At 54.3% G+C, this 40527-nt stretch carries 37 protein-coding genes and 2 pseudogenes; 19 read left to right on the top strand and 20 right to left on the bottom strand.

Annotated elements, in window-relative coordinates:
- Positions 1–162 precede the first annotated feature (162 nt).
- Positions 163–477 (bottom strand): hypothetical protein, encoded by a 315-nt coding sequence (locus K5Q35_RS22250; protein WP_220801427.1) that lies wholly within the window; start codon positions 475–477, stop codon positions 163–165.
- Between the two features lie 562 nt (positions 478–1039).
- Between K5Q35_RS22250 and K5Q35_RS22245 the strand changes: the two genes are divergently transcribed.
- Positions 1040–2968 (top strand): acyltransferase family protein, encoded by a 1929-nt coding sequence (locus K5Q35_RS22245; protein ID WP_220801426.1) that lies wholly within the window; start codon positions 1040–1042, stop codon positions 2966–2968.
- 311 nt (positions 2969–3279) lie between these two features.
- On the opposite strand, the gene K5Q35_RS22240 is transcribed toward K5Q35_RS22245, so the two are convergent.
- The gene (locus K5Q35_RS22240) at positions 3280–4050 is read right to left on the bottom strand and encodes an SDR family oxidoreductase (protein ID WP_220801425.1); all 771 of its coding nucleotides are present in this window, start codon (positions 4048–4050) and stop codon (positions 3280–3282) included.
- A 120-nt stretch (positions 4051–4170) separates the two neighbouring features.
- On the opposite strand from K5Q35_RS22240, the gene K5Q35_RS22235 reads away from it, so the two are divergent.
- Positions 4171–4743: a TetR/AcrR family transcriptional regulator gene (locus K5Q35_RS22235; RefSeq protein ID WP_220801424.1), complete on the top strand. Its 573-nt coding sequence runs from the start codon at positions 4171–4173 to the stop codon at positions 4741–4743.
- Positions 4744–4955: 212 nt separating this feature from the next.
- On the opposite strand, the gene K5Q35_RS22230 is transcribed toward K5Q35_RS22235, so the two are convergent.
- Entirely contained in the window at positions 4956–5588 is a 633-nt protein-coding gene (locus tag K5Q35_RS22230; RefSeq protein WP_220801423.1) for a hypothetical protein, read from the bottom strand.
- A 643-nt stretch (positions 5589–6231) separates the two neighbouring features.
- On the opposite strand from K5Q35_RS22230, the gene K5Q35_RS22225 reads away from it, so the two are divergent.
- Both K5Q35_RS22225 and K5Q35_RS22220 read left to right on the top strand, forming a co-directional pair.
- A complete protein-coding gene (locus K5Q35_RS22225; RefSeq protein WP_220801422.1) occupies positions 6232–7848 on the top strand; it encodes a DUF4139 domain-containing protein in 1617 nt (538 codons plus the stop codon).
- 756 nt (positions 7849–8604) lie between these two features.
- Entirely contained in the window at positions 8605–9000 is a 396-nt protein-coding gene (locus tag K5Q35_RS22220; RefSeq protein WP_220801421.1) for a hypothetical protein, read from the top strand.
- A gap of 107 nt (positions 9001–9107) precedes the next feature.
- On the opposite strand, the gene K5Q35_RS22215 is transcribed toward K5Q35_RS22220, so the two are convergent.
- The 3 genes from K5Q35_RS22215 to K5Q35_RS22205 form a co-directional block, all read right to left on the bottom strand.
- Positions 9108–10079, bottom strand: a complete 972-nt coding sequence (locus K5Q35_RS22215; RefSeq protein WP_220801420.1) for a hypothetical protein — start codon at positions 10077–10079, stop codon at positions 9108–9110.
- A gap of 23 nt (positions 10080–10102) precedes the next feature.
- A complete protein-coding gene (locus K5Q35_RS22210) occupies positions 10103–10831 on the bottom strand; it encodes a hypothetical protein (protein ID WP_220801419.1) in 729 nt (242 codons plus the stop codon).
- Positions 10832–10914: 83 nt separating this feature from the next.
- The gene (locus tag K5Q35_RS22205) at positions 10915–11796 is read right to left on the bottom strand and encodes a helix-turn-helix transcriptional regulator (protein ID WP_220801418.1); all 882 of its coding nucleotides are present in this window, start codon (positions 11794–11796) and stop codon (positions 10915–10917) included.
- Positions 11797–12421: 625 nt separating this feature from the next.
- Between K5Q35_RS22205 and K5Q35_RS22200 the strand changes: the two genes are divergently transcribed.
- The 3 genes from K5Q35_RS22200 to K5Q35_RS22190 all read left to right on the top strand — a co-directional run bounded on the left by K5Q35_RS22200 (position 12422) and on the right by K5Q35_RS22190 (position 15699).
- On the top strand, positions 12422–12880 hold the full coding sequence (locus K5Q35_RS22200) for a hypothetical protein (RefSeq protein ID WP_220801417.1): 459 nt from the start codon (positions 12422–12424) through the stop codon (positions 12878–12880).
- Between the two features lie 290 nt (positions 12881–13170).
- Positions 13171–14859 (top strand): adenylate/guanylate cyclase domain-containing protein, encoded by a 1689-nt coding sequence (locus K5Q35_RS22195; protein ID WP_220801416.1) that lies wholly within the window; start codon positions 13171–13173, stop codon positions 14857–14859.
- A 294-nt stretch (positions 14860–15153) separates the two neighbouring features.
- Positions 15154–15699: a YaeQ family protein gene (locus tag K5Q35_RS22190; RefSeq protein WP_220801415.1), complete on the top strand. Its 546-nt coding sequence runs from the start codon at positions 15154–15156 to the stop codon at positions 15697–15699.
- Positions 15700–15954: 255 nt separating this feature from the next.
- Here the strand turns inward: K5Q35_RS22190 and K5Q35_RS22185 are convergent, their stop codons facing one another.
- On the bottom strand, positions 15955–16764 hold the full coding sequence (locus K5Q35_RS22185) for a heparin lyase I family protein (RefSeq protein ID WP_220801414.1): 810 nt from the start codon (positions 16762–16764) through the stop codon (positions 15955–15957).
- A 727-nt stretch (positions 16765–17491) separates the two neighbouring features.
- On the opposite strand from K5Q35_RS22185, the pseudogene K5Q35_RS22820 reads away from it, so the two are divergent.
- Positions 17492–18748, top strand: a pseudogene (locus K5Q35_RS22820) (site-specific DNA-methyltransferase).
- The gene (locus K5Q35_RS22175) at positions 18748–19593 is read left to right on the top strand and encodes a DUF5681 domain-containing protein (RefSeq protein ID WP_220801413.1); all 846 of its coding nucleotides are present in this window, start codon (positions 18748–18750) and stop codon (positions 19591–19593) included. The pseudogene K5Q35_RS22820 and the gene K5Q35_RS22175 overlap by 1 nt, the downstream one beginning before the upstream one ends.
- Positions 19594–19904: 311 nt before the next feature.
- Here the strand turns inward: K5Q35_RS22175 and K5Q35_RS22170 are convergent, their stop codons facing one another.
- A complete protein-coding gene (locus K5Q35_RS22170; RefSeq protein ID WP_220801412.1) occupies positions 19905–21881 on the bottom strand; it encodes a pentapeptide repeat-containing protein in 1977 nt (658 codons plus the stop codon).
- A 783-nt stretch (positions 21882–22664) separates the two neighbouring features.
- Here K5Q35_RS22170 and K5Q35_RS22165 point away from each other — a divergent pair.
- A complete protein-coding gene (locus tag K5Q35_RS22165) occupies positions 22665–23318 on the top strand; it encodes a hypothetical protein (protein WP_220801411.1) in 654 nt (217 codons plus the stop codon).
- Between the two features lie 251 nt (positions 23319–23569).
- Here K5Q35_RS22165 and K5Q35_RS22160 read toward each other — a convergent pair whose 3' ends face one another.
- The 4 genes from K5Q35_RS22160 to K5Q35_RS22145 form a co-directional block, all read right to left on the bottom strand.
- Positions 23570–24067, bottom strand: a complete 498-nt coding sequence (locus tag K5Q35_RS22160; RefSeq protein WP_220801410.1) for a hypothetical protein — start codon at positions 24065–24067, stop codon at positions 23570–23572.
- Between the two features lie 30 nt (positions 24068–24097).
- The gene (locus K5Q35_RS22155; protein ID WP_220801409.1) at positions 24098–25102 is read right to left on the bottom strand and encodes an alpha/beta hydrolase; all 1005 of its coding nucleotides are present in this window, start codon (positions 25100–25102) and stop codon (positions 24098–24100) included.
- Between the two features lie 84 nt (positions 25103–25186).
- Positions 25187–25663, bottom strand: a complete 477-nt coding sequence (locus tag K5Q35_RS22150) for an NUDIX pyrophosphatase (RefSeq protein WP_259650639.1) — start codon at positions 25661–25663, stop codon at positions 25187–25189.
- Complete coding sequence (locus K5Q35_RS22145; protein WP_220801408.1) at positions 25650–26534, bottom strand: sterol desaturase family protein; 885 nt, start codon at positions 26532–26534, stop codon at positions 25650–25652. Before K5Q35_RS22145 ends, K5Q35_RS22150 begins: the two co-directional genes overlap by 14 nt.
- A 77-nt stretch (positions 26535–26611) precedes the next feature.
- Between K5Q35_RS22145 and K5Q35_RS22140 the strand changes: the two genes are divergently transcribed.
- Positions 26612–27232, top strand: coding sequence for a TetR/AcrR family transcriptional regulator (locus K5Q35_RS22140; protein ID WP_220801407.1), 621 nt, complete (start codon positions 26612–26614; stop codon positions 27230–27232).
- Between the two features lie 349 nt (positions 27233–27581).
- Here K5Q35_RS22140 and K5Q35_RS22135 read toward each other — a convergent pair whose 3' ends face one another.
- The 8 genes from K5Q35_RS22135 to dctP form a co-directional block, all read right to left on the bottom strand.
- The gene (locus K5Q35_RS22135; RefSeq protein ID WP_220801406.1) at positions 27582–28187 is read right to left on the bottom strand and encodes a flavin reductase family protein; all 606 of its coding nucleotides are present in this window, start codon (positions 28185–28187) and stop codon (positions 27582–27584) included.
- Positions 28188–28250: 63 nt separating this feature from the next.
- On the bottom strand, positions 28251–28886 hold the full coding sequence (locus K5Q35_RS22130) for a YbhB/YbcL family Raf kinase inhibitor-like protein (protein ID WP_220801405.1): 636 nt from the start codon (positions 28884–28886) through the stop codon (positions 28251–28253).
- A gap of 63 nt (positions 28887–28949) precedes the next feature.
- The gene (locus tag K5Q35_RS22125) at positions 28950–29474 is read right to left on the bottom strand and encodes a YbhB/YbcL family Raf kinase inhibitor-like protein (protein WP_220801404.1); all 525 of its coding nucleotides are present in this window, start codon (positions 29472–29474) and stop codon (positions 28950–28952) included.
- 101 nt (positions 29475–29575) lie between these two features.
- A complete protein-coding gene (locus tag K5Q35_RS22120) occupies positions 29576–30358 on the bottom strand; it encodes an AraC family transcriptional regulator (RefSeq protein ID WP_259650638.1) in 783 nt (260 codons plus the stop codon).
- A 54-nt stretch (positions 30359–30412) separates the two neighbouring features.
- The gene (locus K5Q35_RS22115) at positions 30413–31198 is read right to left on the bottom strand and encodes an Asp/Glu racemase (RefSeq protein ID WP_308443362.1); all 786 of its coding nucleotides are present in this window, start codon (positions 31196–31198) and stop codon (positions 30413–30415) included.
- Positions 31199–31222: 24 nt separating this feature from the next.
- Complete coding sequence (locus K5Q35_RS22110) at positions 31223–32539, bottom strand: TRAP transporter large permease (RefSeq protein ID WP_220801403.1); 1317 nt, start codon at positions 32537–32539, stop codon at positions 31223–31225.
- The gene (locus tag K5Q35_RS22105; RefSeq protein WP_220801402.1) at positions 32539–33090 is read right to left on the bottom strand and encodes a TRAP transporter small permease; all 552 of its coding nucleotides are present in this window, start codon (positions 33088–33090) and stop codon (positions 32539–32541) included. Before K5Q35_RS22105 ends, K5Q35_RS22110 begins: the two co-directional genes overlap by 1 nt.
- A 61-nt stretch (positions 33091–33151) precedes the next feature.
- Positions 33152–34132 carry a TRAP transporter substrate-binding protein DctP gene (gene dctP, locus K5Q35_RS22100; protein WP_220801401.1) on the bottom strand — a complete coding sequence of 327 codons (981 nt, stop codon included), beginning with the start codon at positions 34130–34132 and terminating at the stop codon, positions 33152–33154.
- Positions 34133–34261: 129 nt separating this feature from the next.
- Here dctP and K5Q35_RS22095 point away from each other — a divergent pair, with 129 nt between their 5' ends.
- From K5Q35_RS22095 to K5Q35_RS22060, 8 genes and pseudogenes are all read left to right on the top strand, one after another.
- Complete coding sequence (locus K5Q35_RS22095; RefSeq protein ID WP_220801400.1) at positions 34262–34903, top strand: GntR family transcriptional regulator; 642 nt, start codon at positions 34262–34264, stop codon at positions 34901–34903.
- Between the two features lie 325 nt (positions 34904–35228).
- Positions 35229–35546 (top strand): DUF3489 domain-containing protein, encoded by a 318-nt coding sequence (locus K5Q35_RS22090; RefSeq protein WP_220801399.1) that lies wholly within the window; start codon positions 35229–35231, stop codon positions 35544–35546.
- Positions 35536–35943, top strand: coding sequence for a DUF2924 domain-containing protein (locus K5Q35_RS22085; RefSeq protein WP_220801398.1), 408 nt, complete (start codon positions 35536–35538; stop codon positions 35941–35943). Before K5Q35_RS22090 ends, K5Q35_RS22085 begins: the two co-directional genes overlap by 11 nt.
- Positions 35940–36119 (top strand): annotated as a pseudogene (locus K5Q35_RS22080) (recombinase family protein); the annotation flags it as partial. The gene K5Q35_RS22085 and the pseudogene K5Q35_RS22080, both read left to right, overlap by 4 nt.
- Positions 36120–36867: 748 nt before the next feature.
- Positions 36868–37602, top strand: coding sequence for a hypothetical protein (locus K5Q35_RS22075; protein ID WP_220801397.1), 735 nt, complete (start codon positions 36868–36870; stop codon positions 37600–37602).
- 397 nt (positions 37603–37999) lie between these two features.
- On the top strand, positions 38000–38221 hold the full coding sequence (locus tag K5Q35_RS22070) for a DUF3489 domain-containing protein (RefSeq protein ID WP_220801396.1): 222 nt from the start codon (positions 38000–38002) through the stop codon (positions 38219–38221).
- The gene (locus K5Q35_RS22065; RefSeq protein ID WP_220801395.1) at positions 38221–38658 is read left to right on the top strand and encodes a DUF2924 domain-containing protein; all 438 of its coding nucleotides are present in this window, start codon (positions 38221–38223) and stop codon (positions 38656–38658) included. The genes K5Q35_RS22070 and K5Q35_RS22065 overlap by 1 nt, the downstream gene beginning before the upstream one ends.
- Entirely contained in the window at positions 38655–40328 is a 1674-nt protein-coding gene (locus K5Q35_RS22060) for a recombinase family protein (RefSeq protein WP_220801394.1), read from the top strand. The genes K5Q35_RS22065 and K5Q35_RS22060 overlap by 4 nt, the downstream gene beginning before the upstream one ends.
- Positions 40329–40527 lie beyond the last annotated feature (199 nt).

The raw sequence follows: 40527 nt of genomic DNA, 5'->3' as shown, positions 1-40527 counted from the left end.
AACCCACTGAAATGACGCCACTATCCAAAAGGACACACGCACCGTCTGCATTCAAGGGAGTGGTTGGCTGGGGTCTTTTTTTATCGCTAACCGGTCTGGGCTTTTGAAGAACAGATTTTTGGTGTTATCGAGCGTTATCAGAAGGTTGTTGTCTTATATCGCTTAACCTGACGTATGAGAAACACCTTCCATTGGGCTCAATTCCGAAGAATCGTTGTCGTTTTGCCGGATCAGATTGTCGTTTGCCCGGATGGGATTGTCCGAATGGCGGATGGCATCGCGCGTAAGGCGGAAAATGCTGTGCGTTTGTCGCACAGAGCTGTTGGTTTCTGAGCGGCTATATGCGTTTGCGCGGTTCGGAATGTGGATATCTGGGATCGGATTGTCGCGGTTCGCGCAATTGGGCGGTCGCAGTACGCTTGTTTTGCGTTGATCAAGAAGCGCCGCCTGCTCAATTAAGCAGGTTTTCGGATCCATTGGCATCTCTTGTTTAGAGGGTGCGAGATCAGATCTCACATCGAACAGAATTACATGCGACGCAAGCAAAGGACGAATTCCTCCTCTCTGCAATCACCCAAAATACCCGTAAGCTAGTAAAGAGCTCTCCTGCACCGCATCAGATGTGGAACGCATGACAAGAAAGGGGCTTGCGCTCAGCTTTAAGTCGTACTTTGCTGCGCCAGCAACACGCTGCTTTTCCACAGAAGGGGACGGGAACCAGTCATTTGCTGCACTTGCGTTCAATTTGTCCACTGAGGACAAAGCAGACGTTCCGTCGAGGCAATAACCGCTAAATCTGGTGCATAGCAGAACGTCAGAGTCGTCGTTGAAGAAGATGCGCGATACCTTGCTTCCGCAGCGCGCAAGTGGCAAGTGTCATCGCAATAGCTATACCGTGTACGGTGGAACTAAGCCTAGGACGTTCGTGCACGAAACTCTAATACTTGGGCCGCCGTACGTGGCCACCTGAAACAACAGAAATCGGTTAAAAATTTGCCTTTCGGAGCGTAGTCCGGTCGGACATTAGGCCAAGATAATAATGAAAATGCACACAATTAACATGAAGCCTCTAGGTCCGATCTCATACCGCGCTGACGTAGATGGTCTAAGGGCCTTTTCCGTACTGTCTGTGCTTTTCTATCATGCAAATCTCTTCGGTGTTACGGGTGGCTTTGTCGGAGTAGATGTTTTTTTTGTGATCTCAGGGTTTCTCATCACAAAGATTGTGATGTCTGAAACTGAAAATGGGCACTTCAGTATAAGGGCATTTTACGAAAGGCGGGCTCGAAGAATATTGCCCGCACTGATCGTCGTAATCTTTTTAACGCTTATAGCTTCTTCTTTTCTTCTCACGCCGAATGAATTTGAATCTGTTGCATGGAGTAGCTTGGCGGCCGCTCTTTTTTCATCAAATATCTATTTTTGGGTTACCGGCGATTATTTTGGCGCCCATGAAATCCGACCACTGCTTCATACTTGGTCACTCGGCGTTGAGGAACAGTTCTATATCTTTTTTCCACTTTTGCTGTTTTGGTTGGCACGATACGGAAGGCGTGCCCTTATTTGTACAATCGTAGTTTTGGCAATTCTATCGCTTGTTGCCTCTAATATTTCAATGAATAAAGATTTGATTTCCGAAGCTTTTTTCTTCCCGCACCTGCGAGCTTGGGAGCTCCTGGTAGGCGCTACGATCGCAATGCTACCGAGCGTTTCCAATGTAAGGGCTGTATTTCGTGAGCTTGCGGCGCTCACTGGGTTGGGGTTAATTGCCCTTGCCTCGCTGACATATCAAGCAGACATGGATTTTCCGGGAGCTTCCGCAATTGTTCCTGTCCTTGGAGCCGCTTTATTCATAGTTTTTGAAGCTCCTAATAGAGGAATTGTTTCTCTTTTAGTGAGGAACAAAATATCGGTATGGCTTGGAAAAATCTCTTATTCTGTTTATCTTTGGCATTATCCGATCTTGGTTCTTGCCGACTACTATCTTCTGGGCGATAGCGCACCTGAGCAAAGGGCGGCCTTACTCGCGCTTTCAATTTTTCTAGCCGTGCTTTCTTACCTATTCATTGAAGAACCGTTTCGACGGTTACGGTGGAGCCGTCGACGTGTTCGTTTTGCTACAATTACGGGCATACTGGGATTAGCATCAATGAGTGGCGCTATTGTTGTGTCGGACGGAATGCCTGCACGGTTCTCTGAGGATGAATTACGATATGCGAATATGCTCGACAAAGAGCAGTATTTTGAAATCTACGACCGAGGAGGGTGTTTTCTTGACTCCCATCAACGCGCTGAGGATTACGATCTGTTGAATTGTAGTGGCGGAGGGGTGAAAGGTGGGGTCTTGATTTGGGGCGACAGCTTTGCTGCAAACCTATATCCTGGATTGTCACAGACTTTATCTGAGCCGGTGCGCCAATACACTGCAACGAGTTGTCGGCCAATCGATCAAACCCAAAGCAGGTGTGGACCTTTTTTTGAGAATTTTGGACTGGTTGCAGAGTCAATGGAGCCGGATGTCATCATTTTGATTGGGTTCTGGTCGTCTCGGCTCCAGCAATTAGGGGAGGCGGTGTTTGAAGAAAAACTGCGAGTCGCCATAAATTACGCAAAATCTTACGGCGCAATTGTCGTTGTTGGGGGGCAATCGCCAACCTATAAAGTAGCTTTGCCGCATCTCGCAAGGCTGCGCCCTGATTACAGGGTCGATGGCAACGTGGAACTCGAGGCGCGAAACCATTCGCATGTCAACGAGGTGGTGGAGCGAACCGCCGCGGCGGAAGATGTCGAATTCTTCGATTTCTACAGCCTCTGCGAAGGTTTTGCATGTATCGCCTTTGTTGATGGTGAGCCATTTCACTGGGATGGGGGACATATGACTTTGAGCGGATCTCTGCATTATGCTAATGCCCTTGGCGCTTTCGTCTACGAAGTGACCGAGAAGGCTGCCAAAGGTGCAGATCGCTAAGCATTCCGTTTGCCGCGATTTTACCAATGGCGGCTTTGGGGAAGCTGTACAGTGTCGGCGTCGATTGCCACGGACCGCCGCTCTGGGCCGATCCACGGCAAGGCCGAGCTAGATTTCTGGCAACGTGTTATGCGTGCTATCAAAGACAGTAGAGAGGTAAAAACGTAATATCATCTGCAGTCGAAACGTTTTTTCTTTCGTGTGCATGCCAGACATTGGCTTTTGAGAAAGCCAAAGATAGTTGGAAACGCGAAAGCTTAGAAGTGGCGCCCGGAACAGATGTGCGTCCAGGCGCCGAGAGTCCGCCGACATTACACGTTCATCCACCCGCCATCATTTACAAGATCGGCCGCCGTCATGAACCGGCTTTCGTCGCTTGCTAGGAAGACTGCGACAGCGGCCTGCTCCTCCGGCGTTCCGGCGCGTCCCATTGGAGACCCGTGACCAGCCATCGCCTCGAAGTCGTTGTAAAGCGCCGCTGGCGCATTGGAGTTTTCAAAAAACTGGGTGGGCACGATGCCAGGGCTCAGTGTGTTTACTCTAATGCCCATGGAGCCAAACTCTGCCGCCATCGAGCGTGCAAATGAACGCACCGCTGCCTTGGAAGCAAAGTACAGCGATCCGCCGGGAGCCCCTTTTCCATGAACGGCTGAGGCGGTCAGAATGATCGACCCGCCCCTCGTCATTAAGGGGACAAGCGATTGAACAGTAAAGAAAACGCCTTTCACATTCAGATCGAACTGGCGCGCATAAAGCTCTTCGTCGACATCTGCGACGGGTGCGAAAATGCCGTTGCCAGCGTTGGCGAAAAGTATGTCGACATTGCCAAACTGGGTTTTGGCCGCTTCGGCAAGTTTCTTCAGGTCGCTCAGGCTGCTGGAATCCGCTGCAATTCCGTAGGCGCCTTGGCCAAGTTTGGCCACTGCCGCATCGACGTTTTCCTGTTTGCGGCCAGTAATGATAACTTGGGCACCTTCTGCAAGGTAGCTTTGAGCTGCAGAAAATCCGATACCTGTCGTACCGCCAGTGATGACGGCTTTCTTACCGGCCAGACGGCCTAAGCTGTGTGCATTATCGGTCATTGTCATTCTCCTTGTTTGATATATTCACTTGGAAGGTTGCATTTCGTACCATATGGTACTTATATGAGTCAAAGCGAAATGCAAGAGAAAAATACCGAATGGTACGAAAAGGATGGAATCATGACTTTGGGCAGACCTCGAAAATTCGATGACGATGCGCTTTTGGACCGCGCAGTCGACCTCGTTTGGCGTGAAGGGCCCTTGGCCTTGTCGTTGAATGAGATCGCGAAACTGCTTGAAACAACGAAACCAGCACTGGCCCGTCGTTTCGGAGGCAAGGACCAATTCTTGGTCGCGGTGCTGAAACGGTATCACGAGCGTTTAGACACGCTGGTACAGGATGCTATCGGAGGTGCGACTAACATCCACGATGTGGCGAGCGCTTATCTGCGCACGTATCAAGATGTGCTTTCAAAAAAGCCTGTCGGGCCTGCGACGGGCTGTCTGTTGGCGGCCGCTACGGAGGCGAGCGCAAACCAAAGTGAAACTGTGCTGGCAGAGACGATCAGAACACTAAACGATCGAACTCGTACCGGGCTTTTGGAGGCGCTAAGACGGGTGGGCGCAGATGATACAGATCGACTTGCGCGTTATTTATATGGCCAATCCGTTGCGCTCGCTTTCCTATCGCGTATTGGAACGGAATCTGCAGAGTTAGGCGATTACGTCGAAAGAGCGCTTGCTGGTGTTTAGAAGAAAGACACGAGATAGAAAAATACTACGCCCAGATACGCCCTTCCGCCGTGATCGAGCACGTGCAGCCAATAGCGGATAGCAGGCGTTCCCGACATTGGACATCATCAACACGGAGCACTTGCAGCGAATGTCCGCAAAGCGGGAGCAAACGCAGCATACCAGAACCGCGCGCAAGGTCGGCTTTGGGCCGCATCTGCAACAAAATGCCATTACTCCGGGCGAACAGGTAGAAATGTGCGAGCCATCCGAGCAAGCTCGACTGACGCAGCAAAAACTATCAGCCAAAAACCTAGTATGCGAAATCTACCTGGTTCATTGAAACCCGCATCCGAGCGATCTGTAAGTTGCTCCCGTTCTTCTAAGTCATTCTTTAGCTTGCGTATTCGATCAGATGTGGTGATGTCCTGATCTCGTTCTCTGCTTCTTCTAAACATAGATGCGTTGTTGGATAGAAAATCCGTTGTGCTTTGCACCTCGCAGCTCTTGTATGAGTTAGCCGCATGAGCGGGAGCTGCGGACCAGATCAGCGAATTTCTGGCGAGTACCTCAAGCGGGCTGCACAGTTGCACAGCGATCGGTATGCAATCGTTCTGTCTAAAACCTACTTCTCTGAGCGCGGCGTTCAGTTCCGAGATAATATTTTCGGTCATCGTATTGCTAGAATTGCTAAGGCATAAAGCGCTATGCTGTCGTGCGATATCGCTGACGCCCGCAAAGGCAATCGATATGCTGTCATCCAGTTCCGACCGTCGCACTGCTTCTCTCAATTGTTTCTGCTCGCTTCGGAATTCAGAAATCTCGTTGAGTCCAGACATAACCCCAAGAGCCAGTGGGATAACCAATAGGACCTCCCCAACTCGGTCGACGAGTTCTTCGGAAAACTTGTGCTCCAATCGTTTCAGCCCAAAGAATGTTAAGACTGCAAGTAATATGCAGACCATAGCGACAGACATGATGTCGGGTGAAATGAGTCTACTCCATAGCATCTCGGCTTAAGTTCTCTCTGCTTCTGCGGCCACCGATACATTCCCATGGTCAAAAGGACCGATCAACTCCGCAAACTCTAACGAGATGTGTGTAGTCACTCGACGCACATTCATTTCCTCGGCGTTGAACATCAGTCAACATTTCGAAAGTTGAGAACATCTGCTTTGAACGCGCTGCGTTGCAGCAGAATCTGGAGTATTGAAGGTCTCTTTTGGGCTGCTTTGCAGGTGAAGGTCCGTCCACGTTGCGAACATGCTGCGACCGATCTAACGGCGGCTGCGAGCCCAAGGCGCTGGATGCTGCACGATGTATTAATGGCGGCAGAGCGCAGTTAGCGGACTTTGCAAAGTCCCGACCGGTTTCCAAAAGCGGATCTTCGAAGTGCATTTAGCGAATGGCTGCACGGAACCCCAAGCAGAACTAAATTCAAAAATGTGTTTCAATTGGAACCGGAGCACGGCACTGTGACCGAGCTTCGGACGAGAGAGTGATACGGTCATGAAAAACAGAGTTCTTAGTTCAGTTTTGGTGTGTGTTGCATCGCCAGTGTTCTGCGAAACATACGTCATAACAAGCGCGCCTAGCTCGGTGATCGTGTATCTTGAAGGCGCTAAGGTTACTCGCAATTTGACTGTTGAGTTGCCCGCTGGTCGCCACGATGTTGTCCTACCGGACCTGCCGCCTGAACTGGAGTACCAAATTCCGCAAATCGCCGTGACCAACGCAGTTTTGGGACCGGTGTCGGTACGGAACGATGCATTGCCTCCTCTTTCTGAAGAGGACACAGACGACATTGCATCGGCGCGGGAGCAATTGATGATCGCCCAAACGAACTTGGCCGATCACGAGGACCAAGAGGCGCGCGTAATGTCAGCAGCGGAAGCTGCCGAAATGCAGATAGAGTTCCTCAAAGCTCTGGCTAGGAATGAAGGTTTATCGTCGGACGCAGGCGACCTAAATGAAATTGCAGTTATGGTCGGAGAACAGACCCAGAGAGCACGGCAACAGATACTAGATGCTGAAAAAGCCATCCGTGGCATGCTAAAGGCACGAGAAGTTCTAGAAGAAGCCGTCGAAGATGCGGAAGAAGCTCTGGCTGCCCTGCTGACATCAGACGAGGATCGTTTTCAAGCGGCCATCACGTTGTCGACGGACACAGCTGCCACTGCAGAACTCTCCGTGTCCTATTTCGTTAGCGCCAGCTGGGAGCCGCTCTACGACGTGACCCTTTCAACAGCAGAAACAGCACAGATTAGCATCCGGCGAGGGGCCGCTATCGAGCAGTCCAGTGGCGAGGACTGGAACGATGTTGAGGTGCGCTTGTCTACTCTGTCGGTGTCGAAAAAATTAAAACCTTCTCGAGTTTTTCCGCGAAAGGTAGTGGCCGTGGATCCTGCACCACCTGCGCAGTCACTTGATCGCAGCTCAATGCTGTTAGCAGAGCCGATTGTTGAAGCACCTGTTATCGTGGAAGAAGTTGCAGCTGCAATCTATGATGGACCAGGTGTTACATACGATGTACCCGCACGCCTAACGGTAGCAAACGATGTGGATGCGGCCAGGGTCGCATTGGATACGATCACTTTGCCTGCAGAGGTATTTGCGCGTGCAGTCCCACTGAGAGACGAAACGGCATACCTGATGGCGCGGTTCAAGAATACGTCCGACGAGCCTTTCTTTGCGTCAAATGAGACGTTCTTTTCGGTAGATAACCAATTCGTTGGGCTGTCGGACATGCCTGAGATTCCCGCCGGAGATGAGGGTGTTCTGGCATTCGGACCAATAGAAGACCTTAGATTAGATTTGGAGGTCCTTGACAGAAGCGACGGCGACAGTGGCATTCTAAATCGCTCCAACGTTCGAGACGAAGAAACCCGGATCACTGTGACAAATCTGGGCGACCAGTCCTATTCTTTGGAACTGATTGGCCAAGTTCCTTACAGCGAACAAGAAGAACTTCAGATTACTTTCACAGCTGATCCCGAACCAACGGAACAGAACTACGATTTCATGAGAGGCATCCTGAAATGGGAGCTCGAAGTTGTACCAAATGACGAGATAGTTATTTCAGTTAGTCAAAAAATTCGCTGGCCTGAAGGCTTGTTACTAAAATAGGACTTCAATCCCGACTTGTCGGCACCCGGCACTGCTGAATTGATCGTGGAGCATTCTTGCGCAAGCGCTGCGTTGTTGCTCTAAAGTGATCGACAGCAAAGTTCGCTTATCTCGCATCTGGCCTACCGATCCAATGTCCGCTTGGGGCTGGCTGCAGCCATTGGCAGACGCCGAGCGAACGGCAGAAAAGTCCGCTGACCCGTCATAGAGCTTCCATTTCCAAGGTCCGCTTCGGGCTGAGAGCAGGCATTTTGCCTAAGTACAAAAGGACGGAAACGATGCTCATCGGTCGAAATCTAGAAGCGGCGCTGCCACAAGGCCGCCTTGCGCAGAAACCAGACTTTGCAAAGTCTTAGAGACGGCCCTATCCAAAAGTTAAATGTGTGATCTGGCACTGCGGTGCAGCTTTCCCAAACCTGCCGTTCGTGCAATGCACAGCATCTGAGACGCTTAGAGGTCTGCTTCGCGGACAAAAGCGCCATTCGCTGCATGGACGCTTTGACCCCTCCTAATATTTCACGCCGCGCCCATCATGGCGATCAATGCCATGACGACATTGTCGGCGACTTCGTACACCGAAACCCCGACAAAAACCGCCAATACAGTTTTCCAAAAGCCCATCTGTTGCTCCTATGACTTTTTACTGTCGATACTTCGCTAACATTCGTAGGCTCATCGCGCACTACCGCCTTTAAACTTGACACTATCGCCCTTAGCGTTAACTAAATTTTTTTCATAAAAAAACGGAATTTGACTGTGCCGGATTCACCATCAACTTGGAAGTACGTTGGAGTGTGGTGGCTTGCGGGTTGCCTTGGAAACATAACTTCCCAGTTCGTTGCAGCTCTTATCTATTCCGATGTCGGCTCGCTTGAAGATGTCATTGAAGCGATGATAATCGTAATTCCGCTAGAAGCAGTTTCAATTGGCGCGATTATGATTGCTGTCTATTCTTTCTTCTCTTCTCTAAATATGTCTGCTGTCTATCCTTGGATGGTTAGTCTTGTGGTGCTTGGTTTAATCATCAATCTGGTAGCGGTGGCTGCGGAGGGAGTTGTTCCGAGCTGGGTTTACTTTTACCAAATAGCCTGTACCGCAACAATGCTTTACGGGATAAGGTACTATTTTAAGTCAAAGGGCAGAATAGTGTAGGAATATTTAAAAACCCTCGTATTATTTCACTGCTTCAAGGTCGACAGTGCGGACTCTGCGGTCGTTGCCTCTAATTGTATCAACAACCGCTATTGGTAGCATTTTGGTCAAGAAACCATAGGTGATGGCGCGCTGCTCCCGTCCAGCTTGGAATGACCTTGCTGCGGGCTAATTTGGACTTTAGCGCCAACAGTTTTTTTAGCATTCCTGCTCCTGGCTAGGGGCCTCCCGCCCGGCAGCCCGGCACTTCGCAAAGACTGCCCTATCCAGCGTGCAGTACGTTTTATCAGAGACTTTTCGGCTCTTTCGGTCTGCCGTTGCTTCGCAAGCTCCTGTCTTGTTCGTTTCAGACCGGCAATTGCTAGCGAGCGATTTTCTTTTAGATTTTCTGTGATCTCTTTTGACAACGGTTGACCAAGACGTTTTTCCAGCACATCAGTTTCCAGGATCACGATCAAGTTGGCGACAATGGCGCGTTTCACTAACGCTTCAGAATCCTTATAGAGTACGAAATCCCGTTCGAGATCCGTCTTGTCTTCGGTCGCCTGAGTAAAAAGACCTAGCTTTGCTATCTGGGAAAAATCTGCCACGGCGCTGTCCAAAACACTGTCTTCAGCATCTGCGGCAGCGCCTCGAAACCCTAACCATACACTCAGCCACAACCCCAGACTAAGCACGACTAGCGTCACTGATAAGGACCAAGTGGAATCATTGTTCAACGCGGTGCCAATCGGTGAAAAGAAATGAGGCAAAGCAAAGAAACATAGGCCGAAACACGTACCAATCCCGGCCGATTTCTTCGAGCTTCCCTTTTCCTTTATTTGGGTTATGAAGCCATCGAAGGCCGCAAGCATCGAAAGCGTGTTCCGGATGTCTCTTACCGATTTCTCACTTTCACCGTCCAAAAGGCCAAAGCCGTTTTCCAGCTTTTCAGCTTTGTGCGCGGCGATACGCGCGCTGCCCCAAGAAACAATCTGGCTGGTCACCGCGCTGAGCGGAGGGAATGTTGCGGCTACAACAGCGCGTCCAGGGTCTGAGACGAGCCACCCCAAGGCTGATAATAATATCGGCTCTGCCATAGCGCCCCTTCCTGCCTAGGTACCTAGCGTTGGATAAAAGAAAACTTATTCCGTCGCCGCGCGGCGCAACCAGCGAGGCTCAATGCGCCTAGAAACATTAGCCCTGAAGCCGGAAGCGGAACAGCCGCTACAGGACTGGGTTCAACGATCTCACCCGTGAAGGTGAAGTCGAACTTCAGCAGCACCGGGCTTGCTCTTGGACCAAGGCCAAACCTGCCATCTCCTTCAGTTTGGAACGGATTCAAGTCGCTGGCTAGTCCCTTCAATCCAAAACCATCAATGATATCTGCATTACTCAACGACGCCGTTCTACTTAGAAAATTGAAGCGAGAGGGTGGCGTTCCGGGACCGACCGGTTTGAAAGTGAGCCCGTCGGCGGATGGGCCAACGGTGATATCCAACTGAATTGTACCTCGTACGATGAACTCCTGTTCATCAGGGCCTAGGTCAGCGCGAATAAACGCCGCACGATCAAGGGCATACTCAACGCCGTAGGTCGTCGTTGCAGATTGCCCAGTGACAACCGCCCCGACTGAACAGGTGAACGTAGCGTTCCCAGGGCCATCGAGTTGTACATCCAGACACGGGGATGGTCCAAAAAATTCAACTGTAGGAAAATTCAGATTGCTCGGACCAAATGTGCGGTTGATATTGAACTCAGGCCGTGCGCTTGCAGTGAAGGTAAGCGTAGCTGACCGAACCATTTGGACACTACTAAGCAAAACCGCTAGACAAAACAATATCCGCATCATGACCACTCCAAACTTGTGCAGCGAGACTATCAAAGAAAGGAAGAGGTGGCTGTCCCCCCTAGAGGGGACAAAGGGCTGGGAAACTACACAATCGCACGAACCTGCATCATCCAGCTGCGAAGTTCGGTGCGGTTCGCAACGCCAATTTGCAAACACAAGCGGTCGATATGCGTCTCAACCGTGCTGGGTGCAATACTGCAGGTTGCAGCGATATCCTTGGAACTTACACCGTTGAGTACCAATTCCGCTATTTCCAGCTGGCGAGGCGTAGCCCCAAAAGCGATGCGCATGACCTTTGGCAGAGACGGTGTCGTTCGATTAAGTTCAATTAGAACGATTACAAAGGCGTCAGACTCACTCCATCGCCCTATGCGGGAAGTTTGCATGGGCAACCGCAGCGCCAACATCGGTTTGTCGACATGCTCGGCCACCAGCAGAACGTCATGGCCCAATGCTTGAACACCCCCTGTTTTGAGGGCTACAACTGAACCTTTGTTTGCAAGTTGAAATGGTTTCTCAGACCCTCCTAGAAGCGCTTCGGCAACGGGGTTCATACGCGTTATCTGGCCAGAACTAGTTTGCGTGATCAGGCCCAGGCCAAGTTTAGAGAACGCATTCCAAAGCGACAAATTCTCGCGTTCTGCAATTGCAAGTCGACACGTTATTTCGAAGGCTGGGGCAAGAAATTCGCACTGCGCCGTTACATGCTCCAAGGCGTGTTCAGTGATTGGATGATCATCAGGTGGTCCGAGCACGGATAGCAGTGCACCGTATTCGCCATCCCAAAAAAGATTGGCGGCAAACTTCATTTCCAATCCCATAGGACGGATCAAGTCACGCGCGATTGGTATGCTTTCCCAAGACCCTCTTGAAACAAGCGTGTCCCACGGCACGGCACGCCGTAGCGGAGCCTTGTCGAAAACATCAATAGCCATGTTTTCGCTCGAATGTGCGTAGTCACGCATGAATACTGCAATCCGATCCTCGTCCAACCCATGCGAGAAAAAGGGCCCTGTCATCGCGGACCGACCCTGTCCCGACAACGCGGCAGAAGTTTGGCCTACGCACTGCAAGAGCTCATTGAGCAACCCGGGCCATCTGTCTGGATGCAGCGCTGCATCAAAAAACTGAGATGCAGACAATGAGGCTCGTTCAACTTGCATAAACTGTTCCCTTGCCAGACACTTGATCCTATCTTTGACAACTCTTGTCTTACAACAGATTAAAGCACCATGCAGCTTACGCAAATGACCGGATGTACATTTTTGGAAACCACAGTGTAGGGCCGTTCTGGAATCAAAGCGATCATTCGAGTGTCGCACAGCATCGAGTAAAATGGGCTCGAAGCCGTCATTGATAGTTAGCATTTGGTTTTGATGGCTTGAAGGTCCGCTCTATGGAAGTCGAGGCACTCTGTTTGCATCTGCAGCATGCATTCTCAACCTAAATGCGTGCTGGTCACTTTGGGCTGGCAAGGGTCGTCTGGCCAGAATTGTCAGATGTCGGCTGTGAGCCCAGATTGACATTTATCAGCGGCCGTTGGAGCGTGTTAACGGGAGCGTTTGTGCATGCCGTTTATTGGAGGTAGGAATGCCAAAACTCAGATTAACTTTTGCTTTGTTTGTTCTGGTTTTAGCAGGCTGTGCGGGGAGTCCACGGGTTGCGCAAAGTCCAAATGCCCAACCAGGTTCAGAACTTCTGCCGCCGAGTTTTGCAGGCAATTTTTTTACAGAGGTTTGCCTGACCACAGCGCCGAGCTTTGAAAAGGTCCCGCAGGCAATTGCAAGTGACCCGTTTGTCCAAGATCAAAAAACTGGAACCTACTTCCACAAATTCGCGAATCTATCAATAAAGGTCAGCGACTATGGATGTTCACTAGTCTTCAAGTCTGTATTAAGCATCGATGAAACAGTTGCTGAACTCGCAGCAGGTACTACGAAGAATGCAGCGAATTGGGGTGTAGAGATACCGAGAAACATTGAGGTTACCTCCAATCCATCGCCTGATGGAAAGGGTCGGTATTTTCGCATCAGTGTCCCACGGCCATAAAACTGCAAGCCGCTAAACGGCGGCTCTGTCCGCTGACGGTCAATGGACATCCAAATCTAAGGTCCGCTTCGGGCTGGCAACGGTCGTCTGGCCGCCCACAATAAGGGCGTGAATAGTGCTTTCAGTTCGAAATCCGGGCGCTGCGCTGCCGCAAGGCGGCTCTGAGCCCTTTTTCCCGGATGCTGCACTCTGTACGAACGCCCGCATCCATGGTCAGTTGTTTTAGGAAACATGCTATGCACGGATTGGACTCGCATCGGACGTGTGACGGCAATTTTGGAAGGTTTCAGGTGAGTTCTTCAGAGCAAAAAACTGTCATTCTGGCGGCGGACATCGTTGGATATTCGCGGATGATGGAGGTGGATCACGGTGCCACGTTGGAGGCCCTGAGAAACGTTCGCGACACTATTGTCGAGCCATGCATTGCAGCGGGCGGCGGCACGATCATAAAGCGTCTTGGGGATGGGTGGCTGGCCGCGTTTGACGGATGCTCGGACGCGTGCGCATCGGCAATCAAGATACAAGACTTATTGGCCGATGATGGTGCCCCAGAACTCCGCATAGGAATTCACGAGGGACCGGCCAGCTTTGTGGATGAAGATGTCTTTGGGACCGGCGTAAATATCGCGTCGCGACTAGAGGCGCTCGCAAAACCGGGCGGCATCGCCATTTCCGATGCTGTCTTTGTAAACCTGTCCATAGACTTGCGAGTGTCGTTTGAGAATGCGGGAGCCCGGGTCCTCAAGAACATTGCAGAGCCGGTAAAGGTCTGGGCGTTTGGCGGCATTCCTCCGACAGCGATGACATCTGAACCGATTTCTATCCTATTGGAGAATTTCGTCGAAGAGGCATCACCCGACACCCTTTCCCCGGAGATCGTGGAGGCAACCGCAATAGAGCTCGAGAAGTATCGTTGGCTGCATGTCCTTCGGCCGGACAACGAGGGCGCACCTTCGAAGTATATCTTGAACGCGACACTGCGCCGGTCCGGAGATCGGATACGCCTTACAGTCCACCTTTCCGCACGACAAGACAGGCGGCGGCTTTGGAGTGAACGGTTTGATCGGATCGTCATCGATGAGTTCGAGATCACAGACGAGCTCGGTTTGGCGCTTGCTTTGCGGATCAGCGCAGAGATAGACGCACATGAAAAAGTGCAAGCCCATATGCGTCCACCAGAACAGTTGAACGCGGGCGAACTCAGTGCGCGCGCCAATGATCTGATGTCCTCAGGCCAATCTGACGGATTTGATGAAGCGGACGCTATGCTCACGCGGGCGGTTGCGCTCGAACCAAGGAACACGTCAGCTCAGATACAGAAATCCTTCGTGGGTTACCGCAAAGCGATGAGCGGTGCGTGGCCCGTACATGCAACGCTCGCGGCGGCAATACAACCTGCCATAGACGTCGTCCGGATGGACCCCAAAATGCCGGGTGGCTATGTCATGCTGGCCAGTGTGAACGGCATGATGGGCAAAACGGAAGCCGCGCTTGAAGCCGCGGCGCAAGTTGAACGCTTGAACCCGAATGCTTGGGGCGCACCGCATGGAAGATCCGTTGCGTACACATTTGCGGCGCCAGACTGGGCTCGAACGCACGATCCTGAAGCTTTGCACGCGGTCTCGAATGCAGAACGGACATTGGAGCTAGCGCAATCTTCGAAGTTTCGATCTGGACACCTTTTCTTTCTGGGCATTGCTCAGCTGCTGCATGATGCACCAGACCTGCAACCTGGCATTTCCATTTTGGAAAGGTCAGCGGGTGCTGCTGGGTCGAATTGGTGGCCAAGCCTGTTTCTCGCTTTAGCCGAACTGCGGCGGGGCAACAGGCAGGTTGCCCAACAACATATGGCAGCAGCGCACATTCTGTTTCCAGCACTGTCATTGTCCGCCATCGCCGACATTTTCGACAGAAGCCGACTTTGGCCAGTCTGGCAGGTGGAACTGGAGCAATTACCCGAAATCGGCCTGTTTACCTAGTCGGCTTTTTGACCATTGCACGTAGGTCCAAATCGTCAACAAGCAGCCGCTGGTGCAACCGCAGCGAAAGCCCGTTTTGTCCCGCATGTCGGTCACTCGCCGAATGAAAATGCTGCGCCATGCACGAATGGCGGCAATGCGAAAGTTGCGTCGCGGCATCGGGCACATCGGCCAGCGGCGGCTTTGGGCCGGTCGTGGCGGGGGGCCATGCAGTAATTCGTTGCCTTTGAATCTGCTTTCCAAAGGTTACCAGACGGAGTACGCATCCCAATCTTTAGAGATTTAGGGCAGATCATGGCGAAAAATGCCACAATTTATAAAATTGAACTATCAGTTTCCGACATGGATCGCCATTATTATGAGACCCATAAATTGACCGTGGCTAAGCATCCCTCAGAGACGGATGAACGGCTTATGGTACGCATCGTCGCTTTTGCGCTAAACGCTCATGAGCATTTGGAAATGACGAAAGGCCTTTCAACGGATGACGAGCCAGACATTTGGCAGAAAAGCCTGAGCGGAGAACTTGATGTATGGGTGGCCCTGGGACTTCCAAGCGAGAAGGTGATGCGTCAATCTTGTGGCAAAGCCGACAAGGTGATTGTCTATTCCTATGGCGGCAGGACTGCCGAGATTTGGTGGGACAAGATCAATAACAGCACCACCCGTTTTGATAATCTTCAGGTGATAAATTTCTCCGAGACGGACACAGGCGCACTGGCACAGTTGGCAAGCCGCACGATGAAGCTACAGATCAATATTCAGGAAGGCGATGTGATGGTCAGTGTGGATGACAGCGTCGTTTACGTTACTCCCACGAAATGGAAGAGTGCTGCGTAATTCATGATTGCCTGCTGCATAGATGGACTTGAGTCACTCAGTGGTTGCTACCTCAGTCAGGTGTGACTGGCCAATGTCGGCATCGGGCAAACTGCAACGCAGCGCAGAACTCTGTCACCAAAGGCAAATATGGGCCGTTATTGACGAGCATGGAGGCCTCGATTTGGGAGATGTTGCGCGGCATCCGAGGTCGGCTTGGAGACCAATGTACAGGATGCTGCACATTGCGCCAACGACGGCTTTTTTGTGCTCCTGTTAATCGACTGCTCGTTTTTGGAGCTCAACGGCAACTTTTTCGTAGGTTTTACCCATGCGCACCTCGTCAATGAAGACCACCTGAGTTGGCATCGGACCGCTATGCCTGCTCACAAAAGATCGGTAGATACCATACTTAAAGTAGTAAGACTTTGGCTTGTAACTCTGATTATAGGGGTGCACTGCAACCTGCTTTCCGTTTTTGAAAACCTCCAGCGTACCAGGAGAGCCCTGAGTGTTCAGTCGAACTGCAAAGTCGGTCCATTTTCCTCGTAACTCGCTGATACTGGCAAGTTGATAGTCTGCGATGTCGTTGCGTACGTTGTTAAATGGCCCGGACAGAACATGTACGCGCAAGAAGTATCGGTTGCCTAGCATCTCCATCTGAAAAACGCCCGGCTCGGATGGGAAGCCACCGGCAAATCCGGACGGCCCTCCCTTCATCTTAACTTGACCCACTGTCGTGCGCACCCGTGAGCTTGTTTTGAAATCTGGGGGAAGATATATTGAAAACGCTATCCATTGGTCGGTGCCATGACGCCAATCCCTTTTGACATAAAGCTCCGAACGCTCGCGGTCATTGTCGCAATCGGACCAACCGCTGTCCCAACCGCAATCGCCCGGCCGCACTTCAAACCGCTGCGCACGTTTGCCTAAGCGTGTCAGTCCACGTATCTTGGCATAACCATGTTCGGTTTGATTTTTTTGCAAGCTGCGCTCAACAGGAAGGCGCTGAGCAACCACGGTTTCGGGAATTAGACTACACAAGAAGACTAAGGCAATTGTCGCTGCAAAAAATCTGGTAAACATGCATATCCCTTCAAATTTTTTAGAGTAGCTTACGGTTGAGGGCCTATTTGTCCAGTCAGAACCCTGAAGGAACTTAGTTTCGATAGCTGCTAGTCTGCATCCAATACGCGCCATCAACTTCTTATGTTGTGCGCAAGCTCACTGAGTAGATCGATGGTCGACACATCTAACCGGCAGAACTTAAAGTGCACCTGCAGCCAATGGCAGAAACGTCCACGCACTGTGAGTTCTGCCTCCATTAGATTTTGCGTTTGCGGCGAAGGTCAGGTCTTACGGTCCGCACTGCAGCATGACGGGCCAGTGTTTGTCGTTTTTCGAGTTAGGACCGGTTTTGCGCGGCGAAATTTGGAACGCTGCAGCTTTCGTTTCTGTTGTATTTGGGCGACAAGATATTTGTACCTTGCGCTTTATGGTCTCCTTGAAACAATTCGTGATCGCGCCGCCATCCAAGGCGGAGTTGAAAGTACTTCCCAGTTTGCGGCGTCTAAGCCCTTGTGATTACGTATCTCAGTTTTTTACTGCAATTATCAGTGTCACTGGTTTTGTGTAAAAATACACTGTTTCAGTGCCTTAGAAGATCTTTTCCGAAAGAAGATGCTGCGTAGAGACGCTGCACTGCGTATCCTCCTACATAGATAAATGGAAAATCGTGAGGGAGATTTCACCTTTGACTGAGCTTCATGACAGCGCTGTGGTGCCCTAAATTGTTCACCTTTCCCCTGACACGTTGCACCCCTATGCGGCGAATGCGCGAACGCACTCTGCCAAGCAAATTCGCCAGATTGCGCGCAGCATCGAGAGGTTCGGTTTTACCAATCCAGTGCTGATCTCGGACGCAGGAGAGACTATCGCGGGGCACGGACGGGTGTCGGCGGCAAAGCTGCTCAGTCTGGAGACCGTGCCTTGCCTGCGACTGTCGCATCTGACGGCGCAAGAGCGCCGCGCTTATGTGTTGGCGGACAACGAGCTGGCCGAGAACGCGGGTTGGGATCAGGAGATCCTCGCGATCGAGCTGCAGGCGCTGGTGGATCTGGATTTTGACATGGACCTGACGGGTTTCGAAATCGCCGAGGTGGACATGATCCTCGATCAGGCGTCGTCAAAACCGGATCGCGCAGATGAGGTGCCAGAGCAGGCGACCGGTCCCGCGATCACACAGCCGGGGGATCTGTGGCTGCTGGGTGGCCACCGGTTGCTGTGCGGGGATGCGCGCTCACCGGACGATCTGCATAGGTTGGTGGATGGCGCGCCTGTTGATCTGATCTTTACCGACCCGCCCTATAATGTCGCCATCGACGGGCATGTCAGTGGCCTTGGCCAGCACAAATACCGCGAGTTCGCCTTTGCCTCTGGCGAGATGAGCCCGGACCAGTTCACGCTGTTCCTGACGCAGACGCTGCAAAATGCGGCAGCAGTGGTGCGGGATGGGGCCATTGCTTTTGTGTGTATGGACTGGCGGCACATGACGGAGATGCTGACTGCAGGGCATGCGGCATTCACCGAGCTCAAGAACCTCTGCGTCTGGAACAAAAGCAACGCCGGGATGGGCACGTTTTAACGATCCAAACACGAATTGGTCTTTGTGTGGAAAAAGGGTAGGGCGCCCCATACCAACAGCTTCGGGTTGGGGGACACCGGGCGCTATCGCACCAATGTCTGGGACTACGCGGGCGCAAATGCGGTGGGGGCTGCGCGCGATGCGGATCTGGCGATGCACCCGACGGTCAAACCTGTGGCGCTGATCCGAGATGCGTTGCAGGACTGTAGCCGCCGGGGGGATCTGGTACTGGATCTTTTTGCAGGCTCTGGCAGCACCCTGATCGCCGCAGAGTTATGTGGCAGGCGCGCTTGTCTATTGGAGTACGACCCGCTCTATTGCGACACGATCATCCGGCGATTTGAGGCACAGACGGGGATCAAAGCCACGCATGCTGCCAGTGGTGCTGCTTTTGCCGATGCGCCGCGTGAAAGGGAGGTGGTCTGATGCCGCGCCGCAAGGGGCGGGACGGCGGCTTGATGCCTCCGAAAGAGCCCACGATGACGCCCACCGAACTGGCGGTCGAAGCCGTTGCAGCGCGCTCAGTGACAGTGCGCAAAGATGGCCGCTCGCTGGAAATATCGATACAGGATTCTGTCATGGAGAGGCTTGCACAGGAGGCGCTGAAGGGCGGCGCGCATGCGATGCGACAGTTCATTGCGCTTAATGCCGGGGCCGAAGAGAAACGCCGGGCCATAGTTGCACAGGATATCGGGGCTTGGACGCTGTACAAAAAGCAACAAAGTGCCCTGATCAAAGCGGCGCTCGATAAGGGCGACCCGGAGCCAGAGATGCTGCCGCACCCTGAGGATGTCATCATTGATCCGATCAAGGGGGTGTCGTTCGACGGCCCCTTCTTTGAGGAGGACCTGTGGCGGGCCCGTGAAGCGCAGCATCTGATCAAGGCGATCCTGCTACAGGAAGCGCTCGACCTGCGTCGGGATCGCATAAAGAAGGCACCCCGGCCGGTGCCGGGTTGTCCGCTGGTGTTTGCGCTCTGGTTCAACCGGAACTTTCTGGGCAAGCGCATGCGCTTTACAAACGAAGAGATGATCGACATGCGTATGCGCTTTCGGGGGCTTAGCATCCGCACGTTGGAGGGACGCACGTATCAGGCGTGGAAAGCGGCAAAGATCCCCACGCCGCGTGGCAGTCGGGGGTGGTCCAACCGGGAAATGCTGCAGATCATGCAGTTCGGCAGTAAAGGCGCTGCCATCTTATGCGATGAAACCCTCAGCCGCGCCGCGAAAAACGAACAAAGCGAACGACTGATCGATCAGCTGTTCGGGTAGGATTGACCGGGAGCAGCCGTTTATGCGAACCTCATTTGCAGCACCCGGCCTGCCTCGCTTGTGCAACGCAGGGGCTACGCCCAGCAGGCCCTGACCGCAACCAAATCAACAGAAAGAGACAGGAACGGATTCTACACCTAAACGGACTGAATCAGGTGGCTGGGTCAAACCCAATTAACATGGCAATGGACTCCGTGGTTCCATCCCAAGCTGGAAGAGCTTGACTGCCTGGCACGTGACGCAAGGTTGGACGTCATCAAAACCGCCCCCGTAGGCAGGCCATTCTATGCGGTATCGTTACGAAAGCCTCTCTACGGTACCGAAAGGCGTGAAGAGATCGGCCAAAGCCAAGAGCTGAACTCCTCCGATAACTTGTCATTCATGACCCGCCGCCGCTCATAGAATGCACGTTCTTCAGCTCTCCAAGCTTCGTCATCGAAAGGTTGGATCAGGCAGTCTTCAGGCAACGGAACCGGCGCGACATCTATGAAAGCTTCAGGCACCGCGGCGCTCCATGACGGCGTATAGGGCATTGCTTCGAATACCCCGCGCCAATGCCGATGATAATCAAGGTTGTTCAGGACGTCGTCGGACCAGTGGCAGGGCCGCGCCATACCCTCAGGCAGGCGAACGCTGCCATCCGCGAAGGTCTGATCCAACTGACCCGGCTGATCAAATTGCGCGCGCGACAGGTCGAGATTGCGGAATGTGACCCCAAGAAGCACGGCTTCGGTAAAGTCGGGCTGGCCAACCGGCCAGTCAGCGCGCCCCTCAATGTGGGTCGAGCTGACCAATGCCCCAAGAAACTCAGCCGACGTCAGTTTAACATTGACGAGGCGCGAAAACCTCAACCTAGCATGCGCGAAATCGGCGCCGAAGAGACTGGACCGTTCGAATGTCGTCCCGATCAAGTCGGCGTTAGAAAACTTCGCCCGCTCCAGCAGAGCGCCGTCGAGCCGCGTCGCGTCCAAGGATGCACCCATGAAATTGACGTCATTCAAATTAGTGTGGCGAAAGTCCGCATTCTCCAGATTTGCGCCACGCATATCCGCCAGCAAGAAATCTGCATTCGTAGCACTTAGGTTGTACATGTTGCTGCCGATTAGCTTGGCGTAGCGCAGGTTTGCTCCGTCCAAACGCGCGTAGCGTAGACCCGATGCGGTCATATCCACGAAAAGTGCGCGGATACCTTCCATCTGCGCCGCTTCCATATCGGCACGGCGCAGCCGCGTCCGGGTAAGCGTCACGCCCGGAAGAAATGCAGCTAAAAGATTGGCGTGATCCATGTGCCGCTCGCTTAGATCTGGGCTCCTCATTACGGCGATCTCTCGGGAGCGGGCGGCGTCGAAGGCAGCGTTGAGGTCCTCATCCTCCAGGCCCCGGTTGCGGCAGTCCGGGTCGGGGATATCGGCACACCAGTCGCGCCGGAACCTCCGCAACGCTTCATCATGCGGGCGCCAAGTCGGTGTCATCTCCGTTAAACGAATGCGTGATAAGTCGGCGACAGCGGGACGAAACCAGTTTGCGACGCGTTCCGTGACGGCCGGATCTTCGGGGTAACGCGTCACCGAAGGTCCGAGGGGATCCCACTCGGTCCGCACTAGTGAAACAGCAAGCATGAGACCGATTGCCACCGTTAAAAAACTGATCGTCAATGTCCTGCGCGTTCGTTGTGGGCGGTTGCTCATCCTGTCGCGCAGTGACGCAAAGCTCTTCAAGCCGATTAAGACGCATCCCAAGGCCATGAAACCAACCGCGATGGTAAGCCATGCCAAGTGTGCGGTGTGTGACCGAAACCAGAGCCCCCAAACGAGGATCGGTGCCGCGACGAACAAAAGCGTGAACGACGTCACCATTCCCAGTGTACTCAGCGATCCAGCCTCAACGGGCGGCGGCTCTTCGCGGCGCGCTCGACCGCGCACCAGAAGTGCTGCACCGCTGACGAGCCAAGGCAGGATGACATCGGAAAGCGGATCGCGATCAATCCGAGCAGGCGCATGACCGAGAGTAGCCCAAAGCGGCTCTAGCGTTACGTGGAGATAGGCATAGGTCATCGTCACAAGTGTTGCGCCGAAGAAAAGGAACGGGATCACCGGCACCGCGACGCCGACGAGCGGCAGACTAACGTTACGATCTGCCGCAAAGAAGTCCGCATCATTGAAGCCAAGCAGAGTAATTCCGACAAACCCAAGCACGCCGAGATAGGTAAACCAGACTCCGCGCGTGGCCTGCGTGAGAGCCCGGATACGATCGATATACGTTTGATTGGTTTCGGACTTGTCGGACATAACCACTTTAGTATGCCCGCGAGAGCGTGTCCGGGGCAAGCCTACTCAAATTTCCCGTCTTCAAACATGCCTTCGCGGGGGGCATTGTAAACTTGTCTTGTCCTGGCGAAATATTAGTCAAACTGGCCCGATCAAGCACTCTTCAACTCACACGTAATGTCGCCGCAAAGGCTATGCCAGTCCTTACTGGGCCTAGACGCCGTGGCGCGTCCCATCGAAGCAGCCAATTACGCATAGCGCAGCACCTTGATCATTGGGTAGACCAACATTTTTCATCACGGTTCTCTCAGGGGAGTGAACAATTCGAATTTTTAGAGTGAGGTTCTGCCTATGGCCCGAAAATCTGCGCTTTCCGTTGGAAAATTGAGTAATCTAGGTGCTAAAGAGCTTGCGCAGATGATACTGGCAGAGGCAGATCAGAATGCGGGTTCGGCTGAAAATTTTTGCTGCGACAGTCGAGCTTGCTCGGATGGCTCGGAAATTTCTGACTGCCCACCTGACATGATTGAATCTCATTGCGGAGGCGGCCCAAACCGGATTTTTTTTACCGTGCAAAGTATCTGACGACTTTATATTTCTCGCCGCGGATACGGCGGGTGTCGGTGTTGGTGCAGCATTTGGCTTTTGATGGGCAGACCTGACAATCGGATTTGAGAGCGCCATAGTTTCGGGCTTTCATGCCATGCGTATCCCGGGCAGGGTAAGAGTAATTGCGTCGGGTATGACTTGTTGACAGAGGCGTGCCGTACGCGCGAGGCTAGAAACGGGTTTGGGAGATTTCAGATGCAACCTGCTCGATATGCACTTGCCTTAACGATCGTCGCCGCGTCACCGGGTGCAGCGTCGACAACCAGCTCTGCGTTTGGCTTTGCGTCTATCACGATCACTGCGTTCACCTTTGAGACCGATTTTGAGCAGGTTGATCTGATTGTGGATGGTCGCACCTCGGTCAGCGCCAGTGCTTTCGTGGACAGTGCCAACGGAAGGGATGCTGGTAGCGACAGCGCAACCGTAACCTTCACCAACCCGCTTGATGAGGCACTGGAGCTTTATGTCGAGTACGAGCTTATGAGCCAGTCCTCGACGGAGTTTTTGGATGGTGTCGTGATCCGTGATGTGCGTTACGATTCGAACGCGTTTGTCGAGTTGGGCTTTCGGTCGGCCTTTACCTCCACAAACGGGAGATATGACTGCACCGATGCTGATTTCAGCTCTGCGGGCTTTGATTGCTTTGGGTTGTTCGACGACGATTTGCAGGATGTGTTTGAAATACCATTAGACTACCTTGACCAGTTCGCAAGCGTGACCTTTTCGCTTGAGGCGGCGGCGTTCGCGTTCATCGAATCTACGCCGTCGCCGGTTCCCGGGCCACTTCCCGCTTGGCTGCTTCTTTCTGGCCTTGGTGTTTTGGGGCTGCGGCGCTTTAGGCGCGTCTAAAGTCTTTTCGCACGCCTTTGTTTGCAGATATTCGGCGAGGTTGGGGGACATCTTTATTTAGCCTAGCGATATGCGCGACGCGGCTCCCATCCTGCCGCTGCTGGTCTGTCCGGACCATTCTACCCGCGCAGGAGCATTGAATGCGTTGGCTTGGAACGAGGGACAAAAAGTTATGCGGCCTGTGAACTGCGCCCTCAGTATTCGCTGCGTCTTAAACCAACTACTGGTTCTCCTGCTGCATCGCAGCAGCTCTAAACTCGCAACTGCAGCGCTTTTGGTGCTACGAGCGCTTGCAGCGTGATTTGGAGACTTCCGCTGTGGGCTGATTTTGTTGAAAAACTCGAAAATCTGACAGTTGCGTTTTTCTGCCAGAACCCGTTGCAACGGACAATTTGAAACCGACTATGGCCGCGGAGAACCGCGCCGAAGTATCCATAGACCCCTGCCAGATCATCAGACCTGCCACCGATAAACGCCCCATTGGTTGTCTTTAACCCGGCGGCACTGAGAAAGCTTCCGTCCTTGGACACAGCGCTGATTGCGTAAGTCGGATCAAGAACGCTCTTGATAAAGGGAACGGCCTTGGCCTCTGGTCCCAAGGGGTAACGAAGCTTTCGTGCGAATACGCGCCAATAGCCTTGTGCGATCTGCTGGCGGTGCTCGGACCTAAAACCGTTTTCTACTTTCGAAAGCTTTGGGGTGTTGAATGATCGCCAAATTCGGGCCTCATCAGTTTTTATGAAAAACAAGAATGATTGTTGGTTCAGGCAGGCGCGTATCTATCGGTTTGTGCCACTCCCGAGTATCCAACCTGCGATTGTGTTCAGGGCATCTGGCTCGAATGCGAAACGACCTTCGACGATGAAACGGGCCTTTGTCCGAAAGCTCCAATCCTCGGTCAGTTGCCAATTGTATTGGGGTGATTTCAAAAGGGCATGTGTCGCCTCCGGCCAGATGATGATCTGGGTTCTTGGAGAACGGCGGGCCAATGTCTGCTGGTAAATCGAAGCGTTCGCAGTCGGATGAACATTCAAATCCTCTGCTCCCCAAATGGCCAAAACAGGCAGATCGAGCTCTGCGAGCGCAGCCCTCGCATCCGCGTTCCGATTGGTGCGGATAAATTGCCAGCGATCTTCCGACATATCCGCGGGGCGGTTGGCAACCACCGCGTCCGGTCCGAAAACTTCCTCGTTTCCACGCCGTTGTTTGGCTATCGCGGCGTCGATAGTCCCCATGCCCTGTCCTTCCGCCTCCAGGCGTTTACGCGTGTAGTATTCCCACTGATCCCGCCATGAAACCGCTGCACCGACCAAGACCAAGAAGTCTGCGTCGTCAGGCGTTAGCTGCGGCAGGACCCAACCGGCTTGTGAAAAACCCATCGCGCCGATCGGGACGCCTTCGAATTGTTGCCGCAAAAGGTGAAGAACCGCACGGACCTCATCCGTGCGATCGCCCATGGATTGGTGTAGCCAGTTTCCATCCGATTGCCCGATACCGGGTTTGTCCCAGGATGCCACGGCAATCTGCCGGTCGAGCAACGTGTTGATCATCGGCGCGTACCCGCCCCCTGAGGTTCGATCTTGCGGGCCGTCTCCATGCACAAGTGCCATGACAGCAGCTGGCGTTTCATTTGGCAGCCAAACCGTGCCGGACACGGTTTTCCCCGACGTTGTAAATGTAAGGCTTATGGTATTGCGGTCAGCAAGATCGTGATCAGCCAGCCGCCACAAGATCAGGGCGACAATGGCAAGTACAAAGAAACAGGCGATTAGCAATGGGCGCAAAGTGAAACCCCGTGCCGGTTGCTTTCGCACGCCTGATGATGATTGCAAACCATGGCGTCTGATGGAGATTGACTGTAGAGTATGTCAGACATCGATGCGCAACTGCTCGGCTGGCGGGCGCTCGATGAACTCGGCTTCGATCCATCGTAACACCCGGCGTTGCCCGCCAAAGGCGACCATCTCTATCGCGTCCGAGAAACTGACCCATTGAAAGGCGCTATGCTCCTGGTTCAGTGTCATCTCTGCCGCGTCGTCAATGAAAGCAACAAAGACAGGTGCCACGGCGATTGTGTTTCGCGTTGGTTCGTAGAACTGCTCACAGATATCAGCGGAATAGAGACTGTTGGGCACCAGCCTCGTTTCTTCGACAAGCTCGCGCAGCGCGGTCTGCCATGCAGTTTCGCCTTCTTCGATCTTGCCGGCGACCTGGCACCATTGATCGACTGGGGGATGGGTGCGTTTCATCAAGAGCACTTGGTGCCCACCATTGTTGACGCGGATAGCAACGAGCGACGCAAGGTAGGGACTGACTGGAATATCGGCCATTTTACCCTCTGCCATCCGATGTGTCCTCGGTGGGTGGTGTGGGGTGCCACCCCGGTGGCTGAACGAGGTATCCCAAACCCGCGCGGAGACTGCCCGCACGCTGCATGTCGCGATAGAGCCGTGCGTATTCCTTGAAATTGATCGCAAGCGGGTTGTGCGTTTCGATCGGAGTTGTGATGCCATACCTGACGGTGTCTGCCTCTGGCGAATAGGTTCCAAACAACCTGTCCCATAGGATGAGGATGCCGCCGTAGTTTTTGTCGATGTATTCGGGGTTTTGCCCGTGGTGCACACGGTGCGCCGAGGGCGTGTTGAACACACCGTCCAGCCAGCCAAGCTTGCCGACCTTTTCAGTATGGATCCAGCTTTGGTATGCGAGGACCACTGCTAGGCCGACAATGGTTTCCACCACACTGCAACCAAGAAGGATCATGGGGATAAAAAATATCCATTCGATCAGTGCATCCATCCATGAAAGACGCAGAGATGTTGAGAAGTTGAACTCTTCAGAGGAGTGATGAACGCTGTGGTTTGCCCAGAATAACCGGATCCTGTGTTCGGCGCGGTGCATCCAATAGTAAGTGAAGTCAGCGGCGAGGATTGCCGCGGGAACTGTCCACCAGCGGCTCGGAAGATTGAAAACCGCGAAGTCTGAGGCAACAACCAATCCAAGAATGAAGATCAAGCCATAGACACTGCGCTCAAGCAGGGCAGATACGATGGCAATCGCACCGTTGGCCAACGTATCGCGCAGGTTTGAGCGCTGACCGCGCACCGCATCCCAAACAGTTTCAGAGACGAGTGCGATCATGAACGCAAGCCCAAGGATTTCGACAACGCCAAGTAAGGCATCAAACGATGTGAACTCTTGATCAAGCGGGTCCATTGGGTTTCCTTTCTGAGCGAAAGCTATTACAATTTCAATGAACGAACGTTCACTGAAATAGGCGATAGAGAGTAGAAATGCAAGAGCAACCCGATGAAGAGACGGGAAAACCGCCGACAAAGCGCGCGCTGACAACGCAAAAGCGCAGGAAGCAGATCGTGCAGACCGCAGCCGCGTGCTTTATCGAGCAAGGCTTTCATCAAACCAGTATTCGTGACATCGCAAAGCGCGCCGGGATAAGCCTTGGCAATCTTTACAACCACTTCAGCAGCAAGACGGACCTGATTGCCGAAATCGCGGTTCTGGAGGCCGACGACTTAGCCTTGGTGGATGACATCCTGTCTGGTGACGGCGCGGTTCAGGACATCCTTGCGCGGTTCATAGCAGCGCACTTCAACGATCTGTCCAAACCGGAAAACGCGGTGCTGACGGCTGAGATCACATCCGAAGCCATGCGGAACCCCCTGATTGCCAAGCCATTTGCGCAAAACAGGAAGCGACTGACCGGGCAGCTTGAAAAAGTGCTGCGCTCTCCCGCACTGAACTATCCTGAAGACACGAGCGAGATTGCTGAGTTAATCCTCACGCTTGTCGAAAGCACCGCCGTGCGCGCTGCGTTCGAGCCCGGTCGAAGACAAGAGGCCACACTCGGCGCGCTGCAATCGAGTGTCTGCCGATTGGTTGGACTCTCAGACTAAGCTTCACGACAGCGCGTAGAGGGAAACCCGCGACTTGCTGGCTTTTCGAGATAGCGAATCGAGCAGACATCAAAGCCGTCATCGGTCGACTGCGCAGCATTTTGAAATTTGGGCTCACTGCCGCCGTTGGATCGGTTGCAACATCTTCCAAGATTTGTCCAGATCGCGGCGTAACGGACGGCCCTAACCGGACGTTCACCAACACACGTTCATGCTATGATCGCAGCCCGCATTGCCGACATTCGCTGCAGCCGCGAGATAGGTGGATGGAGGAATTCTTGGCTCGCGGAGAACAGCTTCGAAAGGATTTCTGCATCTCAAGGTCCCCACTATTCAAATCGCATTGGTCCTAGGCGGCGTGTCGCTTGAGACTGAACGGCTCTGTCACTCGCGCATAGTCTCGGTAGTCGAGTCGTGCGAGCGGCTGGAAATTCGTCACATCGAAGATGCCATCGATCAGGTATTCTTCGCGCAGATGGATACCTGTGACCTCGCCAAAGACCACGATATTGGCCTCTCCGGGCAGATCAACCATTTTGACCAGCTTACACTCCATGCTGGCCGGAGCGGCCGCCACGCGCGAACATGCGATGGTTGTGCAGTCTTCGCGCTCCGACCCCGCAAGATCGAACTCATCGACGTCGCGCGGTACGGGGGCAGAGGTCGCGTTCATGGCATCGCGCACCTCAAACCCAACGACATTTACGCAGAACACGCCTGTGTCGATGATGTTGCCGACCGAGTCCTTGCCGCGTTCGCGATCCGCCTTGCTGGCGGTCGAGGCGAACATGACTTGTGGTGGGTCGCAAGATATCTCGTTGAAGAACGAATAGGGCGCGAGGTTTTCGGACCCGTCAGTCCTGCGCGTCGAAATCCAACCGATCGGGCGCGGTGTGATGAGCGCGTTAAAGGGGCTGTGCGGCAGACCGTGGCCGTTGCGTGGCTCAAAGAACATAGCTGATTTCCTGATGTTGCCGATCTACGCTTCGTCGTGGTCGCGCAGACCGAAACGATTGCGTTACTCGGCTTGGAAGCGCAGATCGCGATTCATGGAATAGGTGCCCATATGGGATTCCTCAACCAGCACATGGCCTTTGATCGCGGCCAAAGCGTCGGCTCCGGTAAAGGTGCCCTCTAGCTCGACAGTTTCAACATCGAGCGCGTACACCGTGACGTGGTACTGGTGGATGATGCTGTCATTCCACGGTGGGCATGGGCCGTCATAACCGCCGTAGTCGCCGCCCTTATCTGGATCGCCTGCAAACCAATCTGTGTAGCTGTTGATGCCCGTTTTGCCGTAAGATCGCTGTCCTGCAGTCTTACCACCCGGCGTCACACCAAGGCTGTCAGCCCCTTCGGCGATCTCGCGTGTAGATGCCGGGATGTTCACCAATACCCAATGATATAAATCGACACGCGGCAGATCGGCGGGAACCGTTTTGCCTTCTTGGTTCACATCTTCGCCTGACGACGGCACGTCCGGGTCGTGCATGATCACCGCGAAGGATTTTGTGCCTTCGGGCGCGTTTGACCAGCTGATCTCGGGGCTGATGTTGTCAGAGGTGTCGAACCGGCCTTCAGCGGGGATTGTGCCGAATGCGAATTTTTCTGGGATAGACGCGCCATGTGCCCAAGCTTTGAGAGTGATATCCATGGGATTGGTCCTGTTGCAAAAGCGGGGGGGAAGCGCCTCGACATGGTGCTGAGGCGCTCTGTTTTAGCGGTTGTAAATGGCGGTGATGTTTGAGGAGGCCAAGCTGTTCGCGTTCACCATGAAGCCTGCAAGCGCGTTGCTGACCGAATTGTCGATCTCCAGAGTTGTTGCCAAGGCGTGCACTGTGAACTCATAACGGTGGACTTCACCAGGGGGAGGACATGCGCCGCCAAAACCTTCCGCACCGTAGTCGTTGGTCAGTTCGACGCCATTTACTTCGCCGCCGCCAGGCAGCGATGTCACATCGGCCGGGATGTTGAAGGCGAACCAGTGCCACCAGCCTGAACCAGTTGGCGCGTCTGGGTCGTATACGGTGACGGCAAAGCTTTCGGTGCCTTCAGGCGCGCCGGACCATTCCAGTGTTGGGGCCGTGTTGCCGCCTTCGCAGCCAAAGCCCTGGAACACGAAGTCAGAGCTAAGCTGTTGGCCTTCAGCGATGTCCGGGCTGGTCAAAGTGAAGCCATCCGCCATAGCAGGTGCGGCCATTGTCGATGCGATTGCAGCAGCGAGGAAAACGTTACGTGTCATTGGGATAATCCTTTCTGGGATTGTTGTTGATGATGAAACTAGCTTAGTCATCACAACGCGGTGCCGCTTCCGGCTCCCAATCAAGAATTATCGGATTTCGATCAATCTGCCGCCAGACGAATGTCTTTTGGCTTAATCCCGAACCTTTTGCGGAATGCGTCTGAAAAATGCGACAGTGTTTTGAACCCGCAATCCAGCGCGATTTCTGAGACTTGGGCTTCGGTCGTCTGCAACAGGCTGAGTCCATGTTCCAACCGCGTGTGCAGCAGGATCTTGGCAAAGCCTTGCCCGCTTTTGGATAGCCAGCGGCGCATCGTCGCCTCGCTCATTGCGAAGTGTTCGGCGGCCTCTTCCGCCATCCAGGAATGCCCCAGATCAGACTCGATCAGTCTGCGCACTTGACTGATCGGATCGTCTTCGACTTGGGTTGGCAATTGGAAGCCTTGCTCGCGCAGCCACAACAGCGGCTCCAACAGCCGGTGATCCCGGATGGTGTCAGGCAAGGCGCCGTTGTCCAACGTGTCTTGGATCAGTCCCAGAATATCAGATGGATTGTTTTCAGCCGCGTGGACGATCTGAACCCCGTGCGCGGCGTCCGACTTTGGCAAGTCAGAGAACACCGCATTGATCAGATCGTGTGAGTAACTGACGCCAAGCGCGCTATAGTTGCCTTCCATCACTGGGCGGTTTTCCATCGTCACCATGGAGCCGGGCGGGAAGATCATCAGATCGCCTTCTTCGCCCAACATCTCGCCCTGTGCAGGAGTAAGCACATATTTGCTGCCGCGCCTGATGAAGAAGAAAAACGTCAGGCGAAAGTAGAGTTCCGTGAACGTGGCCGTGGTCGCCTGCGTGATGGGGTAGATCGAAACTTTGCTGTCCACAGTGCGTCCTTGAGGGTTGGGGTGACGCGTTGATAACCGCGACACCCCTGTTTGTCAGGCCATTTTTGGCAGTGTCGATGGCGCTCCACCAGCGAGCAGCGCCCCGCCACCGGGTGCAACTTCTGTCAGGTCCAAACTGCGCAGGATTTGGCGTGTTGTGGCGACCGCAGCCGACAATGTCGGCAAGCCAGATGCCCGTTCGATCATTTCGATCGACGGGAGCGACGGCATCTGTACACAGGCGGAGGCGACAATGGCACCGACGCCGCGCAGGTCCAGTTTGCGCCAAAGCTCCGCCGGGGCCGTCGGGTCTTGCGAGGCGACTTCGAGATTGTCGGGGATTTCAAGGGCGAGGAAATCCTGCACTTCAATGCCTTCATTTTCGATGTAATCGACAACCAGTTTCGTGAGTGGTTTCATATAAGGACAGATGATCGAGACTTTCTTCACGCCCATATCTTTAAGGCCATCGATCAGGGCACCGGCAGAGTTCAAAATAGGCGTGGGGCAGCCGTTGTCTGCCGCGGCCTTTTCCAGCTTTTCGCGCGACGCGCGGTGATACCCCAGCCCCATCGACATGATCGCCACAAGACAGGCGTAAGCTTGGACTTCGACGGCAGCGTCTGACAGTTCCGTCGCACAGCGGACTGAATCCGCGTCCATCGCTTCTAGCTCTTTTTTGGCCACGCTTTTCATCCGCATCCGGGAGGAATGAAAGGTAAACCGCTCTGGAAGGACCGTTTCTCGGGTCTTCAGCAACGCCGGAATTTCGGTTTCCATAGTTACGTTAGAGCTGGGAACGATCAGGCCGATGCGGCGGTAATTTGATGTGTAAGACATGTGATTTTCCTTCAAGTGAGGGGATTAAAGCGCAGGGCCCATAACGGCTTCGGGCAGCCACGTTGCGATGCCGGGGAAGACGCAAAGCAGGACGATGGCAAGCAGCATGCACGCCACGAAAGGCAGTGATCCCTTCAGGATCGTCCTGAGCGAGATGTCCGGTGCGATGCCGTTGATCACATAGAGGTTGAGGCCCACGGGAGGTGAGATCAGTCCGATCTCCATGTTGATTGTCAGGATCACTGCGAACCAGATCGGGTCAAAACCAGCGGTCGTGATAATAGGCAACAAGATCGGAGCGGCCATCAGGATCACCGCGACAGGTGGCAAGAAAAAGCCTGCGATAATCAAGAAGATGTTCACCGCGATCATCAGAACCCACGGGTTCACATCCAGCGTGCCGATCCATGTCGCGATGCTTTGCGTGATGAACAGGCTCGACAGCATGTAGGAGAACACACCGGCAGCGGCGATGATAAACAGGATCATCACGCTTTCCTTGGTGCTATCCTGCAAGATCATCCAGATTTTGCGGACGTCAAAGAGCTTGTAGATCACAATCGCGACCGCAAGACACAACAGCGCGCCGACCGCTGCCGTTTCCGACGGCGTCGCAACACCGCCATACATCGCATAGAGCACACCAACAATGATGCCGACGAAAGGCAGTACGCGGGGCAGCACCTCGAACTTCTGTTTCCAGGTGTAGCTGCGTGCGGTCAGCAGGTTCGTGTCGCCTGACTTCCACGTCGCATAAAGCGACCACGCCATGAATAGAGCGACTAGCAGCAATCCGGGGAAGACACCCGCCAGGAACAAGCGACCAATCGAGGTCTCGGTTGCGATCCCATAGACGATCATCGTGACTGAGGGCGGGATCAGGATACCCAAGGTGCCGCCTGCCGCGATGGACCCGGTGGCGATGCCTTCGGGATAGCCACGCTTGCGCATTTCGGGGATGCCCATTTTGCCAATCGCGGCGCAGGTTGCTGGACTGGACCCGGACATCGCGGCGAACAAGGCGCAAGCCCCAAGGTTTGAAATCACCAGACCGCCCGGCACGCGGGTCAACCAGCGTTCCAGTGCTTCGTAAAGATCAGCACCTGCTCGGGTTGAGGCGATTGAGGCTCCCATGATGATGAACATCGGGATCGAGAGCAGCGCAAAACTGTCAAGTTTGCCAAAGAAAATCTCGGGCATCAGCTCAAGCGACCGCATGCCATCGAAGATCACCAGAAACCCGGCGGAGACGACGAGAAGGCCGACCCCGACAGACACGCCGGAGAACAGAACAAGGATGGTGCAAATGCCGACAAGAGCACCCAAAATGAGGGGATCCATTATGATGCCTCCAGCCCAAAGGGCGTTTCAGTTTTTGTGAGAAGAGCCACAAGGTCAGCGATCAGTTGCAGCAGCAACAAGCCAAAGCCGACAGGCAGCGACAGGTAGGGGATCCACAGGGGAACCGCTGTGACCGTGTCAGATGTCCAGCCCCGCGCCCAAGCAAAGTGCCAATATTCATAGCCGTAAAGCAGCATAACTGCGGTGATCAGGATCGACAGGAACAGTGTTACGATGGCCAACCCAAACCGTGCCTTGCCTTTAAGTGCTAAAGGGATGAGGTCCACATTGACGTGGCCGCGTTGGAACTGCACAAATGGCAATCCGATGAGCGTCGCGGCAATCACTAAGAACACAACAATCTCGGTTTGCCAAACGGTTGAGCCGTTCAGCGCAAAGCGGATGAAGATCATTTGGCATGTCAGAAAGACGGCTGCTAAGATCATCAAGGCAGAGCACCACCCAGCGACACTAGAGATATTTTGGACCGCACGCACAAAGGCATTCTCGCTCTTTGTGCGTTGGGCAGCCGAAGGGGCATGGCCAGCCATGACGTTTTCCTTCCAATTGTGATGGGATGGGCGAGAAGCAGCGTGCCCCTCGCCATTGGGGTCACTCGACCGCGAGCGCCATATCAAGCAACTCTTGGCCGCCTTCGACATCAGCCACAAACGCGGCGTAAGATGTTTCCTGGGCCAGCGCTTGCCATGCTGCGAAATCATCCGCAGTCATTTCGGCAATTTCAACACCGGCTTCGCGGAACACATCAACCGAAGCTGCATCTTGCAGCTTGGCTTGTTCAAGATAGTGCGCCTCGGCCTTTTCAGCGGCAGCCAGAAGTGCTGTTTGTTGCTCTTCCGACAAGCCCTCGAACGTGGATTTGTTCATCAAAAGTGGCTGGTACAGGAACCACAGCGCGATGTCGGATGCTGGCGTGTAGCAAGATACCTGTTCGAAGATCCGGTAAGACACGAAGGACGAAGACGACGTGTTCGCAGCATCCAAAACGCCCGTCTGCATGGCAGAATAAATCTCGGATGACGCCATAGATGTGATCGATGCATCCGCACCCACCAGCATCTGTTCAAATGACTTACCGGCTGCACGGGTTTGCAAACCTGCCACATCATCTGGATGCGTAATGCAGGTGTCTTTGCCGACGAAACCGCCCGCCAGATAGCCGTGGACCAGCACCATCACATCATCCTCCGCCATTTTTGCTTCAAGTGCTTCCATAAAGGGCGACTGGCTCAGACGGGATGCGTGATCATGATTTTTCACAAGCCCGGGCATAAGCGTCAGGTTGAATGCTGGTTGTTGACCGCCAGCATAGGACAGTGGGAAGACTGTCATGTCCAACTGCCCCCGTGACAAGGGGCGATACTGTTCGCGCGGCTTAAAGAGCGACTTTGAAGGGAAGATGGTGATCTCAAGATCGACACCAGCTGCCGCGACTTCATCAGCGACAATCTGAGCCACTTCATGACGCACGTCACTTGTGGACCATTGGTGAGACAAGCGCAGCTCCTCCGCCTGCGCGGTTCCTCCCGCAACGGCAAATGAGAGCACGGCTGATTGGATAAATTTGTTCATTTTGATTCCTCCTATGGATTCTTTTACACATTATATGGATACATATAGCAATCAAAAAGATTCACATAAGTTAGATTTGGCTGGCGACCAGCGAACGAGATCGCTATGAAACACACGAGAGGATTACGCATGGCACGGGCATCAGACACGCTCATTGAGCAGCTAAAATGTGATATTTTCAGTGGCTTACTGAAGCCGGGAGATCAGCTCGAAGAAGCTGATCTCGCCGCGCGCTTCAATGTGAGCCGCACGCCAATTCGTGAGGCTATCCGGTCATTGGTTGACTGCGGATTGTTGGAAACACGCCCGCGCAAAGGCGCAATGGTGCGTGTTCTGACTGCAAAAGAGCTCAACGATCTGTTCGAAGTTGCGGCTGAGCTTGAAGGCATGGCCTGCCGATTGGCCTGCGATCTGCTCACACTTTCGGACAAGAAAGACATCGAAGAGGGCTTGGAACTGTGCCGCGCTGCCGCCGAAGCCGAGGATATTCCCGCATACGCACAAGCCAATCTTGCGTTCCATGCAGCCATTCACAAAGCCAGCGGCAATGCGTGGCTGGTTGATCAGTTGGACCAGACTCAGGCGCGCATCAACGTGTATCGGTTAATGCCCTATGACGTTGTAGGACGATTGGAAAAGTCACTCACAGAACATCGTGAAATCAGTGACGCTATCTTTGCAAAGAATGGTGCGCTGGCCAACACTCTGATGCGCGACCACATGATGTTGCAGGGGGCCAGGTTGCCGAGCCTCCTAAAGGCTCTTGAATAAGCTTTCCTATTCAAAAATCTGCTATCGACAACATTGAGCACGATCTGAGCCATCAGTATGCTGAGCTGAAAATAAGAATTCGAGCTGAGCAGAGCAATTCTTCGAATGGCCGCTTTCGTTTGGTCGCCCTTATTTCCATGCTTCTGCAGCGAATGACGGTTTCCCGCCTCTTGTACCGGGTTTTCTCTCTAACGGTCTGGACTTTGGGGGCTGGCAGAGCGGTAGTGTCGGTGCGCGCGATGCGTATTCGCGTGGTTTGCCTGGGATTCCCGGGCTCTGCTCAGTAGCGGCGGGGTGGTCCCGCTGATCCTCTGAGGAGATGGATATGAGTAAATCACTGAAGAAGCGCGTCACCAAGAAAGACCAGTTGATCAGGTTGCTGGGTACGAAGGCGGGGCGTGATATCAAGGCGCTGAGCGCAAAGCTTGGCTGGCAACAGCATACGACACGGGCGGCTTTGAGCAGGCTGCGTAGGGCGGGGTATGGGGTCGCTGCGCAAGTCCCTGCATCGGGGGGTGGGACCAAGTACCGGATCGCGTCGGTACCTGCACCTGAGGTGCCTCCCGCAAAACCGTCTGAACATATGAACGCCACCGCACCTGCGCAAACGCCTGCATCCGAGGCGCCAACCGTTGGGGCGTGATCCGAACCCCGAGCGGCCCGCGACATGCGCGCAGTGGGAGGCGGTTTTTGGATCGCCTCCGCCGCCGTATCTGTCCGTGCCGTTTATGCACAAGGCCATCTCTTATGAAGCGCAATGCAAGGCGCGGGGAGGCTTGCCTGCTGCGGCGCGGCGGGCTTTGAACGGGGCTTTAAAGGGGCAGAAACGGCCGGGGCAACCGCAGGAAATACTCTCGCCGGGCGCACATCTTGTGCGGGAATGGAACGGGCGGACGTATCAGGTGCGCGTCGTCGAGGGCGGTTTTGAGATGGACGGCAGGGCGTGGAGGTCGCTCTCGGCCATCGCGAAACACATCACGGGTACGGATTGGTCCGGCCCGCGTTTCTTTGGGCTGACCAGCCGGGCTGGGCGCCCGTGAAGAAGCTCCGCTGCGCCGTCTATACCCGGAAATCCTCAGAAGAGGGGCTGGAGCAGGAGTTCAACTCGCTGGACGCGCAGCGCGAAGCCTGTGCGGCTTACATCACCAGCCAAAAGCATGAAGGCTGGGTGCTGCTGCCCACGCAGTATGACGATGGCGGGCTGTCGGGCGGATCGTCTCGGTCGCGACGTTCAATATCGATCCCGAATGCGTGACGGGCCTGCGGAGCGGGAAAGCGGCGCTGCGGCTGGAAAGGGCCTCGAGACCGGGGCGCGGGGGCAGTAGGCCGTGCCTCTCCTCTATCACGTGACGGCGGGAGTCGAGACCATCCGCGCGGATCGGTTTTTTCGGAGGATCGGGATGAGGCGGTTTGGCAGGGCTGATGAAGCTGGGATAAAATGCGCTCTTTTGCAAACGTGAAGCACGGCGGGCCTTCAAAACCGCTTAACAAGAACGGATAGAATGGTTGCAACAATCTGGAAGTGCACCACTTTTTACTACATCAAGTCGAGCGCAAGAGAAAGAAGTCAAAATGGAAAAACTCGGTTCCAAGTGCATCAAGTTTCTACAGTACTTGCCCAAGAAAATTATACTTTTGTTGGGTTTCACTCAGGAGTTTTGGGAAAGTATGAAGATCACGGCCTACCGGCTCTTTGTGATAATCAGTGTATTTGTTGTGTTCGGATGTCTAATATTATTATCCGATTTTTTAGGCTTTGAGTTTTTTTAAGATAGAGAAATATGTCATGAGAAAAGATAAGGGTAGTTTAGGCTGAGGGCCAGCACGCAGCGATCATTGATCCGGACCGCTGGGCGCACATCCAGCAGCGGCTACAGGACGGCGCGGCAAAGGGCAGGGCGCGCAAAACTGCCACGCAACAATCGCTGCTATGCGGCAAGCTCTTTGATGAAACCGGCGACCGGATGACGCCGAGCCATACCAAGACGAAAGCGGGCGTTCGGCTGCGCTATTACATCTCGCACCGGCTGGTGAAACGCAGTGGAGAGCCCGGTGTTGATGGCTGGCGGTTGCCCGCACCGGAACTGGAGGGCAGGATCGTGGATCTGGTGCGCGAACGTCTGCGTAAGCCGTCCTTTGCTGCGGCAATTGCCGCGACAGTCTCGGGTGCAGATATTGCCGCAAACAGCGCCGCGCTCACGAACATCACGACCAGCGCCACGGCGCTTCTGCACCTTGTCGCGCGCATCGACCTGCGGCCCGGGTCGCTGACAGTCACGCTGGATCCGACCCGGCTGGCAACGCTTTGCAACGCCGCTGCGCATGCAATCGACCAAAAGATCCTCACCTTGAACGCCCCCTTTCGGATGCGCAAACGCGGTGTGGAAACCAAGCTGATCTTGCAGGATACCCCGGTCAATCCGGACCAGACCCTGATCCGCAATATCGCCAAAGCGCACCAATGGTATCAACAGGTTAAGGCAGGACATACGCTGTCCGACATCGCGCGCGATGCAGGCACCTCGACCCGCCGCATCCAGCACATGATCGACCTTGCCTTCCTCGCGCCCGATCTGGTGGGCCAGGTCCTTGCAGGGACCCAGCCCGCCGGATTTACCTCTGACTGGTTCAAACGGCACAGCCTGCCCGGCGACTGGCAGGACCAACGCGATCTTATCGCGACTCTCACGCATCGCTGAAACGGACAGTGCGACCGCGAAAAAGCCGATCCCAGACGACAGGGCAGTTCACGGAATAAACCATGACACACAACGGTCTGCACCAATGCCACGATCCCACAACCCACTGAAATGACGCCACTATCCAAAAGGACACACGCACCGTCTGCATTCAAAGGAGTGGTTGGCTGGGGTAGGAAGATTCGAAACGGCAGTACATCTTTTGATGGCTTCAAGTTTTCTGCTTTATTTGAGCGACTTGTTCAGATTTCCACTGGACTATGGTGGCAAACAGAGCGGTACTGTCTGTGTCGCGACGCACTTAAAGCTGCGTGTCGCCATCTCCGCCTGGGATTCCGGGCTTTGCTCAGTAGCAGGATCACTTCGGTCCTTGCTGATTTTAACAAGGAGAAGATGAATGACAAGGCAACCTGAACCGAAGACGAAGAAAGCGCAGCTGACCCGGAAGGCCGGAGCGGATGTGGCCACCATCAGCCATAAGCTCGGCTGGCTGCCGCACACGAGCCGGGCGGCTTTGAGCGGTCTGCGGAAGGCTGGGTTCGAGATCGCCGCGGAGAAGGCGGAAGCGGGCAAACCTCTGAACTACCGCATCACGGCACAGCCGGCGGACGCGACCTGATGACTGGCGGTGAGGAAATCGCCGCACGATGGGACGCGCTTGGTCATATGGACCGGGCGGCCCTGCGCGTGGCCTGGGCGGAGGCGTTTAGCGACGCCCCGCCAAACTTCCTGTCGATGATCTTCATGCGCAAAGCCCTGATCTGGCATGAACAGTGCCGGGCCTTCGGCGGACTGTCATCCGACGTGAAACGCGCCCTGAAGGCCGCTGCCGGGGGCAAGCAGGTCAGACCGCCGGCCCCGGCCATCAAACCTGGCACGCAGCTTGTGCGTGAATGGAATGGCCGAAGGTATCAGGTGGATGTCAGACAAGAAGGCTTCGTCATGAACGGCGAAAACTTTAAGTCCTTGTCTGCGATTGCGCTGCAGATTACTGGCACCAGCTGGTCTGGGCCACGGTTCTTCGGCCTGAACGGTCGGGCAGGACCCGGCGCATGAAGAAAATCCGGTGCGCCATCTACACGCGTAAAAGCTCCGAAGAGGGGTTGGAGCAGGAGTTCAATTCTCTTGATGCGCAATACGAAGCCTGCGCTGCTTACATCTCTAGTCAGAAGGCTGAGGGCTGGGTGCTTCTGCCGGAACGTTATGATGACAGCGGTCGGTCCGGTGGTACGCTGGAACGGCCCGGGTTGCAACGGCTGCTCACCGATATCGATCTCGGTGCTGTCGATCAGATCCTCGTCTACAAGATCGATAGGCTCACGCGCTCGCTGGCGGACTTTGCCAAAATGGTCGAACGGCTGGATGCGGCGGGGACATCTTTTGTCTCGGTCACGCAGTCCTTCAACACGGCCACCAGCATGGGTCGTCTGACCCTGAACATGCTGTTGTCCTTTGCTCAATTCGAGCGCGAAGTCACCGCGGAACGTATCCGTGATAAGATCGCTGCCTCGAAGAAAAAAGGTCTGTGGATGGGGGCAACCGTGCCGCTGGGTTATGCCGCTGATGGCCGGTCGCTGAAAATCGCGAAACCGGATGCCGATGTCATCCGCACGATCTTTGATCTCTACCTAAAACACGGGAACACGCGCGTCGTTAAAGAAGCGGTTGATGCCCTCGGCTTGAAGACCCCTGTCAGAACGCTGATCTCGGGCAGGGTGAAAGGCGGTGCGCAATTTAGCTACGGCCATATCCACTACATCCTGACCAACCCCGTCTATGCCGGTCGCATCCGGGATCACGCGAAAGTCTATCCCGGCCAGCACCCGCCGCTGATTGAACCTGAGGTCTGGGACGGCATCCAGGACCAGCTGCGGTCCGATGCAGCGAAAGATCGGACTTTTACGAAGCGGAACCGGAACGGTGCAAGAGCATCTGCCTCACCGCTGGCTGGCAGGATCTTTGATCAGACCAGGGATCGCCTGACGCCCAGCCATTCGAAAACCGCCAAAGGTCGCAAACTCAGATACTACGTGTCTCACCGGCTGGTCCGCGGAACTGCGCTACGCGATCCATCGGGATGGCGGTTGCCAGCACCAGAGTTGGAAGACAAGGTGGCTGATCTGGTCCAGCGGCATCTCAATCAACCAGAGGTGCGCGCCGGCATCCTGGTTGATGCTATTGCAGATGAAACCGCGGAGATCGTAACTAGGTTGGCTGAACTGACGGCCACTACCGACACAGCAACAGATGCGAATTACCTCTGCTTGGTTCTCGTCCACCGCATCGACATCGCGCCCGGCAAAATCCGCATCGCGCTCTCCGCCGAGAGCCTCGCTGCACAGCTCAATATCGATCCCGCGCGCATCAACGAAGATTTGATGACAACCACATCCCCATTCCGGCTTCGCAAGCGCGGCGTGGAAACAAAACTCATCATCGGGGATGAACCGGCTGAGATCGATGAAACCCTTTTGCTCAACATCGCTCGCGCGAACCGGTATTTCGATCTGGTCCGGTCGGGAAAAACCTTTGCTGAGATAGCGGAAACCGAAGGAGTCTCGAAGCGCCGGGTCCAACAACTCATCGAACTGACCTTTCTGGCACCGGACGTGATCCGGGCAGTCCGTGAAGGGCGGCAGCCTGTTGGCATGACGTCTGACTGGCTCAAGCGCCATGCCTTCTCACCGATCTGGACAGAGCAACGCGACGCCTTCGTAACGCTGTAAGCCTCTCTGCACTCAAGAAATCCTTACGCTTTAGGCGGAGAGCGTCGCTGGCTTTGGCTTCCGGCAATATGCCACTGGGTTATGACCGCACGATCGGCGATGGTCTCACCATCGAAGCTCACCAAACTGCTACCGCGGACATGGTGCTGACCTGCTCCCCTGAAAAGTCCGGTGTTTTGAGTTAGCCTGTTCTCCAAGT

The sequence above is a fragment of the Roseobacter sp. OBYS 0001 genome (genome assembly GCF_019654895.1).
GTDB classification, from domain to species: domain Bacteria; phylum Pseudomonadota; class Alphaproteobacteria; order Rhodobacterales; family Rhodobacteraceae; genus Roseobacter; species Roseobacter litoralis.
This window is presented reverse-complemented; position numbering and strand designations above follow the sequence as displayed.

What these genes read in the sequence shown, in the direction of transcription:
- dctP (WP_220801401.1), bottom strand. Translation starts at nt 34,132, where the DNA reads ATGAACAAATTTATCCAATCAGCCGTGCTCTCATTTGCCGTTGCGGGA.
- K5Q35_RS22070 (WP_220801396.1), top strand. Translation starts at nt 38,000, where the DNA reads ATGACAAGGCAACCTGAACCGAAGACGAAGAAAGCGCAGCTGACCCGG.
- K5Q35_RS22105 (WP_220801402.1), bottom strand. Translation starts at nt 33,090, where the DNA reads ATGGCTGGCCATGCCCCTTCGGCTGCCCAACGCACAAAGAGCGAGAAT.
- K5Q35_RS22240 (WP_220801425.1), bottom strand. Translation starts at nt 4,050, where the DNA reads ATGACCGATAATGCACACAGCTTAGGCCGTCTGGCCGGTAAGAAAGCC.
- K5Q35_RS22130 (WP_220801405.1), bottom strand. Translation starts at nt 28,886, where the DNA reads ATGGATATCACTCTCAAAGCTTGGGCACATGGCGCGTCTATCCCAGAA.
- K5Q35_RS22145 (WP_220801408.1), bottom strand. Translation starts at nt 26,534, where the DNA reads ATGGACCCGCTTGATCAAGAGTTCACATCGTTTGATGCCTTACTTGGC.
- K5Q35_RS22225 (WP_220801422.1), top strand. Translation starts at nt 6,232, where the DNA reads ATGAAAAACAGAGTTCTTAGTTCAGTTTTGGTGTGTGTTGCATCGCCA.
- K5Q35_RS22110 (WP_220801403.1), bottom strand. Translation starts at nt 32,539, where the DNA reads ATGGATCCCCTCATTTTGGGTGCTCTTGTCGGCATTTGCACCATCCTT.
- K5Q35_RS22200 (WP_220801417.1), top strand. Translation starts at nt 12,422, where the DNA reads ATGCCAAAACTCAGATTAACTTTTGCTTTGTTTGTTCTGGTTTTAGCA.
- K5Q35_RS22250 (WP_220801427.1), bottom strand. Translation starts at nt 477, where the DNA reads ATGGATCCGAAAACCTGCTTAATTGAGCAGGCGGCGCTTCTTGATCAA.
- K5Q35_RS22065 (WP_220801395.1), top strand. Translation starts at nt 38,221, where the DNA reads ATGACTGGCGGTGAGGAAATCGCCGCACGATGGGACGCGCTTGGTCAT.
- K5Q35_RS22125 (WP_220801404.1), bottom strand. Translation starts at nt 29,474, where the DNA reads ATGACACGTAACGTTTTCCTCGCTGCTGCAATCGCATCGACAATGGCC.
- K5Q35_RS22190 (WP_220801415.1), top strand. Translation starts at nt 15,154, where the DNA reads ATGGCGAAAAATGCCACAATTTATAAAATTGAACTATCAGTTTCCGAC.
- K5Q35_RS22060 (WP_220801394.1), top strand. Translation starts at nt 38,655, where the DNA reads ATGAAGAAAATCCGGTGCGCCATCTACACGCGTAAAAGCTCCGAAGAG.
- K5Q35_RS22205 (WP_220801418.1), bottom strand. Translation starts at nt 11,796, where the DNA reads ATGCGTGACTACGCACATTCGAGCGAAAACATGGCTATTGATGTTTTC.
- K5Q35_RS22150 (WP_259650639.1), bottom strand. Translation starts at nt 25,663, where the DNA reads ATGGCAGAGGGTAAAATGGCCGATATTCCAGTCAGTCCCTACCTTGCG.
- K5Q35_RS22210 (WP_220801419.1), bottom strand. Translation starts at nt 10,831, where the DNA reads ATGATGCGGATATTGTTTTGTCTAGCGGTTTTGCTTAGTAGTGTCCAA.
- K5Q35_RS22170 (WP_220801412.1), bottom strand. Translation starts at nt 21,881, where the DNA reads ATGTCCGACAAGTCCGAAACCAATCAAACGTATATCGATCGTATCCGG.
- K5Q35_RS22140 (WP_220801407.1), top strand. Translation starts at nt 26,612, where the DNA reads ATGCAAGAGCAACCCGATGAAGAGACGGGAAAACCGCCGACAAAGCGC.
- K5Q35_RS22090 (WP_220801399.1), top strand. Translation starts at nt 35,229, where the DNA reads ATGAGTAAATCACTGAAGAAGCGCGTCACCAAGAAAGACCAGTTGATC.
- K5Q35_RS22235 (WP_220801424.1), top strand. Translation starts at nt 4,171, where the DNA reads ATGACTTTGGGCAGACCTCGAAAATTCGATGACGATGCGCTTTTGGAC.
- K5Q35_RS22245 (WP_220801426.1), top strand. Translation starts at nt 1,040, where the DNA reads ATGAAAATGCACACAATTAACATGAAGCCTCTAGGTCCGATCTCATAC.
- K5Q35_RS22185 (WP_220801414.1), bottom strand. Translation starts at nt 16,764, where the DNA reads ATGTTTACCAGATTTTTTGCAGCGACAATTGCCTTAGTCTTCTTGTGT.
- K5Q35_RS22135 (WP_220801406.1), bottom strand. Translation starts at nt 28,187, where the DNA reads ATGTTCTTTGAGCCACGCAACGGCCACGGTCTGCCGCACAGCCCCTTT.
- K5Q35_RS22175 (WP_220801413.1), top strand. Translation starts at nt 18,748, where the DNA reads ATGCCGCGCCGCAAGGGGCGGGACGGCGGCTTGATGCCTCCGAAAGAG.
- K5Q35_RS22115 (WP_308443362.1), bottom strand. Translation starts at nt 31,198, where the DNA reads ATGTCTTACACATCAAATTACCGCCGCATCGGCCTGATCGTTCCCAGC.
- K5Q35_RS22165 (WP_220801411.1), top strand. Translation starts at nt 22,665, where the DNA reads ATGCAACCTGCTCGATATGCACTTGCCTTAACGATCGTCGCCGCGTCA.
- K5Q35_RS22075 (WP_220801397.1), top strand. Translation starts at nt 36,868, where the DNA reads ATGACGCCGAGCCATACCAAGACGAAAGCGGGCGTTCGGCTGCGCTAT.
- K5Q35_RS22095 (WP_220801400.1), top strand. Translation starts at nt 34,262, where the DNA reads ATGGCACGGGCATCAGACACGCTCATTGAGCAGCTAAAATGTGATATT.
- K5Q35_RS22215 (WP_220801420.1), bottom strand. Translation starts at nt 10,079, where the DNA reads ATGGCAGAGCCGATATTATTATCAGCCTTGGGGTGGCTCGTCTCAGAC.